At 54.3% G+C, this 57,671-nt stretch carries 50 protein-coding genes (2 of these 50 running past the window's edge); 28 read left to right on the top strand and 22 right to left on the bottom strand.

Annotated features, from left to right (window positions below):
- From SPL01S_RS12015 to SPL01S_RS12005, 3 genes are all read right to left on the bottom strand, one after another.
- A protein-coding gene (locus SPL01S_RS12015) for a DUF4214 domain-containing protein (RefSeq protein WP_063200039.1) crosses the window boundary here: on the bottom strand, window positions 1–175 show its 5' portion. The gene continues 2,864 nt to the left of window position 1, outside the view; only the first 175 of its 3,039 coding nucleotides appear in the window; it begins with the start codon at window positions 173–175; its stop codon lies beyond the left edge, outside the window.
- Between the two features lie 508 nt (window positions 176–683).
- Window positions 684–3,716 (bottom strand): DUF4214 domain-containing protein, encoded by a 3,033-nt coding sequence (locus SPL01S_RS12010; RefSeq protein ID WP_063200036.1) that lies wholly within the window; start codon window positions 3,714–3,716, stop codon window positions 684–686.
- Between the two features lie 337 nt (window positions 3,717–4,053).
- Window positions 4,054–6,090 carry a choline transporter gene (locus SPL01S_RS12005; RefSeq protein ID WP_062870190.1) on the bottom strand — a complete coding sequence of 679 codons (2,037 nt, stop codon included), beginning with the start codon at window positions 6,088–6,090 and terminating at the stop codon, window positions 4,054–4,056.
- 390 nt (window positions 6,091–6,480) lie between these two features.
- On the opposite strand from SPL01S_RS12005, the gene betI reads away from it, so the two are divergent.
- From betI to betA, 3 genes are all read left to right on the top strand, one after another.
- Complete coding sequence (gene betI, locus SPL01S_RS12000; protein ID WP_063200035.1) at window positions 6,481–7,077, top strand: transcriptional regulator BetI; 597 nt, start codon at window positions 6,481–6,483, stop codon at window positions 7,075–7,077.
- 20 nt (window positions 7,078–7,097) lie between these two features.
- Complete coding sequence (betB, locus tag SPL01S_RS11995; protein WP_063200032.1) at window positions 7,098–8,570, top strand: betaine-aldehyde dehydrogenase; 1,473 nt, start codon at window positions 7,098–7,100, stop codon at window positions 8,568–8,570.
- A gap of 221 nt (window positions 8,571–8,791) precedes the next feature.
- Window positions 8,792–10,459 carry a choline dehydrogenase gene (gene betA / locus SPL01S_RS11990; protein WP_063200029.1) on the top strand — a complete coding sequence of 556 codons (1,668 nt, stop codon included), beginning with the start codon at window positions 8,792–8,794 and terminating at the stop codon, window positions 10,457–10,459.
- 96 nt (window positions 10,460–10,555) lie between these two features.
- Here the strand turns inward: betA and SPL01S_RS11985 are convergent, their stop codons facing one another.
- The 3 genes from SPL01S_RS11985 to SPL01S_RS11975 form a co-directional block, all read right to left on the bottom strand.
- The gene (locus SPL01S_RS11985; protein ID WP_063200026.1) at window positions 10,556–12,184 is read right to left on the bottom strand and encodes an FMN-binding glutamate synthase family protein; all 1,629 of its coding nucleotides are present in this window, start codon (window positions 12,182–12,184) and stop codon (window positions 10,556–10,558) included.
- A 176-nt stretch (window positions 12,185–12,360) separates the two neighbouring features.
- Window positions 12,361–12,951, bottom strand: coding sequence for a hypothetical protein (locus SPL01S_RS11980; RefSeq protein ID WP_004942281.1), 591 nt, complete (start codon window positions 12,949–12,951; stop codon window positions 12,361–12,363).
- 22 nt (window positions 12,952–12,973) lie between these two features.
- Window positions 12,974–13,690, bottom strand: coding sequence for an EAL domain-containing protein (locus tag SPL01S_RS11975; RefSeq protein ID WP_063200023.1), 717 nt, complete (start codon window positions 13,688–13,690; stop codon window positions 12,974–12,976).
- Window positions 13,691–14,163: 473 nt separating this feature from the next.
- Here SPL01S_RS11975 and SPL01S_RS11970 point away from each other — a divergent pair, with 473 nt between their 5' ends.
- The 4 genes from SPL01S_RS11970 (at window position 14,164) to SPL01S_RS11955 (ending at window position 19,191) form a co-directional block, all read left to right on the top strand.
- Window positions 14,164–14,721, top strand: a complete 558-nt coding sequence (locus tag SPL01S_RS11970) for a fimbrial protein (protein WP_063200020.1) — start codon at window positions 14,164–14,166, stop codon at window positions 14,719–14,721.
- A gap of 64 nt (window positions 14,722–14,785) precedes the next feature.
- The gene (locus tag SPL01S_RS11965; RefSeq protein ID WP_004942286.1) at window positions 14,786–15,514 is read left to right on the top strand and encodes a fimbrial biogenesis chaperone; all 729 of its coding nucleotides are present in this window, start codon (window positions 14,786–14,788) and stop codon (window positions 15,512–15,514) included.
- Between the two features lie 78 nt (window positions 15,515–15,592).
- On the top strand, window positions 15,593–18,157 hold the full coding sequence (locus tag SPL01S_RS11960) for a fimbria/pilus outer membrane usher protein (protein WP_063200017.1): 2,565 nt from the start codon (window positions 15,593–15,595) through the stop codon (window positions 18,155–18,157).
- A gap of 137 nt (window positions 18,158–18,294) precedes the next feature.
- Window positions 18,295–19,191 carry a fimbrial protein gene (locus tag SPL01S_RS11955; RefSeq protein WP_232246021.1) on the top strand — a complete coding sequence of 299 codons (897 nt, stop codon included), beginning with the start codon at window positions 18,295–18,297 and terminating at the stop codon, window positions 19,189–19,191.
- A 61-nt stretch (window positions 19,192–19,252) separates the two neighbouring features.
- Here SPL01S_RS11955 and SPL01S_RS11950 read toward each other — a convergent pair whose 3' ends face one another.
- The 3 genes from SPL01S_RS11950 to SPL01S_RS11935 all read right to left on the bottom strand — a co-directional run bounded on the left by SPL01S_RS11950 (window position 19,253) and on the right by SPL01S_RS11935 (window position 22,768).
- Window positions 19,253–19,711 (bottom strand): helix-turn-helix domain-containing protein, encoded by a 459-nt coding sequence (locus tag SPL01S_RS11950; RefSeq protein WP_063200010.1) that lies wholly within the window; start codon window positions 19,709–19,711, stop codon window positions 19,253–19,255.
- Between the two features lie 205 nt (window positions 19,712–19,916).
- Window positions 19,917–21,494: a malate:quinone oxidoreductase gene (locus SPL01S_RS11945; RefSeq protein ID WP_063200009.1), complete on the bottom strand. Its 1,578-nt coding sequence runs from the start codon at window positions 21,492–21,494 to the stop codon at window positions 19,917–19,919.
- A gap of 434 nt (window positions 21,495–21,928) precedes the next feature.
- Window positions 21,929–22,768 (bottom strand): NmrA family NAD(P)-binding protein, encoded by an 840-nt coding sequence (locus SPL01S_RS11935; RefSeq protein WP_063200006.1) that lies wholly within the window; start codon window positions 22,766–22,768, stop codon window positions 21,929–21,931.
- Window positions 22,769–22,865: 97 nt separating this feature from the next.
- Between SPL01S_RS11935 and SPL01S_RS11930 the strand changes: the two genes are divergently transcribed.
- A complete protein-coding gene (locus tag SPL01S_RS11930; RefSeq protein ID WP_063200080.1) occupies window positions 22,866–23,489 on the top strand; it encodes a TetR/AcrR family transcriptional regulator in 624 nt (207 codons plus the stop codon).
- 6 nt (window positions 23,490–23,495) lie between these two features.
- Here the strand turns inward: SPL01S_RS11930 and SPL01S_RS11925 are convergent, their stop codons facing one another.
- The 4 genes from SPL01S_RS11925 to SPL01S_RS11910 all read right to left on the bottom strand — a co-directional run bounded on the left by SPL01S_RS11925 (window position 23,496) and on the right by SPL01S_RS11910 (window position 27,228).
- The gene (locus tag SPL01S_RS11925; protein WP_063200003.1) at window positions 23,496–24,056 is read right to left on the bottom strand and encodes a GNAT family N-acetyltransferase; all 561 of its coding nucleotides are present in this window, start codon (window positions 24,054–24,056) and stop codon (window positions 23,496–23,498) included.
- Window positions 24,057–24,207: 151 nt separating this feature from the next.
- A complete protein-coding gene (gene phoA / locus SPL01S_RS11920) occupies window positions 24,208–25,635 on the bottom strand; it encodes an alkaline phosphatase (protein ID WP_063200000.1) in 1,428 nt (475 codons plus the stop codon).
- A gap of 138 nt (window positions 25,636–25,773) precedes the next feature.
- Complete coding sequence (locus SPL01S_RS11915) at window positions 25,774–26,481, bottom strand: glutathione S-transferase N-terminal domain-containing protein (protein WP_062870217.1); 708 nt, start codon at window positions 26,479–26,481, stop codon at window positions 25,774–25,776.
- Window positions 26,482–26,544: 63 nt separating this feature from the next.
- The gene (locus SPL01S_RS11910; protein ID WP_063199997.1) at window positions 26,545–27,228 is read right to left on the bottom strand and encodes an ArsR/SmtB family transcription factor; all 684 of its coding nucleotides are present in this window, start codon (window positions 27,226–27,228) and stop codon (window positions 26,545–26,547) included.
- 74 nt (window positions 27,229–27,302) lie between these two features.
- Here SPL01S_RS11910 and SPL01S_RS11905 point away from each other — a divergent pair, with 74 nt between their 5' ends.
- On the top strand, window positions 27,303–27,650 hold the full coding sequence (locus tag SPL01S_RS11905) for an antibiotic biosynthesis monooxygenase family protein (RefSeq protein WP_063199994.1): 348 nt from the start codon (window positions 27,303–27,305) through the stop codon (window positions 27,648–27,650).
- A 195-nt stretch (window positions 27,651–27,845) separates the two neighbouring features.
- The gene (locus tag SPL01S_RS11900; protein ID WP_063199991.1) at window positions 27,846–28,346 is read left to right on the top strand and encodes a P-loop nucleotide/nucleoside kinase family protein; all 501 of its coding nucleotides are present in this window, start codon (window positions 27,846–27,848) and stop codon (window positions 28,344–28,346) included.
- Window positions 28,347–28,442: 96 nt separating this feature from the next.
- On the opposite strand, the gene SPL01S_RS11895 is transcribed toward SPL01S_RS11900, so the two are convergent.
- Both SPL01S_RS11895 and SPL01S_RS11890 read right to left on the bottom strand, forming a co-directional pair.
- Window positions 28,443–28,874, bottom strand: coding sequence for a hypothetical protein (locus tag SPL01S_RS11895; protein ID WP_063199988.1), 432 nt, complete (start codon window positions 28,872–28,874; stop codon window positions 28,443–28,445).
- 33 nt (window positions 28,875–28,907) lie between these two features.
- Entirely contained in the window at window positions 28,908–30,215 is a 1,308-nt protein-coding gene (locus tag SPL01S_RS11890) for an MFS transporter (RefSeq protein ID WP_063199984.1), read from the bottom strand.
- Window positions 30,216–30,872: 657 nt separating this feature from the next.
- Between SPL01S_RS11890 and SPL01S_RS11885 the strand changes: the two genes are divergently transcribed.
- The 3 genes from SPL01S_RS11885 to SPL01S_RS11875 all read left to right on the top strand — a co-directional run bounded on the left by SPL01S_RS11885 (window position 30,873) and on the right by SPL01S_RS11875 (window position 33,585).
- Window positions 30,873–31,055 carry a hypothetical protein gene (locus tag SPL01S_RS11885; RefSeq protein ID WP_063199981.1) on the top strand — a complete coding sequence of 61 codons (183 nt, stop codon included), beginning with the start codon at window positions 30,873–30,875 and terminating at the stop codon, window positions 31,053–31,055.
- A gap of 250 nt (window positions 31,056–31,305) precedes the next feature.
- The gene (gene mchS3 / locus SPL01S_RS11880; protein WP_063200077.1) at window positions 31,306–31,731 is read left to right on the top strand and encodes an MchS3 family protein; all 426 of its coding nucleotides are present in this window, start codon (window positions 31,306–31,308) and stop codon (window positions 31,729–31,731) included.
- A gap of 261 nt (window positions 31,732–31,992) precedes the next feature.
- Window positions 31,993–33,585 (top strand): ABC-F family ATPase, encoded by a 1,593-nt coding sequence (locus SPL01S_RS11875; RefSeq protein WP_073972047.1) that lies wholly within the window; start codon window positions 31,993–31,995, stop codon window positions 33,583–33,585.
- 888 nt (window positions 33,586–34,473) lie between these two features.
- Here the strand turns inward: SPL01S_RS11875 and moeB are convergent.
- Window positions 34,474–35,229 carry a molybdopterin-synthase adenylyltransferase MoeB gene (gene moeB, locus SPL01S_RS11865; protein ID WP_063199973.1) on the bottom strand — a complete coding sequence of 252 codons (756 nt, stop codon included), beginning with the start codon at window positions 35,227–35,229 and terminating at the stop codon, window positions 34,474–34,476.
- A 2-nt stretch (window positions 35,230–35,231) separates the two neighbouring features.
- Complete coding sequence (gene moeA, locus SPL01S_RS11860; protein ID WP_063199970.1) at window positions 35,232–36,470, bottom strand: molybdopterin molybdotransferase MoeA; 1,239 nt, start codon at window positions 36,468–36,470, stop codon at window positions 35,232–35,234.
- 114 nt (window positions 36,471–36,584) lie between these two features.
- Here moeA and SPL01S_RS11855 point away from each other — a divergent pair, with 114 nt between their 5' ends.
- From SPL01S_RS11855 to SPL01S_RS11820, 8 genes are all read left to right on the top strand, one after another.
- A complete protein-coding gene (locus SPL01S_RS11855) occupies window positions 36,585–37,121 on the top strand; it encodes a DUF924 family protein (protein ID WP_063199967.1) in 537 nt (178 codons plus the stop codon).
- 421 nt (window positions 37,122–37,542) lie between these two features.
- Complete coding sequence (locus tag SPL01S_RS11850; RefSeq protein ID WP_063199964.1) at window positions 37,543–38,499, top strand: isoaspartyl peptidase/L-asparaginase family protein; 957 nt, start codon at window positions 37,543–37,545, stop codon at window positions 38,497–38,499.
- 19 nt (window positions 38,500–38,518) lie between these two features.
- On the top strand, window positions 38,519–40,396 hold the full coding sequence (locus tag SPL01S_RS11845; RefSeq protein WP_063199962.1) for a dipeptide ABC transporter ATP-binding protein: 1,878 nt from the start codon (window positions 38,519–38,521) through the stop codon (window positions 40,394–40,396).
- Between the two features lie 23 nt (window positions 40,397–40,419).
- On the top strand, window positions 40,420–41,958 hold the full coding sequence (gene gsiB / locus SPL01S_RS11840) for a glutathione ABC transporter substrate-binding protein GsiB (RefSeq protein ID WP_004942332.1): 1,539 nt from the start codon (window positions 40,420–40,422) through the stop codon (window positions 41,956–41,958).
- Between the two features lie 52 nt (window positions 41,959–42,010).
- Window positions 42,011–42,931: a glutathione ABC transporter permease GsiC gene (gsiC, locus tag SPL01S_RS11835; RefSeq protein WP_062870247.1), complete on the top strand. Its 921-nt coding sequence runs from the start codon at window positions 42,011–42,013 to the stop codon at window positions 42,929–42,931.
- Window positions 42,932–42,940: 9 nt separating this feature from the next.
- A complete protein-coding gene (gene gsiD / locus SPL01S_RS11830; RefSeq protein ID WP_174523958.1) occupies window positions 42,941–43,849 on the top strand; it encodes a glutathione ABC transporter permease GsiD in 909 nt (302 codons plus the stop codon).
- Window positions 43,850–43,993: 144 nt separating this feature from the next.
- A complete protein-coding gene (locus tag SPL01S_RS11825) occupies window positions 43,994–44,230 on the top strand; it encodes a type II toxin-antitoxin system CcdA family antitoxin (protein ID WP_063199959.1) in 237 nt (78 codons plus the stop codon).
- A 2-nt stretch (window positions 44,231–44,232) separates the two neighbouring features.
- On the top strand, window positions 44,233–44,550 hold the full coding sequence (locus SPL01S_RS11820) for a CcdB family protein (RefSeq protein ID WP_013812173.1): 318 nt from the start codon (window positions 44,233–44,235) through the stop codon (window positions 44,548–44,550).
- 33 nt (window positions 44,551–44,583) lie between these two features.
- On the opposite strand, the gene fghA is transcribed toward SPL01S_RS11820, so the two are convergent.
- Genes fghA through ptrR form a run of 3 tightly spaced genes read right to left on the bottom strand, consistent with a single transcriptional unit; the run spans window position 44,584 to window position 47,514 of the window.
- The gene (gene fghA / locus SPL01S_RS11815; protein WP_004942338.1) at window positions 44,584–45,426 is read right to left on the bottom strand and encodes an S-formylglutathione hydrolase; all 843 of its coding nucleotides are present in this window, start codon (window positions 45,424–45,426) and stop codon (window positions 44,584–44,586) included.
- A gap of 14 nt (window positions 45,427–45,440) precedes the next feature.
- Window positions 45,441–46,568, bottom strand: coding sequence for an S-(hydroxymethyl)glutathione dehydrogenase/class III alcohol dehydrogenase (locus SPL01S_RS11810; RefSeq protein ID WP_062870249.1), 1,128 nt, complete (start codon window positions 46,566–46,568; stop codon window positions 45,441–45,443).
- Window positions 46,569–46,596: 28 nt separating this feature from the next.
- On the bottom strand, window positions 46,597–47,514 hold the full coding sequence (gene ptrR / locus SPL01S_RS11805) for a putrescine utilization regulator PtrR (protein ID WP_063199956.1): 918 nt from the start codon (window positions 47,512–47,514) through the stop codon (window positions 46,597–46,599).
- Between the two features lie 107 nt (window positions 47,515–47,621).
- On the opposite strand from ptrR, the gene SPL01S_RS11800 reads away from it, so the two are divergent.
- From SPL01S_RS11800 to mglC, 7 genes are all read left to right on the top strand, one after another.
- On the top strand, window positions 47,622–48,779 hold the full coding sequence (locus SPL01S_RS11800; protein WP_062870253.1) for a YbfB/YjiJ family MFS transporter: 1,158 nt from the start codon (window positions 47,622–47,624) through the stop codon (window positions 48,777–48,779).
- Between the two features lie 247 nt (window positions 48,780–49,026).
- Window positions 49,027–49,692 (top strand): GTP cyclohydrolase I FolE, encoded by a 666-nt coding sequence (gene folE, locus SPL01S_RS11795; protein ID WP_004942347.1) that lies wholly within the window; start codon window positions 49,027–49,029, stop codon window positions 49,690–49,692.
- Window positions 49,693–49,881: 189 nt separating this feature from the next.
- Window positions 49,882–51,063, top strand: a complete 1,182-nt coding sequence (gene yeiB, locus SPL01S_RS11790) for a DUF418 domain-containing protein YeiB (RefSeq protein WP_037432502.1) — start codon at window positions 49,882–49,884, stop codon at window positions 51,061–51,063.
- 129 nt (window positions 51,064–51,192) lie between these two features.
- Window positions 51,193–52,230 carry an HTH-type transcriptional regulator GalS gene (gene galS / locus SPL01S_RS11785; protein ID WP_063199953.1) on the top strand — a complete coding sequence of 346 codons (1,038 nt, stop codon included), beginning with the start codon at window positions 51,193–51,195 and terminating at the stop codon, window positions 52,228–52,230.
- 254 nt (window positions 52,231–52,484) lie between these two features.
- Complete coding sequence (gene mglB / locus SPL01S_RS11780; RefSeq protein ID WP_013812178.1) at window positions 52,485–53,477, top strand: galactose/glucose ABC transporter substrate-binding protein MglB; 993 nt, start codon at window positions 52,485–52,487, stop codon at window positions 53,475–53,477.
- Window positions 53,478–53,653: 176 nt separating this feature from the next.
- Complete coding sequence (gene mglA, locus SPL01S_RS11775; RefSeq protein ID WP_013812179.1) at window positions 53,654–55,162, top strand: galactose/methyl galactoside ABC transporter ATP-binding protein MglA; 1,509 nt, start codon at window positions 53,654–53,656, stop codon at window positions 55,160–55,162.
- Between the two features lie 11 nt (window positions 55,163–55,173).
- Window positions 55,174–56,184 carry a galactose/methyl galactoside ABC transporter permease MglC gene (mglC, locus tag SPL01S_RS11770; RefSeq protein ID WP_006322189.1) on the top strand — a complete coding sequence of 337 codons (1,011 nt, stop codon included), beginning with the start codon at window positions 55,174–55,176 and terminating at the stop codon, window positions 56,182–56,184.
- Window positions 56,185–56,505: 321 nt separating this feature from the next.
- Here mglC and sanA read toward each other — a convergent pair whose 3' ends face one another.
- Both sanA and SPL01S_RS11760 read right to left on the bottom strand, forming a co-directional pair.
- Window positions 56,506–57,243 (bottom strand): outer membrane permeability protein SanA, encoded by a 738-nt coding sequence (gene sanA / locus SPL01S_RS11765; RefSeq protein ID WP_063199949.1) that lies wholly within the window; start codon window positions 57,241–57,243, stop codon window positions 56,506–56,508.
- Between the two features lie 169 nt (window positions 57,244–57,412).
- Window positions 57,413–57,671, bottom strand: partial view of an NAD-dependent malic enzyme gene (locus tag SPL01S_RS11760; RefSeq protein WP_004942358.1) — the 3' end only. Its footprint extends 1,439 nt past the window's final position; 259 of the gene's 1,698 nt are visible here — the last part of the coding sequence; its start codon lies beyond the right edge, outside the window; it ends in the stop codon at window positions 57,413–57,415.

The following is a 57,671-nucleotide window of genomic DNA, read 5'->3' as shown; positions in this document are numbered from 1 at the left end:
ATAGAGCTATTGCTTCGTCAGAACGGATCAGTGTCGAGACTAACTCTTTAATCGCTATGATACCGCGGCTTTCAAAAGCATCTGCGTACATCTTTAGTTGTTTTTCGGTTGGACTTTTTCGGATGATGGCGTAAAAGACGGCACCAATTTGTTGTTCAGAGATTAAGGTTGCCATTATTTTGATTTCCTTAGATTTTATTGGTTTAATGAAGTGAGAGTAACTATTTAAATGAATATTATTTCATGTTGAACTAATTGGTAAGGCACCAAATCTGAAATTAATATTAGATGAAGCATCCGTTTTTGAGCATTAAAAAGCATGGTTTTGAGAGAGTTTAGGACTTCTTCCCAGTAAAAGGTTGTAGGTGGACCGTACGAGGGTTACCGCGGACAAGTATCGGATTGGGTTGGCGTGTTGCTGTTGTACGTACAGACATGGCCACCGCAAGGCAAAAGGGGGGGTTGTGTTGCAACTAGCTCACTTTGTATCCTTTGTACCCTTGTTTACAATGTGCACTTGTGCTGTCAGGAATCCAGCATCACTATTGCCTTTCCAATTGATTTTAAAAAATGTATTAAGGCAGTGTTTTGATATGAATAAGTAAACTAAAATGCCAGCAGTTTAACTGGCATTTATCCTATTTCTTGCGCTTCAGGACTGAGGTGAGATTGATACAGTTCGGTCAATAGTACAATTGTGATGCAAGTTCGGCAGTATCCGGTTGTCCTGAAATTTTTATGAGTGCGTCATTAGTATCAAATATTTTATTATCGTTGAGATCAACTACGATATAGGTTTCTTTAGTCATAGTGACATCCATAGTAGATACGGCACCTACTTTCCCATGAAAGTTAAGTGGGGTGTTAGGGTTAAATAAGTTTTCTATGTAACCATAATCTTGTACTTTATTCCCACCGCTAACAGTGTCTGTAAACGGTATTTTTTCTCCTGATTCTCTTCCGGATATATATATCCCACTTGATTTCAATCCGATGATGTCCTTGTGGGAATTGAAATCATAAAGTGTGCTGGTTTTATTGGATGAGCTCATAATGTTGAAAAAGTCAGTCCCGTCACCACCCATAGCTGTTACGATGTTATTTATGTCAAAATAGTCGTCGCCCGCCCCACCAATAAATATGATTTTATCTTGTGGGTAATATTTTGTTTCTCTAAATAGGTGGAATTCATTTCCCTGATTGCTGCCTAGAACTGTTATTTTCTTGCTCATGCTCGTATATAACTCAGGCGTTATTGTAATATCTATTCCCGCGGATTCTGTTGCATCATAGGTAAATTCTCTAGCACCGAATGAACCATGAGTTGCTACCAAGCCTAGCTTATGAACGCCACTAACAATAACTTTATCAACATTTGATGATGTAAAGTCTAATGCTATTAAATTATTATTATTTGACTCGCCGCTAGTGTTTATCTTGACGGTTTTTAGTGTTTCACCAATTAATGCAAACTCACCAGCATTAACAAATTTTTCAGGGGGTGATGACCCCAATGGTTTCAATATATCCTCACCATTTTTCTGGTTTGTAAAAAACTCTAGCACACTGACATCATTCTTGAATTTGAATAGGTAATTTCCACCATCTCCCGTAACAGGATTGTTGCTGTGATTTCCTACGTAAATTTTTGAGGCTCCTTGAGTAACATTTATGACTGATATTACATCTGAAGTGGTTGACTGTTGTTCGTTAGTAACATTGATAATAGAAAAACCTTTCCTTCCAACATCGTTGGGGTTACCACCTGCACCGTATTTGTTAGAAACAAAATCATAATCAAAAGTAAAGTCTGATACGGTAGATGACCTGACGATGGTTCCGTCAGCTTGTATGATATATGTCTTTGTGGATACTTTACCAGTATATTTATATAAATCAATTAGGTCGAAGTTGCTGAATCTAATAATGTTGCTGATGTATGTTGTTGTTTCAATGTCAGGGATTCCATGGGTTCCTTTTCTTATGAACACATCTTTGAATAAACTAATTAAATTGGCTGAAATTGAATTTATTCCCAGGCCTCCGTCAGCATAGAGTGATGGGCTTATTTTATTTTCGCCATATTCATCAGCTCTCCATCCTAAAAAGTCATTTCCAGAACCAAAATAGAAATAGGTATCGAGAGTGTCATGGCTATCATTAAGCATAACAAGCGTATCAGCATTCCCCGTTTTTAATCCCTGAATATGTCCGTTAATGTTAATTATAGTTGAGTTATAATTTTTATAATTGGCAAGGGTTATTTCAGCCTCTTGTTTCCCGTTAATAACGAGCTCTCTAAGGTTTGCTGCCATAGTGAGATCAACGGTGTTATCTGTGGTCAAGTTTAGTATTACTCGTTCTAACTGTGCTTTTTCTGCTTGGCTGAGTATGTGCGTTATACCGGAGTTAATAGTGCTCTCTGGTGAGTTTCCTGTTTCGTTTGTTAATGTAGCATCTTTTTTATAATTCAAACTTCCTGCTATCCTCAGTGCGAACTGAAATTTTTCATAATACTCACTCTTTGATTTCGTGTTTGAATCTATAAGGCTGCTGATTACGGCTGATATTATTTTGTTTTTATCCCCAAGAGAAATTAGTTTTTCCAATGTACTGTTATCTGCATTATGACCATATGCTGTCAGGTATATTCTTTTGGCATATGAATTGATGTCAAGATGCGTTGAAATGCGATTGAATTCTGAAGTGTTAGTTAGGATGCTCACTATTTTATCATGAGATATTCCTGAGGCTAATTTTTGGCTCCATCCAAATAATGCTTCCGAATTTATATTTCTCTCAGCTCCAATTAAATAAAGAGCGGCGATTTTCTCTTGGTATTCCAGCGGTGGAAGTTCCCCTCGTTCATAGACGTGAGATGCTGCGGCTAAATGTGACTTAGCAGTTGCATCACTTTCGTTGGTGCTTTCTCTCAGTAATTTCATTATATTAATAGAGATTTCAGCTCTGGATGATCCGGTAGCCAATAATTCCAAGTAAATATTTAACTCTGTATTTGTGGCCGGTCTTTCAAAAGTATTTTCAAATATTTTTTTGACAAAGGTTTTATTGGTGACGTTGTTTAAGTAGGGTCTGTCTTTTATAAATACTTCTGTGGCCTGGAGCAGTGTTTTATCACCTTTATTAATTAGTGGAACCCAAAACTCAGATACGTCGCGAGTTATACCTGCACCGAGGACATGAAAAATTCCAAGAATATCAGTTGCACCATCACCAGAAGGGACTATATTTGAAGTTCCTGGATAAAGGGTCAAATTACCATTATCAAGAAAATGCTCTTTATCTATAAGTCGCTGCTCTGGATAATTAAATTCATAGTCTGTATTTGACATGTCGTCGTTGAGCTTTGGCCAGGGGGCCGTGTTAGTAACAAGCTCATTGACTATGCGGAAAAGATTATGGTTGAGATCGAGAGTGGAGTCGTTGTACCAAAGTTTAAATTCGGCTTGTCCCATTTCGCGACCATGTACGATTTTAAAAAAAGCCCTCATAATTTCAAAGTTATTTTGGTAGTTACCATAAAGCAATTTTGCTTCAGGGGTTTCCATGAGTTCCGAGATGATATTTTGCAATACTGCAGGCCCTTTCTTTTCTAAACTATCACTGAGGGCTTTGAGTTCTCTTTCGGTTGGGCTTTTGCGAAGTAAAGTGTAGTAGATGCTTGCGATTTGTTTCTCATACATCAATGAGGCCATAAATATTCCCTCCGGTGAACTATATAAATTTCTTTGTTAAAAGGGCGATGTTTTTTGTCGTGCGAAAGCTTCATTGTAGCATTGGCCGCTCAATGCGCTGGGTGTTGGCTGGTAGTTATGGTTTATCCCATGAAAAATAGGAATTTCCTCATGGCATTATTTTGAGCTTGAGAGGGGCGGTGGTTATTATGAGAGGTTTGAAAGAAATATGGGCTCAAATATTGATTTGTAACTTTTTGATTGTTAATGGTTTGTTTTGTATTTTAATGTGGGGTGGCTAACTTGAGTTTGTAAATGCCCCACTGTTTTTAACACAGTGGGGATATTATTATTGTTTTTAATCCGGGAAGGTCAGGGTATTGCCCGGCGCTTCGCGGTGAATGTGCAGGAAGTTCAGATGCTTCTCGTACTGATCGAGGATGTCGCCGATCACCTGCTCCTTGCTGTAATCCATCAGATCATTGCCCTGGGTGCCTTCCATCAGGAAGGTTTCCAGCCGGTAATAGTGCGATTTGCCTGAGCGGGCGCGGTAGGTGAAGCCCGGCACCGAATAACGCTGTGGCCAAATCTGATAGATAAAGTTCTGCTCTTCACCCAAATGCACCAGCAGTTCCAGGTGGTTCAAACGCTCATCTTCTGCCGGCGGCACCTCGGTAAATTCCACTTTGGCGCCGCGCAGTTCCAGCTCGCGCGCCACTTCCTGCATGGCCGGTCTGCAACGGGTATCCAGCATTTTTTGTGTGTACTGGGTGCCAGGGTAGTTCATCACCCGCGACAGGCGCTGCTTCCAGTTCAGCACGTCATTGCTCGAAATCGGCATGGGGGCGTTGGTATTCAGGGCACTGGCCTTGCGATAGTCCTCCACCCGCAGCGATTTATACAACCCGGCCATTACGAAGAAGATCACGAAGCTGAACGGCAGGCCCATGATCACCGTCGTTTTCTGCAACGCAGGCACGCCGTCGGTCATCAGCATGCCGATGGTCAGCAGGCCTATGGCCACCGACCAGAAAATCCGCAGCCAGTTGGGCGCATCGTTATTGATGTCGGCCAGGCGCGAGGTAAAGTTGCCCAGCACCAGTGAGCCTGAATCCGCCGAGGTCACGTAGAACAGCAGGCCGGTGATGGTGGCCACCGAGGCGCTGAAGGTGAAGCCCGGGTATTGCGCCAGCAGGCTGTAGAAGCCGCGTTCCGGGTATTGCATCACTTCCTGCGCAAAGGCGGCATTGCCGTGGATAATCTGGTACAGCGCGCTATTACCGAAGATCGACAGCCACAGCAGGGTGAACACGAAAGGAATGATCAGCGTGCCGACCACAAACTGACGGATGGTACGCCCGCGCGAAATACGCGCCAGGAACAGGCCGACAAACGGCGACCACGCCACCCACCAGGCCCAGAAGAACAGGGTCCAGTTGTTCATCCATTCCACCGGACGATCGAAGGCGAAGCTGTTGAGCGTCATGCCCATAAAGCGATTGACGTAATCGCCGACGTTGAGCACCAGCGCATTGAGCAGGAACTCGGTATCGCCGCAGAACAGCACGAACAGGATCAGCCCCAGCGCCAGCAACACGTTGAGCTCCGACAAAATACGAATGCCCTTGTTGACGCCGGAGGTCACCGAAATGGTGGCCATAATCACCGAAAGCAGGATCAGTGCGCTTTGAACCGTCAGGTTTTCCGGTACCTGGAACAGCACCTTCAATCCGTAGTTGAGCTGCACCACGCCAATGCCGAGCGTGGTGGCGATGCCGAAAATGGTGCCCAGCACCGCTGCGATATCCACGCTGTGGCCGATCGGGCCGTTGATGCGTTTACCAAAGATCGGGTACAGCGCCGAACGGATGGTCAGCGGCAGATTATAGCGGTAGCTGAAATAACCGAGGGCAATGCCCATCAGCGCATACATTGACCAGCCGGTTAACCCATAGTGGAACAGCGTCCACACCATGGCCTGACGTGCCGCTTCCAGCGTTTGGGCATCGCCTTCCGGCGGCATCATATATTGCGTTACGGGTTCGGCGACCGAGAAGAACATCAAATCGATGCCGATGCCGGCGGCGAACAGCATCGCCGCCCAGCTCATCAGGCTGAACTCGGGTTTCGACTGTTCCGGCCCGAGCTTGATCGAACCGAAGCGCGAGGCGGCGATAAACACCACGAATACGATGTACAGGGTGGCGGCCAGCAGGTAATACCAGCCGAAGGTGGTTGAAACCCAATTCAGGGTGCGGGTGATCCATCGCCCGGAGAAATCGGTAAAAAAAATGGTCATCAGCGAGAAGGCCAGAATCAGCCCTGCCGAGGTAAAGAAAACCACAGGATTAAGGCGATCCTTTTGCGGTTTTGAGGAGGTTTCGCTGGTTGTCATCGTCGTCCTCTGTTTTTTAACAACTGAATAAAATCGTGCCCACCTTTCTGCTCTGAACGACGCGCAGGCGTCGTCCGGAAAAGTGCGGATAAAAAGCGGCACTGCTTGCCGTTTAGCCTGTTAACGAAACGGAAAATCGTTTCGTGGTGGGAACCGCTTACAGACACTGATTTTGGTCAGATTCGTTAAATACCTCACAAAAATCAGCCAGTTCCACAACCGAAAAGTACATTTTTGTAACCAGGCAGCAATAAAATATATGCAATTTTTATTGAACGTTCAATCAAAAAAAAGTTTAATAGTCTGCATGAAGACCAAGTTCAGCAGGCGGAAAGTCGATGAAATTCGCCGCTGAGATGAGGCCGAAGTCGGTTTTGTGAGAGTCGAATTATGCCAAAGGTAGGAATGCAGCCAATTAGAAGGCAGCAGTTGATTGATGCCACGCTGGCCGCGGTAAACGAAGTCGGAATGCATGACGCCACCATTGCGCAGATAGCGCGCAGGGCGGGCGTTTCCAACGGTATCATCAGCCACTATTTCAAGGATAAGAACGGGTTGCTGGAAGCCACGATGCGCTATTTGATCAGCCATTTGGGGGAAGCGGTGAAGCTGCGGTTACAGGCGCTGAACGACCAGAGCCCGGCGGCAAGGCTGCAGGCGATCGTTGCCGGCAACTTCGACGACAGCCAGATCAACAGCGCAGCGATGAAAACCTGGTTGGCCTTTTGGGCCAGCAGTCTGCATCAGCCGCAGCTTAACCGGTTGCAACAGGTGAACGGCCGCCGTCTGTATTCCAACCTGTGCGCCGAGTTCAGCCGCGCATTGCCGCAGGCGCAGGCGCGTTTGGCGGCCAAAGGGCTGGCGGCGTTGATCGACGGTCTGTGGTTGCGCAGCGCACTGCGCGGCGCGGCGTTTAATCAGGCGCAGGCGATCGCGCTCACTACCGATTACATTACGTTTCAACTCCGGGGGCAAACGCCACCCTGAGGACAATCCAAGGAGAACCTATGTCCCGTTTTGGCTTGCAGAAGCTCTATATTCATGGTGCCTATGTAGACAGTACCGAGGGGAAAACCTTCAACGCAGTGAACCCGGCGAATGGCGAAGTGCTTGCCGAGATCCAGTCCGCCAGCGCTGAAGACGTCAACCGTGCGGTTGCCAGCGCAGCCAGCGGGCAGAAGGTGTGGGCGGCGATGACGGCGATGGCGCGTTCGCGCATTCTGCGCCGTGCAGTGGATATTCTGCGCGAGCGCAATGACGAACTGGCGGCACTGGAAACGCTGGATACCGGCAAGGCAATGTCGGAAACCACCTCGGTCGATATCGTCACCGGCGCCGACGTACTGGAATACTACGCAGGGCTGATCCCGGCTATCGAAGGCCAGCAGATCCCGCTGCGCGACACCTCTTTCGTTTATACCCGCCGCGAGCCGCTGGGCGTGGTGGCCGGTATCGGCGCCTGGAACTACCCGATTCAGATCGCATTATGGAAATCCGCGCCGGCCCTGGCGGCGGGCAACGCAATGATCTTCAAACCGAGCGAAGTGACCTCCCTGACTGCGCTGAAACTGGCCGAGATCTACACCGAAGCCGGCGTGCCGGACGGCGTGTTCAACGTGCTCACCGGCAGCGGCGCAGAAGTCGGCCAGTATCTGACCGATCACCCAGGCATTGCCAAGGTGTCCTTCACCGGCGGGGTAAAAACCGGCAAGAAAGTGATGGCCAATGCCTCGGGTTCAACGCTGAAAGAAGTCACTATGGAACTGGGCGGCAAGTCGCCGCTGATTATCTTTGACGACGCCGATCTGGATCGTGCTGCCGACATCGCCATGATGGCCAATTTCTACAGCTCCGGCCAGGTGTGTACCAACGGTACGCGCGTGTTTGTCCCGGCGGCGTTGCAGGCAGAGTTTGAAGCGAAAATCCTCGAACGCGTGAAGCGTATTCGTCTGGGTGATCCTGCCGATCCGCAAACCAACTTTGGGCCGCTGGTCAGCTTTGCGCATATGGAGTCCGTGCTGCGCTTTATCGAGAGCGGCAAGAACAGCGGCGCACGTTTGCTGTGCGGCGGTGAGCGCGTGACCGAAGGCGAATACGCCAAAGGGGCTTATGTGGCGCCGACGGTGTTTACCGATTGCCGTGACGACATGGAAATTGTGCGTGAAGAAATCTTCGGGCCGGTAATGAGCATTCTCAGTTATCACAGCGAAGAAGAAGTGGTACGCCGTGCCAACGACACCACCTTCGGCCTGGCCGCAGGACTGGTGACCAATGATTTAACCCGCGCTCACCGCGTGATTCACCAGCTTGAAGCCGGCATTTGCTGGATCAACACCTGGGGCGAGTCGGCGGCGGAAATGCCGGTTGGCGGCTACAAGCAATCCGGCGTCGGCCGCGAGAATGGCCTGAGCACGCTGGAGCACTACACGCAGATCAAATCGGTGCAAGTCGAGCTGGGCGAATACACCTCGGTGTTCTGATATTCCCGCCGCCTTTCGAGCTACAGCGTCGTTGGCCGCGAACGCGGACCCCAGTCACTTACTTGAGTAAGCTCCTGGGGCTCCACGCCCTTGCCGCCTGGCTGTAACTCGAAATCCATAGGGAATGCCCCTGATTTTGAATCCAATATTGCCTGCCTATTGCGTATAGAGCCCTTCAGGCCATTCGCCTCATTCAGGCAAACAGATTAAGGAGATAATGAGTGGAATACGATTACATCATTATCGGTGCCGGCTCTGCCGGTAACGTATTAGCCACCCGTTTAACCGAAGACGCCGATGTCAGCGTGTTGCTGCTGGAAGCCGGCGGCCCGGATTACCGGATGGATTTCCGTACGCAGATGCCGGCCGCGCTGGCCTTCCCGTTGCAGGGGCGCCGCTACAACTGGGCCTACGAAACCGATCCTGAGCCGCACATGAACAACCGCCGTATGGAATGCGGCCGTGGCAAAGGTCTGGGCGGTTCTTCGCTGATCAACGGCATGTGCTACATCCGCGGCAACGCGATGGATTTCGACAACTGGGCAACAGCGCCGGGTCTGGAAAACTGGAGCTATCTGGACTGCCTGCCGTATTTCCGCAAGGCGGAAACCCGCGATATCGGCCCGAACGATTATCACGGCGGCGACGGCCCGGTCAGCGTCACTACCCCGAAAGCCGGCAACAACGAACTGTTCCACGCGATGGTGGAAGCCGGCGTGCAGGCGGGCTATCCGCGTACCGAAGATCTGAACGGCTATCAGCAGGAAGGGTTCGGCCCGATGGATCGTACCGTGACGCCGAAAGGCCGCCGCGCCAGCACCGCTCGCGGTTATCTGGATCAGGCGCGTTCACGCCCTAATCTGAAGATTGTCACCCATGCACTGACCGATCGTATTCGCTTCGATGGCAAACGTGCGGTGGGCGTTGATTACTTGCAGGGCGACGGCAATCAGATCGCCAGCGCAAGCGCGCGGCGCGAAGTGCTGCTGTGCGCCGGGGCGATTGCCTCGCCGCAGATCCTGCAACGCAGCGGCGTCGGCCCTGCGTCGCTGCTGAAAAGCCTGGATATCAAGGTGGTGCATGATCTGCCGGGCGTCGGTGAGAACCTGCAGGATCACCTGGAAATGTATCTGCAGTACGCCTGTAAAAAACCGGTGTCGTTGTATCCGGCATTGCAATGGTTCAACCAGCCGAAGATTGGCGCAGAGTGGCTGTTCAACGGCACCGGTATTGGCGCCAGTAACCAGTTTGAAGCCGGCGGTTTTATCCGTAGCCGCGAGGAGTTCGCCTGGCCGAATATCCAATATCACTTCCTGCCGGTGGCGATTAATTACAACGGCAGCAACGCGGTCAAAGAACACGGGTTCCAGGCTCATGTCGGGTCTATGCGTTCCCCGAGCCGTGGCCGGGTGCAGGTGAAATCGAAAGATCCGCGTCAGCATCCGAGCATCCTGTTCAACTATATGGCGACAGAGCAAGACTGGCAGGAGTTCCGCGACGCAATCCGCATTACGCGTGAAATCATGGCGCAACCGGCGCTGGACGAGTACCGCGGTCGCGAAATCAGCCCGGGGCCGGAGGTGCAGACCGACGAGCAGTTGGACGCCTTTGTGCGTGAACATGCTGAAACCGCCTTTCACCCTTCCTGCTCATGCAAAATGGGCGAAGACGAGATGGCCGTGGTCGACGGCCAGGGGCGGGTGCACGGCATGGAAGGGCTGCGGGTGGTGGATGCCTCCATCATGCCGCTGATCATTACCGGTAACCTGAACGCCACCACGATCATGATTGCCGAGAAGATTGCCGACAACATTCGCCAGCGTGCGCCGTTGCCACGCAGTACCGCAGAGTATTACGTGGCCGGCGACGCCCCGGCGCGCAAGCCGTAACCTACATGCTCTCTCGCCGCTGAGGGGGAGGGCTGCTGTAGCAAGCAACCCCCTCTCCAATGCTCTTCCCCGAGGCGAGGGGGCAATTCATACCCCTCATCTTTCAAGCTGCAGTGAGATCGCCTGATCGAAACTGTTGGGTGTCGCCATGCGCCACATACGTGCATAAAAATCACTTTGGATCTCTTTTTCCAGCAAAGCGCCTGGCTCCAGGTAGTAATAGATGTCCGCGTAGACCTTGATTTCGGTTGAGGTGATGCGGCGTAGCATATGGTGAGACGTCAGTTGCTCCGGGCGACTGACGCCGGCCGCTGCCAGCATTTCCGCCAGCGCTTTGACCGTATTTTGGTGGAAGTGGTAAACGCGTTCCGCCTTGTTCGGTACCACTAATGCCTTCTGGCGCAGCGGGTCCTGCGTGGCGACGCCGGTCGGGCAGTGGTTGGTGTGGCAACTTTGCGACTGGATGCAGCCGACGGCAAACATAAAGCCGCGCGCCGAGTTCACCCAGTCGGCCCCCAACACCAGCACGCTGGCGATGTCGAAGGCGCTGATGATTTTGCCGCTGGCACCGACTTTGATCTTGTCGCGCAGCCCACAGCCCACCAGAGTGTTGTGGACGAACAATAGCCCTTCGCGCAACGGCATGCCCATATAGTTGGACAACTCAAGCGGTGCGGCGCCAGTGCCGCCTTCCTTACCGTCTACGACGATAAAGTCCGGCAAAATATGGGTATGCAGCATCGCCTTGGCGATAGCGACAAACTCCCACGGGTGGCCGATGCACAGCTTAAAACCCACAGGTTTACCGCCGGACAGTTCGCGCAGTTGCTGGATAAAATGCATCATTTCCACCGGGGTGGTGAAGGCGCTGTGCGAAGCCGGAGAAATGCAGTCTTCCCCCTCGGGCACGCCGCGCGTGGCGGCAATTTCCGCATCCACTTTTTTTGCCGGCAAAATGCCGCCATGGCCCGGTTTGGCGCCCTGGCTGAGTTTGATTTCAATCATTTTTACCTGCGGGCTTTTTGCCTGCTCGGCAAAGCGCTGCGGATCGAAATGGCCGTCGGCGGTGCGGCAGCCGAAATAGCCGCTGCCCAGTTCCCACACCAGATCGCCGCCGTGCTCGCGGTGATAGCGGCTGATGCTGCCCTCGCCGGTGTCATGATAGAAATTGCCTTTCGCTGCGCCAAGATTGAGGGCGCGGATGGCGTTGGCCGACAACGCGCCGAAGCTCATGGCTGAGATGTTAAAGATTGAGGCGGAATAGGGTTGTCTACAGTCCGGGCCGCCGATCGCCACGCGAAAACTGGTGGGATCGGATGCCGCTACCGGGCGCATGGAATGGCCGATGCATTCATAACCCGTTTGATAAACGTCCAGTTGGGTACCGAATGGCTTGTCGCCCATCTCATTTTTGGCGCGGCGATAGACCAGCGTGCGTTGAGTACGTGAGAACGGGATCTGGGCGTTATCTTCTTCCAGTAAATATTGGCGTATTTCCGGGCGGATAAATTCGAAGAAAAAGCGCAGGCGGCCGATGATCGGATAGTTGCGGCAGATGGCGTGGCGTTGCTGAGTCAGATCGTAAATGCCCAGTGCGCTCAGACACCCGAAAAGGAGGGTCGGCAGCCAAAACCAGGGCCGCTGCGGCAACAGCGTCAATGACGCCAACGCAAGCAAGATGCTCAAAACAAAGCAGGTATAACGGCTGAATAAGGATGATTTCATAACATCTCCTGATGTTTTTTATTTAATCCAGACGACAGGGCTCGCGGGACTTTCCCGCGGGCAAATCGTAACCAATAGACAGGAGTGTTATGTAGCTGTTGCTGCTTTGTCGCTCATTGTTACATTAATTTAACCTGATGCGACAAAAGCAGGCCGCCGGGTAGCAGCCTGAAGGGTCATTTACTGGCGACGAAGATGGTGCTCATGCTGCGCAAACGCAGCTTTTTCATCGCGCTGTATTTTTGCGAGAAGATGGTTTTGGGGTGCGTGCCGCGCTTTTGAGCAATATGCAGCAGGCTATCGCCACGCAGCAGGTTGAAGATGACATCGCTTTCCGCCGGGCTGAGTTCGCGGGTTTTCTGCATTTTTATCCCGCCTGATTCTTTGCTTTCCAACAGATTTTGTATTTTTTCCTGCAGCGAATAAAGTGGGATGCGGGTAGAGACCAATTCAACGGAAATACCCAGTATCGACAGCAGTTTCACTACGCGTTCGTCATCATAAAACACCAGGATCCGCGTTTTGGTGTTGTATTGCTGATGCATTGACACCAGGCTTTCAATGACGTTGACACTTTGCTCCAGATTTTGCGAGGTAAAGATCAGCGCGATATCGTGCTTAATTATCTTTTCCGCCTTGGAACCCCCCTGCATAAAATCCGAAAACAGTCTGATATCGTACTTGCCGTAATGTTTTTTCACTAATACCGAAAGACCGACATAGCTGTACTTACACTCACTAATAACAAGGACATTGTTTTTAGACATAATGGCAGACACCAATAATGAGTTAAAAGTATTCAGCTGTAAGAAGCGAGTTCAAATCCTTGATGTCGGATTCCTTCCACAGCTTTCCCTGCAGTGCGTAATATGGCATTTCGTCCAGCCATTTTTTATGGTCGGGAGTTTCAACCCCTTCGATAATTACCTTGTAATGGTTAAGGTAAAAAAATCGCAATAAAGCGCGCATTAAGCCGTCACCGCCAGATTTTTCCATAAAATTCCATAACAAAAATCGGTCGAGCTTAACGAAGCGGAACTGGCTGTTATACAACGCGGAAAAACCGGCGTAGCCAGAACCAAAATCATCGAGCCAAAATGAATAACTTTTCAGTAAGGGATCGCCATGAACGCGATCTTTTACCAGTCGGGTTGAGTTTTCGCTGATTTCAAAGTGAATACAACGAGTGGCGCGAATTCTTTCTGCAAAATGGTCGCTGGCCAGCGATCGTAACGAATGGTCGTCCACATTCAATGTGGCTATAACCTGATTATCACGAAACCAGTGATTATATTTTTCTATCAGGCTGACTTGTTCTAACAGAATCTCAATCCGGGTTGCGCTATCGGCAGAACGAAAAAACTGTTCAGGGGAAAAATGAGCATGTTCGCTATTGAAAGTGAATCGGGACAAGCATTCAACGGCCAGCAATTGTCCGGATTTTCCGAACATAGGCTGGAAAACATAATTAATCCCGTTATTTTTCGCTCTAAAAGAACCGCTCATTTCTCAATCCCTTGACTGATATGTAACTTCTTGTTTTTTAACGGTAATAAAAGTAAATAAATGCTTTTTATTGGTAATTATCTTATTTAATTTAACCAGGACGTGCCATGCCGCCTCCAGACCATTAAACGCGCAATTTGTCGTGAAGTCCAAATGATTTCAAAGGTAACAAAGTGTAAAAATACAGGATAATATCCTGATAATTATGACTTAAAGCAATATGTTGCACTGCCTGGCTTTTCAAAACACAGATTATTCCTATTCAGTTGAATCGTCAACATCGATCGATAGGTATTTGTTGATAGTTTTTTCCTATCAATAGGGGTGATATGAATGTTATAAACGATTTAACAATAAGAATACGCCTGGTCTATATTTCGCCGGGCAATGGATTCATCGGGGCTTCATTCCTGACAAGGAGTAGCATCGCTGAATGTACTTAATAGTTGTATTAATTCATCGAGAGTCTAAATATGAAAATTTCTAAACTGTCTGCCGTATTGGCATTGGCTGTAAGCGCCGCTACTATTTCTTCTTTTTCTGCACAAGCGACTGACGGTACTATTACTTTCAACGGTAAAGTGACTGACCAGACTTGTACTATCAGCACCCCAGGCGGTAAAGATTTCACCGTTACTCTGCCAACTGTTTCTGCTTCAACTCTGGCAACTCAGAGCGCGACTGCCGGCCGTACTCCATTCGCAATCAACCTGACCAAATGTTCTAAAGGCCAGGTAGCCACTTATTTCGAACCAGGCGCAACTGTTGATTTCAATACTGGCCGTCTGAACAACCAGGCACAGACTGATGCAGTGACCAACGTGCAAATTCAGCTGCTGGGCAGCAACAACCAGTTCCTGCCAATTCTGGCCGCCGGCACCAACGGCGCGCAGAATAACTCTCAGTGGGTTACCGTTGCTAACAAAGGCGATTCTGCTGACCTGAACTACTACGCTGAATATTACGCGACCAATGCTGCCGGCGCTGGTGATGTGACTTCAAGCGTTCAGTACACCATCATTTATCAATAAGTAATATTCTTATTCTGGCGGGGGAATTACCCCCGCCGTTTTTCCCTACCGTAGTGATAAAATAATGAAAAATTCATTTAAAAAATACAGTGTATTGCTGATTGCCGCGCTATTCAGCAGCAGCGTTTTTTCCAGTGTCATCATTAACGGTACGCGTATTATTTATCCGGGAAAACAACGGGAAGTTACTGTCCAATTATCAAATAATGGAACTTCACCGGCATTGATCCAATCCTGGATTGACGAAGGCGATGCGAAAACCACGCCTGAAAACAGCAAAGCGCCGTTTATCGTTTCCCCGCCAATCAGCCGTGTTGAACCGGCTACCGGCCAGGCGCTGCGTGTTTCACTGACCACGTCAGCATTGGCACAAGACAAAGAATCCCTGTTCTGGTTGAACGTACTGGAGATCCCTCCTGCACCGACCGGGGCAAGCAGCAGTACGCCTGAAAACTTTTTACAGGTGGCTTTCCGCACCCGCGTCAAACTGCTGTATCGTCCGGCCGGCCTGACCGGCGAAGCGAACGATGCACCTGAAAAACTGCAGTGGCGCTTTAGCGGCGCCGGCGTCAGCGTGAAAAACCCAACGCCGTATTACGTGTCGTTCACCGAAATCAATGCCGTCGTCAACCAGAAGAAAGTGCCGTTGGCGCCACACGGCGACATGCTGGCGCCAGGCCAGGAAAAAACGCTGTCGTTTTCCGGTGACAGCTCGCGCATCGCCGACGTTGCATTTACCACCATTAACGATTTTGGCGGACGCGTGTCCCGCACTAAGAATAAGCAAAAGTAACTCTTGGAAGAGAGACTCATACCCCAGAGCGCAAGCTGTCGGTGGGGTGAGCTTAATTTGGTAAAGGAATGCTTTTATATGAAAGAGTTGCCTATCTCTGCGGCCATTAAACTGGCGCTATTTAACTATAAATCGATTCTGTTGTTGACCGGCGGTGCGCTTTGCCTGGCGGCGCCTGGATTTGCCCTGGCGGAAATCGTTACCGACAGCAAAAAGCCCACCGCCCCGGTTGAAGCTTCCTTCAACAGCAGTTTCCTGGTTGGAGAGGCGCAAGGCGTCGATCTTTCGCGTTTCCGCGACGGCAACCCTATTCTTGCCGGCAAATACTCACTCGACGTTTATGTTAACGGCGAGTGGAAAGGCAAGAAGAGTATCGATTTCAAAAACGTACCGGGTAAAAACAGTGCCGATACCTGTTTCTCTCTGCTGTCGCTGGATGAATTCGGTGTGGATACTGCGGCATTGAGCAGCGATCCTTCGGTCACTACCGATACCTGTAAAAGCCTGCCGCAGTGGGTGCCGGAAGCCTATTATCGCCTTGATACCAGTTCGCTGCGAATGGATATCAGTATCCCGCAGTCGTCGCTGCGCCGCAGTGCGCGCGGTTATGTCGATCCGAAATTCTGGGATCGTGGCATTACCGCCGGCAGCCTTTCGTATAATTTCAATGCCTTTAATACCCACAGTTCCGCCAACGGCAGCAACGCGGATTCAACCAACGCTTATTTGACCCTGAACGCCGGGTTAAACGTGGCCGGTTGGCAGTTGCGCCATGACTCTAACGTCAACTGGCGCTCCAACGAAAGCACCCATTGGCAAAACACCGCCACTTACGCGCAGCGTGCCATCCCGGCTGTGCGCGGCATGCTGACGTTGGGTGATACCTATACCAGCGGCGACTTCTTTGATTCTATCGGTTTTCGCGGCGTACAGGTCGCGACCGATGACCGCATGTTGCCTGACTCTCTCAACGGTTATGCGCCTGTGGTGCGTGGCGTGGCGCAAAGTAACGCGCTGGTGGAGATTCGTCAGAATAACCAGTTGATCTACCAGACCACCGTTGCTCCCGGCGAATTCGTGATTAACGATCTTTACCCAACCGGTTACGGCGGCGACTTGAACGTCACCATCAACGAGGCCGACGGCAGCAAGCGCCAGTTCAGCGTGCCTTACGCTTCGGTAGCGCAGATGTTGCGTCCGGGGATCCAGCGTTATGCCCTGACCGCAGGCCGAGTGCGCGATGATAATTTGAGCAAGGAACCCGATATGTTCCAGGCGACTTATCAGCGCGGGTTTACCAATATCATCACCGGCTACACCGGCGCTATCGCCAGTGACGGCTATGGTGCCGTGTTGTTGGGCAGTGCGGTGGCGACGCCGATCGGTGCCTTTGCTCTGGACGTGACTCAGGCCAATACTCGCCTGAAGCAGGGTGACCAATCCGGTCAGAGCTATAAGCTCAGCTACAGCAAGTTGATGACTGAAACCAACACCAACTTCACCATCGCCGCTTATCGCTACTCCACCTCCGGTTACCTTTCGTTGCGCGACGCCGTTTACTCGCGAGACAACGAACGCAAGAACCTGAGTGCCGACGCCGTTAACCGCCAGCGCAGCGAATACCAACTGACCCTCAACCAGGGGCTGGGCGATGACTTTGGCGCGTTGTATATCACCGGTTCGGTTCGCGATTACTGGAACCGGGGCGGCAGCACCAAGCAGTATCAGGTGGGTTATAACAACTATTATGGTCGTGTCACCTACGGCCTGTCCGCCATGCGCACCTCGGACATGTATAACCGTGATGAAACCCGTTATTACCTGACGCTGTCGGTTCCGTTCAGCGTCGGTTCGCAGACGCTGAGCCTGAACAGTTCATTGGGCTATACCGATAACGGCTACGACAGCAGCCGCGTGGGCATTAACGGTTCTACCGGTGAAGACAATAACATCAGCTACAGCGCGGCGCTGGCCAACGATCAATCCGGCGGCACCAACAGCAGCGTAAGCGGCGAATACCGTAGCCGGTTCTCGACGCTGAACGGTTCTTACAGCTACGGCAAAGATTATCGTCAGTCGTCGATCGGGGCGTCGGGCAGCGTAGTGGCTCACAGCGGTGGGGTGACCATGACGCCGCAGCGCGGCCAGACCATGGTGCTGGTAGAGGCGCCGGACGCCGCCGGGGCTATCGTGACCAACTCGCCGGGCGTGCGTATCGATGATAACGGCTATGCGGTAGTGCCTTACGTGGCGCCATACCGCATGACCAACGTAACGCTCGATCCGAGCGGCATGTCGCGCGATGTGGAGTTGGAAAGCAGCAGTCAGCAGATTGCGCCTTACGCCGGTGCCATCGCACGGCTGGAGTTCAAAACCACCAAAGGCCAGGCGTTGATCATTCATGCTCTCGGCCCGGACGGCAACGCGTTGCCATTTGGTTCTGAAGTGCTGGATACCCGCAATCAGGTGGTGGGTATCGTCGGCCAGGGCAGCCGCATCTACTTGCGTACGGAAGCGCAAAAAGGGCTGTTACAGGTGAAATGGGGCACGCAGCCTACGCAGCAGTGTTCTGTCAGCTATAGCTACAAGGCGAAAGCGCAGGGCAATACTGACTACGAAATTATTGAAGCGAGTTGCAAATGATAAAATTAACGCGTGTTCTGTCACTGAATAAAACGTCAGCGAAATGTTTGATGCTGTTCGGTTTGATGATGGTAGGCGGTCAAAGTGCTTATGCCGCCTGTTCTGTCAGAAGTGGTTACAAGGCGCAGGTGATCAATATGAAGCTTGGGCGTGTGCTGGTGACCCCAGGCAGCCAGGTGGGCGACACTTTGGTTACCGGCCAGTTTCCAATCAATGAAGTCAGTAATATCGCCAGTTGCTCAAGAGGCGGCAGCGCGATTGGTTCGATCATGCAGGGCCGCGCTACCAGTTTCACCAATGTGTGGAGTACCAATATTCCGGGTATCGGTATTCGTTTGTACCGTGAGGCCGGCTCGGTGAGTAACTTCTACCCTCATACCTTGAACTTTTCTGGTAATTCCAACGTGACCCTTAACGGTGGTTACTTCAAGATCGACGTCGTTAAAACCGCGGCCCAAACAGGCACCGGCCAGCTGACTACCGGGCTCTATACCAACTATTACATGGACGGTACCGGCCCTGGGTTGCCGCTGTTGCAATCGATAGTCGATGCCAACAGCCTGACGATCGTCACTTCCACCTGCAATGTGGACAGCGGTTCCAAAAATAAGGTGGTTAATCTGGATACCGTCACGGCAGCCTCTTTTGGCGCTGTCGGCTCAACCCAGGGTGAGAAGGCGTTTGATCTCAATATTAACTGCGTTGGCGGCGTCGGTGAAAATCTGCTGCCAGGCAATGCCGGGCAGGGGATTGTGAATGTGCGTTTTGACTACACTCCGGACAGTTCTAATGCGCCTGGCGTGATCAAATCGCAATCTGGCGCCAATACGGCTTCCGGCGTTGCCGTGCAGTTGTTGACGGGCAGCACCACGCAGCCTATCAAGAACGGTGACGCGGTCAACGCAGGCCGAACCGTACCGAACCAGGCCAACACCCTGACCTTGCCGCTGAAAGCCCGTTACTATCGTACCGGCACTACGATCAAAGGCGGCAATATCCAGTCGACCGCAACCTTTACCATCGAATACAACTGAGTATTGCGGGCATTAAAAAAGCCAATGGGATTGCCCATTGGCTTTTTGCTTTTTATCCGCCTTAGCGCTGGCCCATCCAATGAGTGCAGGCACCCTCCACGCATTTCCCTGCATACCACAAGTGCGCGCCCGACGGCTCGTGCCGATGCCCGTTCTGCGGCGTGATGGGTTGCGGACGCATCTCTACCACGTCCCAGCGCGTGGTGCGGCGATACACCGCCGGCGTTTTGCCGAACTGTTTTTTAAATGCGCGTGAAAATGACGGCTGGGAATCAAAGTGGAACTGCAGGGCGATGTCGAGAATAGGGCGAGGGGTCGAACGCAGCGCCTGCGCGGCCTGTGACAGGCGGCGCTCGCGGATATAGCTGCCCAGCGCATGGCCGGTGGTGCTGCGGAACATCCTTTGCAGGTGCCACTTGGAGTAGCCCGATTTCGCCGCCACGTTATCTAACAGCAACGGTTGATCCAGATGAGTTTCAATCCAGTTCAGTAAATCGTGAATGATATTGACGCGATCCATTGTTTAAGTTCTCCCGCGGTACGACATTCAGGTCACAGTAGGTAAGAGTAATTATCCAAGCTAGTTCTTTGATAATAGGCCGCTGAACCGGGTTACGCAAGTGTTAACTGGAGGGCTAAAGGTGGCTAAACGTGCTCTTCGAGCTGCGGAGAAACAGAAAAGGCCGCACGAGGCGGCCTTGAGGGAAGGGGGAACAAACGTCGAATCAGTGAGTTTCCGGCTTCACTTCGATATAGTCCAACTGCAAGACGCTGCTGGTGTAGCCGCGGATCTTGTTGGTCATTTCAATGTCGCCGTTCAGCTTGTGACCATAGGATGGAATGATCTCTTTCAGCTTGCTCTGCCATTCCGGCGTCGCCACTTTATCTTTGAACACTTTTTCCATCAGGTGCAGCATGATTGGCGCAGCGGTAGAGGCGCCCGGCGATGCGCCGAGCAGGGCGGCGATGCTGCCGTCCTCGGAGCTGACCACTTCGGTGCCGAACTGCAACACGCCGCCTTTCTCATCGTCTTTCTTGATGATCTGCACGCGTTGGCCGGCGGTCCACAGCTTCCAGTCGGCCTGTTTGGCTTCAGGGAAGTACTCTTTCAGCGCAGCGAAACGGTCATCGTCGTTCATCATCAACTGGCCAACCAGGTATTTCACCAGGTCGAAGTTATCCAGCCCGACGTGGGTCATCGGCATCAGGTTAGACGTGCTCAGAGAGTGCAGCAGATCGAACAGCGAACCGTTTTTCAGGAACTTGCTGGAGAAGGTGGCGAATGGCCCGAACAGGACGACGCGCTTGCCATCCAGCATGCGGGTGTCCAGGTGCGGAACCGACATTGGCGGCGAACCTACGCTGGCCAGACCGTAAACCTTGGCCAGATGCTGATTCGCCACTTCCGGATTGGTGGTCACCAGGAACTGGCCACCGACCGGGAAACCGCCGTAGCCGTCAGCTTCAGGAATGCCGGATTTCTGCAACAGTGTCAGAGAGGCGCCGCCTGCCCCGATAAACACGAATTTGGCGTTAACGGTGGTTTCTTTACCGTCACGGTTCAGATCGGCCACGGTGACGCGCCAGGTGTTGTCGGCGTTGCGTTTGATATCGCGCACTTCATGGCTCAGGTTCAGCTTGAAGTTAGGATTTTTGGTCAGCGTATCCACCAGTTGATGGGTGATCACGCCAAAGTTGACGTCGGTACCCAGCGGCATGCGGGTCGCGGCAATTTTCTGCGCCGGATCGCGGCCGTTCATTACCAGCGGCGCCCACTGTTTAATCTGGTTGGCGTCTTCGGAGTATTCCATCCCGCGGAACAGGGTGCTGTGCTGCAGCGCCTCATAGCGTTTGCGCAGGAAGTTGACGTTATCGTCACCCCAGACAAAGCTCATGTGCGGTACGCTGTTAATAAAGGATTTTGGATCTTTCAGGACGTTATTTTTTACCTGATAAGACCAGAACTGACGAGAAATTTCAAAAGACTCGTTAACCACCACGGCTTTGCTGATATCAATGGTGCCGTCTTCTTTCTCCGGGGTGTAGTTCATTTCGGCGAAAGCGGAGTGGCCGGTACCGGCATTATTCCAGCCGTTGGAGCTTTCTTCCGCAACGCCGTTCATGCGCTCATACATGTCGATGGACCAGTTCGGCTCCAGTTCATGCAGGTAAGTCCCCAGGGTGGCGCTCATGATGCCGCCGCCAATCAGTACCACATCGACGGTCTTGTTCTCTTCTGCTGCAGCCTGTTGCGTGATGCCGAACAGATTCAGACAGAAGATCAGGACGAGTAATTTTCTCATTAAATCAAATCTCTTATGTGTAAATTCTACTCATTGCAGGTGAAAGAATTTATCGGGAGTTACCCTGGAAATAAGCCAAAACAGACCGCCCGGCATGAGCCGAATTGCAGTGATAATGTCTTTTTGTTAATAGTTTTCTTTAACGAAAAGTGGATTATTACAGGCTACCTGGAGGCGGAGTGTTCAACTCAGGTTACTGAGGGGATATTATTGTTTGCAAGAATGTTAAAAACTACTTTTGTAACTAAAAAAAGAGAAATATAGGCAGGAATAATTCATTTATTATTGCGGGCTAAATATAACCGCTAAATTAGCAGGGTTTAATTGCCGTTGATTTAAACGATATTTCATTATCACACAATATTTAGCGATGAATTGCAAAGGCTAGCCGGTAACAAAAAGAAAATGGCCGCCGTAGGGCGGCCGGCATCCGATTAGCGCGGTTGCCAAATACCGCGGGTTGCCGTGTCGGCGGCATAGGTGCTGAAATCACGCGCCGGGCGCCCAAGGCTGCGTTGAACGTCGTCGGTCAGTGATGCATTGCGCCCATCCAGTACCGTACTGAACAGATACTCCAGCAAGCTGACCATCTCCTCCGGCAACTGCGCTTCGCGCAGATAACCGACATAATCGGCTATCGGCACTTGCTGATAGAGAATCTCACGTCCGCTGGCGGCGGCAATCTCGCTAATGGCTTGTTCAAACGTCATCAGTCGCGGGCCGGTTAGTTCATATACCCTATTGCTGTGGCCGGGCTGAGTGAGAGCGGCGACCGCGATGTCGGCGATATCATCGGCATCAATAAAGGGCTCTGGAATTTCGCCCGGCGGCAAATAAACCGTGCCGTTCAGCAGCTCATCGAGAATAAAGCTTTCGCTGAAGTTTTGCATAAACCAGCTGGCGCGCAATATCGTCCAGTCCGCGCCGCTGCGCTCTACCATTTCTTCTGCCTGGCGAGCTTCGTCTTCTCCGCGCCCGCTGAGCAACACGATCTTTTGCACACCCCCCGTTACCGCCTGTCGGCAAAAACGTTCAATGGTGTCGATGGCGCCCGGCACCGCCAGATCGGGCTGGAAGCTGAGATACACCTTTTTCACATCCTGTAAGGCCGGTTGCCAACTGCCGCTGTCCTCCCAGTCAAAAGGAATGGCGGCGCCACGGTGGCCGGGGCGTACGGCCACGCCTTGCTGTTGCAAACGCGCTGCTACACGGCTGCCGGTTTTACCGGTGGCGCCTAAAACCAGTATCGGTGAGGTCATATCGCTGTTATCCATCGTTCATCTCCAAAATGTGAGTGTTACTCATGTTTTGTAAATATGATAAACCCTCGTATTATTGTCAAGGCAGTTTTTGGTTCAAAGGACGATGCTGATGAATGACAAGCAAAAAAATCCGCCCGCGTTGCGGCGTAAACCCAGCCAGACGCGGAGCCGTGAGAAGGTGGCGCTGATCCTGGATTGCGCTACCGCGCTGATAGCCCGGCAGGGCAGTGATGCGATGCGCATGAGCGAAGTGGCGCTCAATGCCGGTATTTCCATTGGGGCGCTGTACCAGTACTTCCCGGATAAGACCGCTATCGTGCGCGTGCTGGCACAGCGTTATAACCAGGAAGCGCGTGAATGCATTGAGCAGTGTTTAACTGAAGTGCAGAATTTTCCACAACTGATCGCGGCTTTTAGCTGCCTGATTGACGAATATTATGCCCTGTTTATGGCTGAGCCCGTCATGCGGGATATCTGGGCGGCGACGCAGGCCAACAAAACGCTGCGCGAAGAAGAGGTGGCGGAAAGCCGATTGAACGGTGCGTTGTTGGCGGCGGCGATACGGCGTTTGCGGCCACAGGCGGATCCTGTTGCGGTTGAAAATGCCGCTTTTCTGCTGATGCACCTGGGGGAGGCGACGATGCGCCTGGCGGTCAGTACCGGCCCCGATGAGGGCCGTGAACTGGTGGAGAGCTATAAGCAAATGGCGGCGAAGGTGCTGGCAGATGCCTAGAACGTGCTACGGCAGCCTGCGCTGCCATTCTTCGTTCAACAAGGCGTAAATAAACTCGTCGCCCCATTCGCCGTTGAAACGGTCGTTTTGCCGCAGGTGCGCCTCTTTGCGCATGCCCAGCCGCTCGACCACGCCGACCGAGCCCTGATTGGCGGCATCGAGCCGGGCAAAGATGCGGTGGCAGCCCACTTCGCTGAACCCGCGATCGAGCACCGCACGCACCGCTTCTGCGGCATAGCCTTTACCGGCGTAGAGCGGGTTGAAGATATAACCGATCTCTCCTTGCAATGCCGCGCGGTTGGCCAGTTTCAGCAGCACTTCACCGATCAATTCCCCACTGTCTGGCAGGGTGACCGCACAATAAAAGATATCGCCATCCTCACTGAAACGCGAAGCCACCGCCTGGGAAAGCTGTTCTTCCAACTGCGCATCGCTCGGCGTGGGGGCGTACAAATACCGATAAACCTCCGGCAGGCGGTGATAAGCGGCGTAGGCATTGAGATCGGCAGGGGTAAAGCGGCGTAGCCGCAGGCGTTCGGTGGTCAATGGCAGGCTAATCAACTGCAAGGGTTCATCCTTTTCATCTGGGCGCTTTGGCGCGAAGTGAAGACGCAAGGGTGAATATAGCCGTTAATCGATCATTTTTAACCTGTTAAAGCCGCTTCTCCCCCTGATATTCAGGAGGAGAAGGGATAGAGCAAGCTACCCGGCAACCAACTTACTTGATCGCCATAGCGTCACGCATGGTGTAGAACAGGTCGGTCTGATCGGTCAGGCCCACGATGTTAGCCGCACGCGGGCCGTAGGCGGCAACGCGCAACTGGGTGCCGGTGTGTCCCTGAGAGCCTTCCTCCGAGTTACCGTAGCTGATGGTCATTGGCGCACCATCTTTGGTGGTCAGCGTTTGCGTCAGGCCTGGCGCTTTGGCATCGACGGCAATAATCTGGCTGGAATGGGCGTGGTCGGCGGTGACAATCACCAGCGTGTTGCCGTCGGCGCGGGCGAAGGCCAGCGCTTTCTGTACCGCTTCATCCAGATCGACCGTCTCGCCGAACTGGCCGCAAGGGTTGGCTTCATGGTCCTGCTTGTCGATCGATGCGCCTTCCACCTGCAAGAAGAAACCGTTCTGCTGGTTTTTCAGCAGATCTATCGCTTTTTCGGTCATCGCCGCCAGCGTTGGGATGTCGGCAGTACGTGCCGGGTTGTTCTCGCAGGTGACCGCCGGTTGGTCGATATTACCGTGATGCGAGGCTTTCGGGCCCTGCCAGCGCACCGGCATATTGCCGGCGGCAAACAACCCCAGCAGCGGTTTTTGCTGATTGGCTACGCTGATGGCATTCAGGCCGTCGAGGTTTTCCACCCACTGATAACCCAGCGCGGTTGCCTGGTCTTTCAATGATTTTCCCTGCCATTCGCCGCTTTTCGCCAGCTGATTAAAGGATTTCGCTCCACCTCCCAGCGAGACGTCGGCACGGGTTTTGAGCAATTGCTCGGTGATCGAGCCGCGGCCGCCATTCTCCAGCGCGTTGGTGGCGCATTTTTCGCTGGTTTCTTCCGGGCCGTAACATTTGCGTGAGGTGACATGCGAAACCTGAGCGGCCGGTGTGGCGTCCTGCAGCTCGGCGGTGGAGACGTTACCGGTGGCTTTGCCCGCCGCCTTGGCGATCTCCAGCAGTGTCGGCTGGTCCTTGCCGTTGACGTCAACTCCCAGCGCGCCGTTATAGGTTTTTACGCCGGTGGACCATGCGGTCGCCGAGGCGGCGGAATCCGTCACGTAATCCGGTTTGTGGGTTTTCTTATCCAGCGAGTAATGGGTGTATTGGCCGGTCAGCGGCAGGGCATCAATGCCTTTAAAATAGCCGCCCGCGCCTTCTGCGTAGTTGCGCGCCGAGGTGATTTCAGAATCGCCCATGCCGTCGCCGATCAATAAAATCACGTTTTTAACCGTTTTGTCAGACAGCGAGGCTTTCAGCGCGGCGGTTTGATCGCCGCTCAGACGGCGTGCGCCGCCCGGCTCCACGATGTTACCGCGCGCCGCGCGCTCGGAAAGACCCGCGGTATTGGCCGGTGTTTCATCGGCGAAGGCGGTGGAACAAAGCAGGGCGGATAACACGGCGCCGGCGATCAAAGAAACGGGCTGCAGCATGGGAAAACTCCTTGTCGTAATAATAAAACACAAATAGCATCAGTTTGTTACGCAGGGAGAGTAGTGCAGAGGTGTGACACTTTTATGACGATGCGGGGGGCGAAAATGGGATAGCCGCCGGCTATCCCAGGCAATAAATTAGTCGTTACGGGCGGGAATAGTCAGGCCGCGTTGTACTGCCGGGCGCGCCAAACCGCGCTCCAGCCATTGCCCCACCCGTGGGAAACTGTCGAACTCCACCAGTTCGCGCGCTTCGTAGAAACCGATCAGGTTACGCACCCAGCCCAGCAGTGAAATGTCGGCGATGGTGTAATCCTGGCCCATGATCCAGTCGCGGCCTTCGAGGCGGCTTTCCAGCACGCCGAGCAGGCGTTTGGATTCATTTTTATAACGCTCCAGCGGGCGTTTATCTTCGTATTCACGCCCGGCGAAGCGGTGGAAGAAGCCGAGTTGGCCGAACATCGGGCCGACCGCCGCCATCTGGAAAAATACCCATTGGATGGTTTCATAGCGCTGCGCGGGATCCTGTGGCAGGAATTGACCGCTTTTCTCTGCCAGATACAGCAGGATGGCACCGGATTCAAACAGCGCCAGCGGCTTACCGCCTGGGCCATCGGGATCGATAATCGAAGGGATTTTACCGTTAGGGTTCAGCGACAAAAACTCCGGTGTCCAGGTTTCATTCTTGCCGATATCGATCAGGTGCGCTTCATAAGGCAGGCCGATCTCTTCGAGCATAATGGACACTTTTACGCCGTTAGGCGTTGGCAGCGAGTAAAGCTGCAGCCGTTCCGGATGTTGCGCCGGCCACAGTTTGGTGATGGGGAATTGGGTTTGATCGAGCATGAGGAGTCCTCGGGTTGACGGTTTGCCTATTGAGTATTGCACCAAAGCTAACGCGTTGCGGGGTTAAACCGTGAGGTCAAAATGTGCTTTCAGAGCATTCTTGCCGGTGGCGGTGAGTTGCAGCTCGCGGCTATCGAGCCGGCGCCTTATCCAGCCGCGTTCGATAAAGGCGTTAAGTAGCGCTGCGCCAAGTGCGCCGCCAAGGTGAGCCTTGCGTTCGCTCCAGTCCAGGCAGCCGCAGGCGAAGCGCCGCCGTGAGGGCGCAGGCGCGCAGTCGACGCCCAATCGCGCCAGGGCGGTCTGCCCCGCATCGCTCAGCCGGTAGTCTTCCTCGCCCACCAGCCAGGCTAACTGATGCAGACGGTCATGCAGTTTTACCGCCACTTCACCGGCCATATGATCGTAGCAGGTGCGGGCGAATTGCAGCGAGGTGGGGGTTGTGCTTTTCACCGTCGGCCGTTCGACGCCGGCCAGCGCCATCAACGTTTCCAGCACATCGGCCACCGGCTGCCCCGCCAGGCGGAAATAGCGATAGCGCCCCTGTTTGACGCAGGCGATCAACCGTTGTTCCTGCAAGCGCGCCAAATGCCCGCTGGCGGTAGAGGCGGCGACGTCCACCGCGGCGCTGAGTTCGGTGGCGGTATAGGCGCGCCCGTCCATCAGCAGGCACAACATGCGCGCACGGGTACGGTCGGCGATAGCGGCGGTCAATGCCGCCAGGCGATCTTCGATATCGATGTCATTCATAGTTCGAGATTAGGCGAAGTATGGCTGTAGGTCTAGCCTTAGGATAGGGTTAATCTTCCTGACAGGAACTTTCTATGATTGCCGTTATTTTTGAATTGCAGGCCGCCGACGGGCAGCGTGAAACCTACCTTAAACTGGCGGCAGAGCTAAAGCCGCTGCTGGCGGAGATTGACGGATTTATCTCCATCGAGCGCTTTCAAAGCCTGGCCGATCCGCAGCGGTTGCTGTCGCTGTCCTTTTGGCGGGACGAAGAGGCGGTAAAACAGTGGCGCAATATCGAGCAGCACCGGGCTGCGCAGGCGCGTGGCCGCCATGATGTGCTGGCGCACTACCGCCTGCGGGTGGCTGAGGTGGTGCGTGACTATGGTTTGGAGCAGCGGGATCTAGCGCCGCAGGACAGCCGCGGCTATCACGCAGGTTAATGCAACGCTGGTTTCGCTGTTGACAGCCCTTCCGGTTTTATTCTATTGATAGTGGATGAACAAAAACCGACTTGTATTCGCGCAGATTATTATCACCATTCTCAGAGTGGTGGGATAGCGCGTCTCTTTCAAGCCAAAACCCGCCAGTAAGGCGGGGCATCTCTCCTCCTGCTGGCCATCACCCAGGAGGACGTCATGGAAAATCACCCCCAGGCTGTTTTACATCTGATGTGCGGCAAAGCCGGCTCAGGCAAGTCAACGTTGGCAAACCGCTTGTCGCTACAGCCGCAAACGCTGTTGATTGTTGAGGACAGCTGGCTGGCGACGCTGTATGAACAACAGATGGCCGGGTTGCAGGATTACGTCCGCTATTCGGCCCGGCTGCGGCAGGCATTGAGTGAACATATTGTACAGCTGCTGCATCATGGGCTGTCGGTGGTGCTCGATTTTCCGATGAACACGCCGGATCGTCGTCTTTGGGCCAGGCAATTGGCAGACGCCGCCGGTGTTGGTCATTGTCTGCATTTTCTGGACGTCAGCGATGTGCAATGCAAGAGCCGGATAAAACTGAGAAATGAGCAGGGCGATCATCCTTTCGTGCTAAGCGAAGAAACCTTCGATCTGCTTACCCACTACTTTGTTTCCCCTTCAGAGGAAGAGCGGCTGACTGTGGTCAGATATGGCGATCAGGCCTGAGTCAGCCCGTTTGAGGGATGTGGTTTCAAACGCGGTATCGACAGCGACCTCGCTCTGCGGTGCAGAGCGGGTGTTATCTCTTGTGCTAACGGAAAGTTATGCCAGCGCGTTCCAACGCTGTATAAGCCCCAGCAGATGAACCAGACCTATGCAGAGACATATCAATGAGCTTATGACGATGAATCTGTGGCTGCGGCCGGTATTGCGCAGCGCAACGGGGCCTGCGATACCACGCAACAAATAGATAAACGTGATGAAGCACAGCGCGGGGCGCAGCAATGGCAGCGGCGCAATAATGCCGGCGCCGGCCAAAGCGTACAGCGCCCAGATAAACAGCACCAGGGCGATACCCGCGGTCGCGATGGCCGGAAATTTCTTGCCGGCTTCGGCAGCGCGGATAAAGCGATCGCCGGCGCCGCACAGGCGATATCCGTGCGGCCCCGCCTTGATCACCCAAACATGCACCAGGGCCGCAATGGCGCTCAGTCCTGCGCCCGTCAGTAATGCCAAATTATAAGGGGTATCCATACTTCTCTTCGCTCCTGGGATAGGACTATTGCGTCAGTTTTTGTGACGCTCCTTGAACACCGTAGTGGCAATCAGGCTGATAGTCAGCATGCCGGTGACATACCAGGCCGGCGCCATAGGATTGCCGCTGACATCCAGCAGCCAGGTGACGACGAGCTGCGCCGACCCACCAAACAGCGTAACGCCGAAGGCGTAAATCATTGAGGTGCCGGTAGCGCGGACATGGCGCGGTAGCGCAGAGACGATCAGCATGGTGCTCGACAACATATTGATCCCTAAAGCGCCAATCAGCAAGATGCGAAAGAGGATTGCCAGCCACAGATAGTGTGTGGAGCCCAGGAACCAGAACGTGGGATAAATCAGTATCAGGGCGGCAAAGATAGAGAAAAGCAGCGGCCTTTTGTAGTTTTGTACCCGATCGACATAACGGCCGGCGAAATAAACGGCGACGATTTGCACCACGGAAGCAATGCAGCTGAAGAGATAGGCGGTTGGCGCGGCAATGTGATAGGTCTGCATCATATAGGTCGGCATATACAGCAGCACAATATAAACCATCACGGTGCCGGACATAATGATCAGCATCCCCAGCAGCAGGTCTTTAAAGTGATTGCGCAGCACATCCCAGACCGGGTTAACCGGTGGGCGTTCTTGATCCGCAACCTCGCCGCTATAGGTTTCTTCCAGGTGTTTACGGATATATACGCCGACGGGAATAATCAGCAGGCCGACGATGAAAGGCACGCGCCAGCCCCAGGAATAGAGGGCTTCTTCCGGCAGAAAATAGGTCAACAGCAGCCCGAAAGAGGCACCGAGCAAGGCGCTGATGCCTTGGCTGATCGCCTGCCAACTGACAAAGAATCCCCGCTGGTTGGCCCCGGCCGACTCCAGCAGCAGGGTGGTCGCAGACCCCACTTCACCGCCGGCGGCAAAGCCCTGAATCAATCGCCCGACCACGATCAGCATCGGTGCGAAGATGCCAATCTGCGCATGAGTGGGGGCGAAGGCGATCAGCGCCGTGCCGACGCCCATCAGAACAATAGTCATTAACATGGCGGCCTTACGCCCGACCCGATCGGCGTAGGCTCCCAACACCATGCTGCCCAGCGGCCGCATAATAAAGCCGACGCCAAAAACGGCCACCGACATTAATAAAGAACCGTAGGCCGTGTCGCTGGGGAAATACAGTTTGCCGATAATGGCTGCAAAGAAGCTGTAAACGGTGAAATCGAAGATCTCCAGTCCGTTACCGAGGCTGGCGCCAAAAATGACCTTATAATTTATCTTTTTCTTTTCGATCGTCCGATTCTCGGATAACTCGTTTTCAACAGTGTTTGTCATTATTTCAATCTCTCGCGATGGGTGGCATGTTTTTATTGTTAATGTTTCACCAGTGATACCTGAGGGATGCTGTTTGTTGCGATCACACTTTTGCAGTCTCTTGTTTACATATACTTGTATGTACAACTATATGCAATACGGGTTATTTTCGGTGTGAAAATGGAGGTTAATTTGTTTAACTTGTTGTTTATTTGGTGATTTATTCTGGTTGTGATAAGGGTGTCAACTCTGCCTGGCTGACGATTTAGTGACCTGCCACACACAAAGGATCCGATTCCTTGTGGGTTTTAAGAGGTGAATCACAATTTTAATCGTAGAGAGGAATCTGCGGTGGTATGGTTCTGCCGTAGCAATAAAAATTGCTACTTGGCCTGAAGGAGAGGGTAAAGGCAAAGCATTTACTTAATCCAGGGGAGTAATGGTTTATTACCCGTAGGTTAACGTTATTTTTTTGTTGAGATGTTTAACGTAAATATTGGCTCTCTCTATCACTCCGATGATACGCCTGATGGTTTTTTTAGGCCTGCCTGTGAGTAATTAATATTTTTTGTGAATTTAATTTATTTAAATAATCGTTGTGGTGAATACAAATATGTTTTCTCGAACGCAGACAGGAATACGAGTAATCCAGGATATTGAGACGTCTCGCACAACCTGATGCCGGCGGAGCAACTCGCCGCGCTTGGCGTACGCCGGGTGAGCGTCGGCTCATGGATCCCGCAAAGCCTGTGGACGCACACCGCCAGATTGGCGGCAGGTTTTCTGGCTGACGGCAGTTCCGAACCGCTGTTCGGTGATGCAGCGCCTTACTCGCACATCAACGGTTGTTTCCCCGATTAACGAGTCAGGATGCCGGATGGGGGATTATCGCATTCGGCATGTTCGGGGAGCGGGGGCGGTTTCAAAAAATGGTTGAAGAAAAGTAAGGTTACGGTTGATGCTCGTATAATAAGAGTATATGAATCAAGCTATTTTATAGATTTTAATGAGTCATGTTATTAATAAAGCTATAAGTTTTCTATTTGCAATGATTTTATTTATGTGGTTAGGTTGGCATAAGGTAAATGATTTGTGAATGCAGGTGGGCTTTATGAAAAGGATTTTTATAGTTGCTACTTTGTCTTTTACTTCGTTATGTTCTCTCTATGGCTACGCAAATGAAAAGGATTATGAGGTTATAGAAAGTAATCTATCGCAGACCCGTTACTTTTCCTTAGGAATGAACGGCTTTGTTGGCAGGATTAGTGAAGGAGAAGTTGCTGTAATAGATATTCTTAAAAGCAAGAGCGCAACTGATATTTTTTTGAGAGTAGCCAATAATCCCAAGGCAACGCCGGAAAGTAAACTTTATGCCGCTTGTGGATTGAAACAACTAGGTAAACTAAATAATAACGACGTCAAATCCATTTTTGAAAAAGAGTGGGATGATGATGTTTCTGTATTGAAAGCAGACATTTTAAGAAAAGAAAAATTTAAACATTTATATTTTGGTATTTTAAATCACGGATGCATGTGAGTAAATTTGCTGAATTATTCTATTTCTTGGGGAAGTGGCTCATGACAACCTTCAAGCGCTAATAGTTTCACCGGTATCCCTCCGTCAACGGGCGGGCTTGCATTACGCCGAGCCACGGGGCCGGCATGCCGGGTTAACCTTATGATCCTCTGCCGCCGCACCTTTGCTCAAATTGTCACCGAAACTTCCCGCGATCTCTTATCCTCGTTATGGCATAATGCGCGCCAAATCACATTCCCAATGATATGAAGAGCGAGCGCTGTGTTAAGCACTAACAACATCACTATGCAGTTTGGCAGTAAGCCGTTGTTTGAAAACATCTCCGTCAAGTTTGGCGGCGGTAACCGCTACGGTTTGATCGGGGCCAACGGCTGCGGCAAATCCACCTTTATGAAAATCCTGGGTGGCGATCTGGTGCCGAGCGGCGGCAACGTGTTCCTCGATCCGAACGAACGCCTGGGCAAACTGCGTCAGGATCAGTTCGCTTTCGAACAATACAGCGTGCTGGACACCGTCATCATGGGCCACCACGAGCTGTGGGCAGTGAAGGAAGAGCGTGACCGCATTTACGGTCTGGCCGAAATGAGCGAAGAAGACGGCTACAAAGTGGCCGATCTGGAAGTGGCTTACGGCGAGATGGACGGTTACACCGCCGAAGCGCGCGCCGGCGAACTGCTGCTTGGCGTAGGCATCCCGGTTGAACAGCATTACGGCCCGATGAGCGAGATCGCGCCGGGCTTCAAACTGCGCGTATTGCTGGCGCAGGCGCTGTTCTCCGATCCGGAAATCCTGCTGCTCGACGAACCGACGAACAACCTGGACATCGATACCATTCGCTGGCTGGAGCAGGTGCTGAACGATCGTAACAGCACCATGGTCATCATTTCGCACGACCGTCACTTCCTGAACATGGTCTGTACTCACATGGCGGATCTGGACTACGGCGAGCTGCGCGTTTATCCGGGCAACTACGACGAATATATGACTGCGGCCACTCAGGCGCGCGAGCGTCTGGTTGCGGACAACGCCAAGAAGAAGGCACAGATTAACGAACTGCAATCGTTCGTGAGCCGCTTCAGCGCCAATGCCTCCAAATCCAAGCAGGCGACCTCTCGCGCCCGCCAGATCGACAAGATCCAGCTGGAAGAAGTGAAGGCCTCAAGCCGTCAGAACCCGTTCATCCGTTTTGATCAGGACAAGAAACTGTTCCGCAACGCGCTGGAAGTAGAAGCGCTGACCAAAGGCTTCGATAGCGGCCCGCTGTTCAGCAAGTTCAACCTGATGGTTGAAGTGGGCGAGAAAGTGGCGGTGCTGGGCCCGAACGGTATCGGTAAATCCACCTTGCTGAAAACGCTGGTGGGCGACGCCCTGCCGGACAGCGGCAGCGTGAAGTGGTCCGAAAACGCCAAGATCGGCTACTACGCTCAGGATCACGAATACGAGTTCGATGACACCCTGACGGTATTCGACTGGATGAGCCAGTGGAAGCAGGAAAAAGACGACGAGCAAGCGGTGCGCAGCGTGCTGGGCCGTTTGCTGTTCAGCCAGGATGACATCAAGAAGAAAGTTAAGGTGCTGTCCGGTGGTGAAAAGGGCCGCATGCTGTTCGGCAAGCTGATGATGCAGCGCCCTAATATTCTGGTTATGGATGAACCAACCAACCACCTGGATATGGAATCCATCGAATCGCTGAACATGGCGCTGGAAATGTACGAAGGTACGTTGATCTTCGTTTCCCACGACCGTGAGTTCGTCAGCTCGCTGGCGACGCGCGTGCTGGAAATGACGCCGACCAAGGTTATCGACTTTACCGGCAACTACGAAGACTATCTGCGTAGCCAGGGTATCGTTTAACTCTGCTTAGGCAGTCAAAAGGCGGGAGCATTCCCGCCTTTTTTGTCTCCGTTATAGTGCAGAGTAAAATGCTCTTTTGAAATTCTGACATAAACTCCTCAAATATCGTTCACTATCTGCATTTTCCCCCGTAAGTATAAAATCTGGAATGCATGTCTTTTATTTATCGTAAAGTGAGTATAGAGGCTTGGTTTTATTATTTTAAGCTGCACGCATATTTACCTGATTCGTTAATGCCATTAATTAACCTTGCCATAAAATTCGCTAAAAATCGGTTGCGCGAATGAATTATATATTTAAGTAGTTGCTGGTTTTAGTTTTTTAACCTTGTTTTTAATAAGGCTGAAAATATCTTGATATTTCCTCGTGCAAACGTTAGTAATAATCGTTATCACACATGATGAGAGGTTTTTTCAGTATTTTAGGGGGGGGTAATGCAGTCTGTTAGAACTAATGGCATATTTTTTCGGAAATGGATACGCTGCTCTACATACATATTTATGATATTTACTGCTGTGAATTATATTGGTGACAGTATTCATGGTGGAGATTTTTATTTCTTTTTATTGATTGTTTTTTTATGCCTTGTGGGCGGCTTTGTCTTTGTTTTTTTCAACATTATCAATGTAAAGGATGACGAAAAATGAAAGAGCTTGGTTTGAGTGAAATTGCTCAGAGAACGGGTGCTCCAGCAATTGGCTGGGCAAGGTTTCAAAAAGATGTTTGGGGCGGATAGCATCGATCAGATTCAGAAGATGATTGGGTCAGGCATAATATAGGGCGACCCACCAAAGTTATGAGGGTTCACCCTATATGTTATTCATCAGAATGGGGGGCTGACGTGGTGGCTCTGCAGTCCGGCATGGTTACCCATTTGGCCAATGCTTGCTATTCCCCACCGCACACCTCGCACTGCGGGTTTTTCGGCAACTTCATCTCGCGGAACTGCATCGTCATGGCGTCGAACATCAGCAGTTTTCCGGTGAGGGGTTGGCCATAGTTTGCCAACAGCTTAATCGCTTCCAGAGCTTGTAGCGTGCCGATAGTGCCCACCAGCGGTGCCATAACCCCAGCCTCGACGCAGGTCAGGGCGTTTTCGCCGAATAACCGGCTCAGGCAGCGGTAGCAGGGCTCGTCCGGCTGGTAGGTGAATACGCTGAGCTGCCCCTCCATGCGGATCGCCGCGCCGGAAACCAGCGGTTTGCGTTGCGCATGGCACTGGCGGTTGAGCAGATCGCGTGTCGCTACGTTGTCGGTGCAGTCCAGCACCAGATCGCAGGCGGCAATGTGCGCCGCCATCTGTTCGTCGTTCAACTGCCCGTCCACGGCATCAATACGGATATGCGGATTGATGGCGCTCAGCTCGAGGCGAGCAGATTCGACCTTCGTCATGCCAAGGCGTGCATCGCGATGCAAGATCTGGCGTTGCAGGTTGGAGAGGGCGACGGTGTCGAAATCAACCAGCGTCAAGTGGCCGACGCCCGCCGCGGCCAGGTATGGCGCAGCAGCGCAACCCAGCCCGCCCAGGCCGATAATCAGCACTCGAGCGGCCTTCAGTTTTTCCTGGCCGTCGAAGTCAAAGCCGCGCAGGATAATCTGACGGTTATAGCGCAGCGTTTCGGCGTCGGTTAATTCCGGCAGCATGTTCAGCTCCTCAACAAGGTGTTGAATGGCTCGATTTCCACCGTTTCGCCAACCGCCACTGAACCGCGTTCGCGCTCCAGCACGATGAAACAGTTACCCTGGCTGAATGAACTGAATACGTGCGAGCCCTGATGGCCGGTAGTGCTCACTTCCAACTCGCCCTGGGCATTGCTGGCAAACACGCCGCGCTGGAAATCAAGACGACCCGGCGCCTTCTTCAGCGGCGTCAAGGCGCGTGCGCGCAGGCGCGGTGGCAGGTGCCACTCGCTGTGGCCGGCCAGTTTTGCCAGCAACGGCTGCACCAACTGGTAGAAGGTCAGGGCGGCGGAAACCGGGTTGCCCGGCAGGCCGCAGAACCAGGCGTGCTTCAGCTTGCCAAACGCAAAGGGTTTGCCGGGTTTGATCGCCAGTTTCCAGAAACTGACTTCGCCCAACTCGTCGAGCATCTGTTTGGTGTAGTCGGCTTCACCCACCGACACACCGCCGCTGCTGATCACTACGTCAGCCTGGCTGTCCGCCTGCTCGAAGGCGGCGCGCAGCGCGTTCTGGTCATCACGGATAATGCCCAGATCGAGCGTCTCGCAGCCCAATTGCTCGAGCATCAGGCGTACCGCAAAGCGGTTGGTGTCATAAATCTGCCCGGCCTCTAGCGGCTGGCCTACCGGCTGCAACTCGTCGCCGGTGGAGAATACCGCGACCTTCAACTTGCGGACAACCAGCACCTCGGCGACGCCGAGCGAGGCCAGCAACGGCAACTGCGCAGCGCCCAGTTTGACGCCGGCAGGCAACACGCCGGCGCCCTGTTGGATATCTTCTCCCGCCAAGCGGATGTTTTGTCCGGCGCGCACGGCGGCATTGAAGCGAACGCCGGCATCGCTCACCTCGGCCTGCTCTTGCATGATCACCGCTTCGGCACCGGTTGGGATCGGCGCGCCGGTCATGATGCGCACGCAGGTGCCGGCCGGCCAGTCACCGTCGAACGGCGTACCGGCAAAGGATTTGCCTGCGACCGGTAGCGGGGCGTTGGCATGCAGGTCCGCGATACGCACCGCATAACCGTCCATGGCCGAATTGGCGAACGGCGGCACGTCGATCGGTGAAATCACCGGCGCGGCGGTAATGCGGCCGGCGGCGGCGTTCAGGGGGATGGATTCGGTCTGCTGCAGGGGAGAGAGTTGGCTGAGTATCTTCTCCAGCGCCTGCTCAAGGGAAATGAGATCGGAAGTATGGCAATGATCCATAAAGGGAACTCCGTAATCAGGGTGCGCGAAAAACGGCGGCAAAGTGGGAGTATTATGGCAGATAACGCCGAAGGGGAGAACGGGTTACACTGAGTTAAACAAGGGAGAGACGTTATGCATAAACAGGTCATAGACTTCTGGTTCGAGGAGATCGATCCGGTGATGTGGTTCAAGAAAGACGAGGATTTCGACAGCCGGTTGCAGGTGCGTTTTGGCGAGCTGTGGCACGCGGCGGCGGCGGGTGAATTGGCGCATTGGCGCGAAACTATCGAAGGGCGGCTGGCGGAGGTGATCGTGCTCGATCAGTTCAGCCGTAATTTGTTTCGCGGCACGCCCCGCGCATTTTCCAGCGACTGCATGGCGCTGGTGTTGGCGCAAGAGGCGATCCGTTCCGGGCAATGCGAACAGCTCAGCCGCGAACAGCGCGGTTTTCTCTATTTACCCTTTATGCATTCGGAATCGGCGGTGATTCATCAGCAGGCATTGGCGCTGTATACCGAACTGAATAATGGCGATCAGTTGGAATTTGAATTACGGCATAAGGCGATCATTGACCGTTTTGGCCGTTACCCGCACCGTAATGCGATATTAGGCCGGATCAGCACGCCGGAAGAAGAGGAATTTCTGCTGTTGCCAGGATCGGGTTTCTGAATATTGATTATCTGCTTTCAACCTGCGAAAAAACCGCAGGTTGAGCGCTTCACGGCTATTTATCCAGAGCTATCGGTTATTTTTTCGGAAAATGACTGTCCATCAAGTAGGGCGCTTGCCAAAAATATCAGACATGACTTTTTGCGTGAATGCATTTTTCTAACACCCTGTTTTTATTCCGATAAGTTATTTCAAGGTGCAAAATGGTCTAAGAGGGCTACGCTAAATGCTGAACGGCGACTTTATGCTTTACTTCGATTGCCGGGCTAAATATAGTCGAAAAAAGTCTGAATAATAATTACACCCGTCGTATTTCAAGCATACCTGGCGGCTCCCGAGCTGGCCACCTGGTTGCAACTTGAAATCCATAGGGGGTAGGCGTCTTGGAAAAGGGCTGGAATTAACACAGGGTGTCAGGCAAATGAGCAAACCAGTGATTGCCATTCATGGCGGTGCGGGCGCAATTACCCGTGCGGCGTTGAGTGCAGAAAAGGAACAGGAATATATTCAGGTGCTGTCGGGCATTGTCGCCGCAGGCCAGAATATTTTGGCCCAGGGCGGTAGCGCGCTGGATGCGGTCACCGAGGCGGTGAGGTTGCTGGAAGAGTGCCCGCTGTTCAACGCGGGCTTGGGCTCGGTGTTCACTCATCAGGGCACCCACGAACTGGATGCCTGCGTGATGGACGGCCGCACCTGCGATGCCGGCGCCGTGACGGGCGTTAACCGGATACGCAATCCGGTGCTGGCCGCGCGTGCGGTGCTGGAAAACAGCCAACATGTGCTGTTCGCCGGTGAAGGCGCAGAAAAATTCGCCGTAGCCCACGGCCTGGAAATGGTCGCCCCCGATTTCTTCTTTACCCAGGAACGTTTTGATCAACTGCACCGCGCTCAGGCGGAGCAGGGCCGGGTGCTGCTCGATCACGACGGCGCGGCGCAGGCCGGCGATCCGATAGACCCCGATCGCAAATTCGGCACCGTCGGTGCGGTAGCGCTGGACGCATTAGGCAATCTGGCGGCCGCCACCTCAACCGGCGGTATGACCAATAAACAGGCAGGCCGGATTGGCGACACGCCGATCATCGGCGCAGGCTGCTATGCCAACAACGCCACGGTGGCGGTCTCCAGTACCGGCACCGGCGAAATCTTCATGCGCGGCGTCGCGGCTTACGACGTTTCTGCCTTGATCGAGTACGCCGGTCTGAGCCTGCAACAGGCCTGCGATCGGGTGGTGATGGAAAAACTGCCGGCAATGGGCGGCAGCGGCGGGCTGATCGCCATCGACCGCCACGGCAACGTGGCCCTGCCTTTCAACAGCGAAGGGATGTACCGCGGCTTCGGTTATGTCGGCGATGCGCCGTCCATAGGGATTTATCGCTAACCGATCACCAGGAGGGTGCATGACCGATACTTCAATGCCGCCTGCGGCGGACTCCGGGTTATTTATGCCGCCGCAGCGCGTACTGTCGGTACGCGATCTTGGCATCCGTTTTAACCAACAGGGCGACACCGTCGAGGCGGTGCGCCACCTGTCATTTGACATCGATCGCGGTGAAACGCTGGCGATCGTCGGCGAGTCCGGCTCGGGCAAATCGGTCACCTCTCTGGCGTTGATGCGATTGGTTGAGCAGGGCGGCGGCGCTATCGTCAGCGGCGCTATGTCATTTCGCCGGCGCAACGGCGAGGTGCTGGATCTGGCGCGAGCGCGTCAGAGCACCTTGCGAACCCTGCGCGGCGCCGATATGGCGATGATTTTTCAGGAGCCGATGACGTCGCTGAATCCGGTGTTTCCGGTAGGCGAGCAGATCGCCGAGTCTTTGCGGCTGCATCAGGCGATGGGCGGTCGCGCCGCGAAACAAGAAGCCTTGCGCATGCTCGATCTGGTGCGCATTCCCGAAGCCAAAGAGGTACTTAACCGTTATCCGCACCAGCTTTCCGGCGGCATGCGCCAGCGGGTGATGATCGCCATGGCGTTATCTTGCAAACCCGCGCTGCTGATTGCCGACGAGCCGACCACCGCGCTGGACGTCACCATTCAGGCGCAGATCCTGCAGCTGATTCGCGTGCTGCAGCAGGAAATGCAGATGGGGGTGATTTTCATCACCCACGATATGGGCGTAGTGGCGGAGATTGCCGACCGGGTGCTGGTGATGCATCAGGGCGAACAAGTGGAGCAAGGGCCGGTGCGCGAGTTGTTCGCCGCGCCGCAACAGCCTTACACCCAGGCGTTGCTGGCGGCAGTGCCGAAGCTGGGTTCGATGGCGGATAAAGATTTCCCTGCCAAATTCCCGCAGCCCAACGGCGAAGACAATGGGCTGCCGCAGGATACCGTGCCGCCGGGCGCAGCGCCGATCCTGCGCGTGGAAAACCTGGTCACGCGTTTTGATCTGCGCAGCGGTATTTTCAACCGCGTCACCCGTCGGGTACACGCGGTGGAAAACGTCAGTTTTGATCTCTATCCCGGCGAAACGCTGGGGCTGGTGGGGGAGTCCGGCTGTGGTAAATCCACTACCGGCCGTTCGCTGCTAAAGCTGGTGGACAGCCAACATGGCACCATCACCTTTGACGGCCGTCAGATAAACCACCTGAAAGGCTCGGCGTTGCAGCACCTGCGGCGCGATATCCAGTTTATCTTCCAGGATCCTTACGCTTCTCTGGACCCGCGGCTGACCGTCGGCTTTTCGATTATGGAGCCGCTGCTGGTGCATAACGTGGCGCGTGGCAAGGCGGCGGAGGCGCGTGTGGCCTGGTTGCTGGAGCGCGTGGGGCTGAAACCTGAGCATGCGCGGCGTTATCCGCATGAGTTTTCCGGTGGCCAGCGGCAGCGTATCTGTATTGCGCGTGCGCTGGCATTGAACCCGAAGGTGGTGATTGCCGACGAGTCGGTGTCGGCGCTTGACGTGTCGATTCAGGCGCAAATCGTCAATCTGCTGCTCGATCTGCAGCGTGAGCTCGGCATCGCATTCTTGTTTATCTCGCACGATATGGCGGTGGTGGAACGCATTAGCCATCGCGTGGCGGTCATGTACCTCGGCCAGATCGTCGAAATTGGCCCGCGTCGGGCGGTGTTCGACAACCCGCAGCACGCTTATACCCGCAAACTGATGGCGGCGGTGCCGGTGGCCGATCCGGCACATGTCCATAAACGCCAACCGTTGTTGGTGGATGAAATTCCTAGCCCGATCCGCGCGTTGGGCGATGAACCCGTTACCGCACCGCTGGTACAGGTTGGGCCGGGGCACTTCGTTGCCCGCCACCCGATCGCCGGTGCTTATTAAAGACCTCAGGAGAGACAAGCGACATGAAGCACACATTCAAACGTAATGCGTTGGTGGCCGCCGTGCTGCTGGCGGCGGTGGGCGCAGGCCCGGCCTGGGCGGCGAAGGATGCGGTGATTGCCGTGGCTTCCAACTTCACCACGTTGGATCCGTACGACGCCAACGACACGCTGTCTCAGGCGGTGGCCAAGTCTTTCTATCAGGGGCTGTTCGGCTTCGATAAGGACATGAAGCTGGTTAACGTGCTGGCGGACGGCTACGAGGTAAGTAAAGACGGCTTGACTTATACCCTCAAGCTGCATCCGGGGGTGAAATTCCACGACGGCACCGAGTTCAACGCCGAAGCGGTGAAGGTGAACCTGGATCGCGCCAGCAACCCGGACAGCCATCTCAAGCGCTACAACCTGTTCAAGATGATCGACAAAACCGAAGTGGTGGACGCCAACACGGTGAAAATCGTGTTGAAGGCACCGTTCTCGGCCTTTATCAACAATTTGGCGCACCCGGCGGCGGCGATCATTTCCCCGGCGGCGCTGAAGCAGTATGGCAAAGACATTGGCTTCCATCCGGTGGGCACCGGGCCATATCAGTTCGTGACCTGGAACCAGACCGATTTCGTCAAGGTGAAGAAGTTCGACGGCTATTGGAAGCCGGGGTTGCCGAAGCTCGACAGCATCACCTGGCGCCCGGTGGTGGACAACAATACCCGTGCGGCGATGCTGCAAACCGGCGAAGCGACCTTTGCCTTCCCGATCCCTTACGAGCAGGCCAAGGTGCTGGAAGGCAATGCCAAGCTCGACGTGGTGGCGGCTCCGTCGATCCTGCAACGTTATATCAGTCTGAACGTCACCCAGAAGCCGTTTGACAATCCGAAAGTGCGCCAGGCGTTGAACTACGCCATCAACAAGGATGCGTTGATCAAAGTGGCGTTCTCCGGCTACGCGGTACCGGCGGAAGGCCCGGTACCGCCGGCAATCGACTTCGCTACCCGCTACAAGCCGTGGCCGTACGATCCGGCCAAGGCGCGCGAACTGCTGAAAGAGGCCGGCTATCCGAACGGTTTCACCACCACGTTGTGGTCTTCGCATAACCACAGCACCGCGCAGAAAGTGCTGCAGTTTGCCCAGCAGCAGCTGGCGCAGGTTGGGGTGAAAGTGACGGTGACCGCGATGGATGCCGGCCAGCGTGCCGCGCAGGTGGAAAGCGTCGGGGTGAAAGACACCGGCGTGCGCATGTTCTATACCGGCTGGTCGGCGTCGACCGGCGAGGCGGATTGGGCGCTGTCGCCGCTGTTCTCTACCCAGGCTGCGCCACCCAAGCAGTTCAACACCGCGTTTTACAGCAATCCGCAGGTGGACAAGGATCTGACCGGCGCGCTGGCGACCACCGATCGCGCCGAGAAGCAGAAACTCTACAAGGATGCGCAGGACCGGATCTGGGCCGACGCACCGTGGATCTTCCTGGCGACCGAGCGCCTGCTGTCGGCCAACAACAAGCAGCTGAGCGGTTTCTATGTGATGCCGGATACCTCGTTCAACTTTGATAATGCCGATCTCAAATAAGGCGCCAATCCCCGCCCTCTATTCGGGGGCGGGGTGAGGGGATTAACCCGACATGCTTAATTATTTTCTGAAACGACTGCTGGGTCTGATCCCGACGCTGCTGATTGTCGCGGTGCTGGTGTTTCTGTTCGTTCACCTGCTGCCCGGCGATCCGGCGCGGCTGGCGGCGGGGCCGGATGCCGACGAAGCGGTGGTGCAACTGGTGCGCAAGGATCTGGGGCTGGATAAGCCGTTGCCTCAGCAGTTCGTCCATTTTTTTGTCAATGCGCTACAGGGCGATTTCGGCACCTCGATGGTGTCCAAGCGCCCGGTGAGCGAGGAGATCGGCTCGCGCTTTTTGCCAACGCTGTGGCTGACCCTCACCAGCATGCTGTGGGCGGTGATCTTCGGCATGGCCATTGGCATGGTGTCCGCCGTGTGGCGAAACCGCTGGCCGGATCGCCTGGGCATGACGCTGGCGGTCTCGGGCATTTCATTCCCCGCCTTTGCGCTGGGCATGCTGCTGATGCAGGTATTTTCCGTCAACCTCGGCTGGTTGCCGACGGTGGGGGCCGACAGCTGGCGGCACTATATTCTGCCCTCGATTACGTTGGGCGCGGCGGTGGCGGCGGTGATGGCGCGCTTTACCCGCGCTTCATTCGTTGAGGTGATGCAAGAAGACTATATGCGCACCGCGCGCGCCAAGGGTGTGCGAGAAACCCTGGTGGTGGTGAAACACGGGCTGCGTAACGCGATGATCCCGGTGGTGACCATGATGGGATTGCAGTTCGGCTTTCTGCTTGGCGGCTCTATCGTGGTGGAGAAAGTCTTTAACTGGCCGGGGCTGGGCAGGCTGCTGGTCGATTCCGTCGAGATGCGCGATTACCCGGTGATCCAGGCCGAGGTGCTGTTGTTTTCTCTGGAGTTCATTCTGATTAACCTGTTGGTGGACATGCTGTATGCGGCAATTAACCCGGCGATACGCTACAAATGAGGGCGCTGCATGATTAAGCATTGGCGACGTAACGCTGCATTGAAGGCGATGCCGACGATCAACTCTAACGCGGTGCGCACGCCGTGGCATGAGTTTTGGCGGCGTTTCCGCCGACAGCATGTGGCGTTGGTCGCGGGACTGTTTGTGTTGCTGTTGGTGGCGGCAGCGCTGTTTGCGCCGTACCTGACCCCCTTTGATGCGGAAAACTATTTTGATTATGACCGCCTGAACGAAGGCCCTTCGCTGGTGCATTGGCTGGGCGTGGATTCGCTGGGGCGGGATATTTTTAGCCGTATTCTGATGGGCACGCGCATTTCGCTGGCCGCCGGGGTGTTCTCGGTACTGGCCGGCGGATTGATTGGCACCTTGCTGGGCCTGTTGGCGGGCTATTATGAGGGCTGGTGGGATCGGATCACCATGCGCATTTGCGACGTGTTGTTCGCGTTTCCCGGCATCCTGCTGGCGATTGGCGTGGTGGCGATCATGGGCAGCGGCATGGCCAATGTGATTATCGCGGTGGCCATTTTCAGCATTCCGGCGTTTGCCCGGTTGGTGCGGGGCAACACCCTGGTGCTGAAGCACCTGACCTATATCGAGTCGGCACGCAGCATTGGCGCTTCGGACTGGACCATCATCATGCGGCATATTTTGCCGGGCACTCTTTCGTCGATCGTGGTGTATTTCACCATGCGTATCGGCACTTCCATCATTACCGCCGCCAGCCTGTCGTTCCTCGGCCTGGGCGCGCAACCGCCGACGCCGGAGTGGGGCGCGATGCTCAACGAGGCGCGAGCCGATATGGTGATTGCGCCGCACGTGGCGATTTTCCCCAGTTTGGCGATTTTCCTCACCGTGCTGGCGTTTAACTTGTTGGGCGATGGGCTGCGCGATGCGCTGGATCCGAAACTGAAGGGGTGACTTTGGGTCTGTTGCCTTTGCGCGTTCAGGCCGGTTTCGCCATGATGCGTGGCGCACATTTGAATGGGCTGACACCGTTCCTGGGTGTTATTTTTCGTTCAATAAGCCGTGTTGTTTGCACGAAGATTATTGCGGGAGGTGCTAATGCCAGTAAAACAACGAACGACCCAAAGCGTTACCATGGCGGTGGAACGCAGTTTACTGAGCCGTGCACGTGAGGCGGGCATTAACCTCAGTACTACGCTGAATACTGCTTTGGATGCCGAATTGCGTCAGCATGAGATGAGGAAATGGAAGGAAGAAAACCGAGAAGCGATCGATGCTTTAAATCGTTTTCATGAAGAACATGGCTGTTTCAGTGACGAATACAGGACGTTTTAGCGATGCAATTTACGGTATACGCGAATACGGGGAAAAGCGCAGTCTATCCTCTGCTGCTTGATGTGACGAACGATATCATCGAGCAATTAAATCGCCGAGTTATGATCCCGTTATTACCCATTGAAAAGTATCCGGCCAGTACTCGCCCGGAACGCTTGAACCCTTTGGTCAGGCTGGTGGATGACAACGAGTACGCCGTTATGACTCATGAGATGGCAAGTATTCCCGTTCGTATCCTGGGCGCTGAATTTTGCGATGCTTCCCAATACCGAACCAAGGTGAAAGCCGCAATAGATTTTCTTTTCGACGGTATCAGATGAAATCCGGGCGGCTAAACCGCCCGGATTTTTTTATCAGCGGAACAGATGTTCGGCGTGGAAACGCAGGTGGTCTTCGATAAAGGTGGCGATGGTGAAGTAGCTGTGATCGTAGCCTGGCTGGATCCGCAGCGTCAGTGGCCAGTCGCGCTGGCGTGCCAGCTCTGCCAGTTTTGCCGGTTGCAGTTGATCCGCCAGGAACTGATCGCCGTCGCCCTGATCCACCAGGACCGGCATTTTTTCCGCCCCGTTAGCCAGCAGATGGCAACTGTCGTATTGCAGCCACTGGCTTTCGTCGTTCCCCAGATAGGCGGTGAAGGCTTTTCGCCCCCAAGGCACCTGGCAAGGGTTGACGATCGGCGCGAACGCCGATACCGAACGAAAGCGCTGCGGATTGCGAAACGCCAGCATCAGCGCGCCATGGCCGCCCATGGAGTGGCCAAAGATCGACTGGCGATCGCTGACGCTGAAATGCTGATTGATCAGCGCCGGTAGCTCATCGCTGAGGTAATCGTACATGCGAAAATGCTTGTCCCACGGCGCCTGCGTGGCGTTCAAATAGAACCCGGCGCCCTGGCCCAGATCGTACCCTTCATCGTTCGGCACATCGTCGCCGCGCGGGCTGGTATCGGCCATCACCAGCACCAGACCCAGTTCGGCGGCGATGCGTTGCGCACCGGCCTTCAACGTGAAGTTTTCATCATTGCAAGTCAGCCCCGACAGCCAGTACAACACCGGCGGCGGGTTATCATCACGCGGCGGCGGCAGATAGATGCTGAAAGTCATGTTGCAATTCAGGCTCTGCGCTGCATGGCGGTAACGCTGTTGCCAGCCACCGAACATGCGGTGCTCTTCGAGAAGTTCTAATGACGAGTTCATCTCTGCCTCCTGGCTTATTTTTTGTCGAAGTGAATAACCGAGCGGATTGATTTGCCTTCGTGCATCAAATCGAACGCTTCGTTAATCTGATCGAGCCCCATAGTGTGGGTGATAAAGTCATTCAGCGCGAACTCGCCGTCCAGATAACGCTGGACGATGCCCGGCAACTGCGAACGGCCCTTGACGCCACCGAAGGCGGAACCGCGCCAGACGCGGCCGGTGACCAACTGGAACGGGCGGGTAGAGATCTCTTGGCCGGCACCGGCTACGCCGATAATCACCGATTCGCCCCAGCCTTTATGACAACATTCCAGCGCGGAGCGCATCACGTTGACGTTGCCAATGCACTCGAAGGAGAAATCGACGCCGCCGTCGGTCAGCTCAACGATCACGTCCTGAATAGGTTTATCGTAGTCTTTCGGGTTGATCAGATCGGTAGCACCCAGTTTGCGCGCCAGATCGAACTTGCTGGTGTTGATATCGATGCCGATGATGCGGCCTGCGCCGGCCATCTGCGCGCCGATAATCGCCGACAGGCCAATGCCGCCGAGGCCGAAGATGGCCACGGTGTCGCCTTTTTGCACTTTGGCGGTGTTGATCACCGCACCCATGCCGGTGGTGACGCCGCAACCCAGCAGGCAGACTTCTTCCAGCGGTGCTTCTTTGCTGATTTTCGCCAGAGAGATTTCCGGTACTACGGTGTATTCGGAGAAGGTCGAGGTGCCCATGTAGTGGAAGATTGGCTGGCCGTCTTTATAGAAGCGGGTCGTGCCGTCCGGCATCAGGCCTTTACCCTGGGTGGCGCGGATCGCCTGACACAGGTTGGTTTTGCCGGATTTACAGAATTTGCACTCGCCGCATTCCGGGGTGTACAGCGGGATCACGTGATCGCCGACCGCCACGCTGGTGACGCCTTCGCCCACCGCTTCTACCACGCCGCCGCCTTCATGGCCGAGGATCGCCGGGAACACGCCTTCCGGATCGGCCCCTGACAGGGTGTAAGCGTCGGTGTGGCACACGCCGGTGGCTACGATCCGCACCAGCACTTCGCCTTTTTGCGGTGGCATCAGATCGACTTCTTCGATTTTCAGCGGCTGGTTCGGGCCCCAGGCAACGGCGGCACGGGTTTTGATCATTTTCATCATGGTCTCCAGTGGTCTATTTTTTAAATCAGGCTATGTCGATAGCGTCTGATGAAACGAGGTTTGTGTTGTCAACAGCGGCGGTTTCCGCCTGTTCAATAATCAGTTCTTTCAGTGCCCGCACGTTCGGGCCGAACGCATCGCGCCGCCACAGCAACCAGGTGGCGGTTTGGGCGATGTCATCCGGCAGGGCATGCACTTTCACCCGTTCATGGCCAGGCAACAGGCTGAGCACCGAGTGCGGGATCATCGCCAGCCCGGCGCCGCTGGCAACGCAGGCCAGCATCGCGTGGTAGGACTGGATTTCCATAATCTGGCCCGGCAAGGCGCCTTCGCGCTTGAACCAGGACTCCAGCCGCAGGCGGTAAGAACAGCTTGCCCGGAAGGCGAACAGCGTTTCGCCTTTGGCGTCTTTAGCGCTATGAATCGGCAGGTGGTCGAGGCAGGAGATCACCACCATGTGTTCGGGGAAGGCGATACAGCCGTTGAGTTCGTCATATTGCACCGGCCCATCGACCAGCGCCGCCGCCAACGTACCGGCGCGCACCCGTTCGGTGATTTCGCCCGAGGTACCGGTGGTCAACGACAGCGAGACCTGCGAAAAGCGCTGGTGGTAGGCCGCCAACAGACTGGGCAGGCGGGTGGCCGCCGTGCTTTCCATCGAGCCGATAGCGAAGTTACCCGCCGGCTCACCGGCATGGGTGATGCTCATGGCCTCTTCGCTGAGCGCCAGAATACGGTTGGCGTAGCAGAGGAAGTTGTGGCCCATCGGCGAAAGGCGCAGGCGTTGCTTTTCGCGGATGAAAAGATCGGTGCCCAGTTCCTGCTCAAGCTGACGCAGGCGCGTAGTCAGGTTCGACGGCACGCGGTGCAGTTGCTCGGCGGCACGGGCGACGGAGCCGGTTTCGGCGACGCTGCAGAACATGCGAAGCTGGGTCAGATCCATGGTCTTCTCTTTTCGTGATGAACTTGATTAGTATTATTCAGTTTTTGTGATTTTAATACTGCGGCATGATGCTGGCAACTTTCTTTTAACAGTCTGGATAACTCTACATGGCCTTAAGAATTGCCCTGAGCGGTTTTATTGCGTTGATCGTCGCCATGGGGATTGGGCGCTTCGCCTTTACCCCGCAGGTGCCGCTGATGATTGCCGAGCACCAGTTTACTCTGACCGGGGCCGGGCTGGTGGCGGCGATCAACTACCTGGGATATCTGTGTGGCGCTTACGACGCCATGCGCGCCAGCCGCCACGTTGAACGCCGGCTGTGGTTGGGCGTGTGGGGCGCGGTGGCCTTGACGCTGCTTTCCGCCGTGGTGCAGGGCGAATGGTGGCATGGTGCGGTGCGTTTTGTCATCGGCTGGGCCAGCGGCTGGTCGATGGTCTTGGTAGCGGCCTGGACCAACGAGCGGTTGGCGCATTATGGCCGGCCGGCGCTGAGCGCTGCGGTGTTCGCCGGCCCGGGGGCCGGAATTTTTATCAGCGGCATGATGGCGGTGGGCATTCATAGCCTGGCCCTGACGGCGTCGCAGGCCTGGATGGTGTACGGCGTATTGGCGCTGGTGCTGATCGGTGCCATCAGCATCAACCTGCCGCGTGCCGGTGAGTTGCATCGCCCCAATGTGGCAGCGGAGCCGCTGCAACTGACCCCGGCGTTGAAACGCCTGGTATGGAGCTACAGTCTGGCGGGGTTTGGCTATATTCTGCCGGCGACCTTTCTGTCGCAGATGGCGGCGGCGCGTTTCCCCGACAGCCTGTTCGCTCAATTCGTTTGGCCGATCTTCGGCGGTGCGGCGGTGTTGGGGATTGTCCTCGGCATTCTGACCCGCCATCGGCTGACCACTCAGTCACGTCTGGCTATTACCCTGTGGGTGCAGGCGCTGGGGGTATTGTGCGCGGAAGTGGTACCGGGTGTGGCCGGGTTGGCGCTGGGTGCGCTGCTTACCGGCGGCGGTTTCCTCAGCGTGGTGCAGCTTTCCATCCAGCATGGCCGGGAGTTGGCGCCCAACCATGCACGTTATATGGCGGGATTGTTGACTACCGGTTATGCGCTGGGGCAACTGGTTGGCCCTACGTTGTCGGCGCTGTCGACGGCATTGACCCACAGGCTGGAACCGGCGCTGTATGTGGCGGTTGTGGGTCTGATCGTGGCCGGTCTGCTGGTGGTGAATACGCCGGCGCGCGAATTGGCGCGAAAACCGACGCCGCCGTGATTAAATTCCGTACAAAAAACGCGGGATACCCGCAGCAGGCCTGATTGTGCTAAATGCGAATATTTCACCTGCGGTTGAAGTACAATCACTGGATAATCCCTTCACTCTCCTCTAGAGTGGAGGCAAAATCTTGACCGAGTTCACGTTATCAACTACGGAAACTTCTGCCGTCAGGAGAGTATGCAATTCACCTGTCTGCCCGGTAAAGCCGCCGGATGGGTGAGTTCAAGTCCGTTGGAGAGAATAAATGACATCATTAAGTAAAGAAGCTGCCCTGGTTCACGCAGCGCTCGAAGAGCGTGGTCTGGAAACCCCGTTGCGCGGTGAAGTGCTGGATCGCGAAACGCGCAAACGTCGTATTAAAGAGCACATGACGGAAATCATGCAGCTGCTTAATCTCGACTTGTCCGACGACAGCCTGGCGGAAACCCCGCACCGCATTGCCAAAATGTATGTCGATGAGATTTTCTCCGGTCTGGACTACGCCAACTTCCCAAAAATCACCGTCATCGAAAACAAGATGAAGGTAGATGAAATGGTGACGGTGCGCGATATCACGCTGACCAGCACCTGCGAACATCACTTCGTGACCATCGACGGTAAAGCGACCGTGGCCTACATTCCGAAAGATGCGGTCATTGGCCTGTCGAAAATCAACCGTATCGTGCAGTTCTTCTCCCAGCGCCCCCAGGTGCAGGAGCGTTTGACTCAGCAGATCCTGGTGGCATTGCAAACCTTGCTCGGTACCAATAACGTGGCGGTATCGATCGATGCGGTCCATTATTGTGTCAAGGCACGCGGCATCCGTGACGCGACCAGCGCCACCACCACCACTTCTCTGGGCGGGCTGTTCAAGTCCAGCCAGAACACGCGCCAGGAGTTTTTGCGCGCGGTGCGTCATCACCAGGGGTGATGGCGGGCCATTTCTACCCTATATAGTTGGAGTTGCATCAAGGCGGCAAGGGCGCTGATCCCGATGAGCTTACTCAGGTAAGTGATTCGGGTAAGTGCACGCAGTCAACACAGAGGCAGCTTCAAGTATGACGGGTATAACAGGCGCCTGCGGGCGCCTTTTTAATGACCGGCATGCAGCGGTAAAATAATGAACACTAGCTCCACGGCCCCCTTGCCACGCATCGCCACGCTGGACTGCGTGCGAGGTATCGCCATTCTCGGCATTCTTCTGCTGAATATCAGCGCCTTTGGCCTGCCAAAGGCGGCCTACCTTAACCCTGCCTATCTGGGGCTGCCGACTTCTCGCGATGCCTGGACCTGGGCGCTGCTGGATATTTTCGCGCAGGCCAAGTTCCTGGCGATGTTCGCCCTGTTATTCGGCGCAGGCCTGCAGATGCTGCTACGCCGCGGCAAAGGTTGGATACGCGCCCGGCTGTCGTGGTTGGTGCTGTTTGGTCTGGGGCATGCCATTTTCCTCTGGGACGGTGATATTTTGCTGGCTTACGGCTTAATCGGCCTGGTGTGCTGGCGGATGATCCGCGACGCGAAGGACACTTATCAACTGCTGAAAACCGGCGTGGTGCTGTACCTGATTGGCGTTGGGGTGTTGCTGCTGCTAGGGTTCGTTTCGCACGGTGAGCCGGGCGGTTTCTGGCAACCCGGCGTAGCTGAGCTGCAGTATGAGAAGTTTTGGAAATTGCAGGGGGGCATGGAGGCATGGCGCAGCCGTGTTGACCTGCTGTCTTCCAGCCTGCTGGCGATTGGCGCTCAATACGGCTGGGAACTGGCGGGCCTGATGTTGTTCGGTGCGGGGCTGATGCGCAGCGGTTGGCTGCGCGGTACCTATTCGCCGGGCTACTATCGCCGTCAGGCGGCCTGGCTGATACCGCTTTCATTGCTGATCCAAGTGCCGGCGGTGGCGTTGCAATGGCATCTGCACTGGGACTACCGCTGGAGCGGGTTTTTACTGCAGGTGCCGCGTGAACTGGGCTCGCCGCTGCAGGCGATGGGCTATCTGGCGCTGTGTTACGGTTTCTGGCCTACGCTGTCGCGCTTGCGCATCGGCCATTGGCTGACGCAGGTCGGGCGTATGGCGCTGAGCAACTATCTGCTGCAAACGCTGATTTGCACCACGCTGTTCTATCGCTTTGGCCTGTATCAGCAGTTTGACCGCCTGCAACTGTTGGCGTTTGTGCCGCTGGTCTGGCTGGCCAACCTGTTGTTTTCCAACCTGTGGCTGAGGTACTTCCCGCAGGGGCCGGTAGAATGGCTGTGGCGCAAATTGACTCATCTGGCCGCCGGCCAAGCGGAACCCAAGGCGCTGAACTGAGATCTGGCGCAGGCAGGTTAAAAAAATGTATGTAAACGTTTTCTTTCCTGTGACGTAATTCACGCAGAGGAGGATGACAAACGGGGTAGGATAGCGCCACTGTCAACTACCCCGACCTCAGGATCTTTCATGGCCTCTGTTCACCCAATCACCATTCGCGACGTGGCGAAACGCGCGGGCGTGTCCGTGGCGACCGTTTCCCGCGTGCTGAACAACAGCGCCCTGACCAGCAAACAGACGCGTGAAGGGGTGCTGCAGGCGGTAGCGGAGCTGGGCTATCGGCCCAATGCCAATGCGCAGGCGTTGGCCACCCAAAGCAGCGATACCCTCGGCGTGGTGGTGATGGACGTTTCCGATCCCTTCTTTGGCGCTTTGGTGAAAGCGGTAGACACTGTGGCGCAGAAAAACCACAAATACCTGCTGATTGGCAACAGTTACCACCAGGCGGAAAAAGAGCGTCATGCCATCGAAGTATTGATTCGTCAGCGCTGCAATGCCTTGATTGTTCATGCAAAGGCCTTGTGTGACGCCGAGTTGATCGCCTTTCTCGAACAGGTGCCGGGCATGGTGCTGATTAACCGAATCATCGCCGGCTACGAACACCGCTGCGTTGGCCTGGATAACGTCAGCGGCGCGGAGATGGCGATGCGCCTGCTGCTGTCGCAGGGCCATCAGCGTATTGGCTATCTGGGCTCCAATCACCTGATCGAAGACGGGCCGCTGCGTCAGCAGGGCTATGAGCAGGCGATGAGCGCGGCGGGGCTGGCGACGCCGGACAGTTGGCGCGCTTACGGTTCGCCGGATCTGCAGGGCGGGGAGGCCGCGATGGTCGAGCTGCTTGGCCGTAATCTGCATCTGAGCGCCGTGTTCGCTTACAACGATGCTATGGCCGCCGGTGCCATGGCGGTGCTGAAAGAAAACGGTATCATTGTGCCGCAAAATTTCTCGATAGTGGGGTTCGATGATATCCCCATTGCACGCTATACCAGCCCTAAACTGACTACGGTACGCTATCCCATTGTTACCATGGCGACTCTTGCCACCGAATTGGCCCTGCGGGGCGCGGCTGGCGGGCTGGAGCCACAGGCGAGCCACCTGTTTATGCCTACTCTGGTACGTCGCCATTCCGATGCCCCCTGGCAAAGTGAGGCGGCGGTCACTCTCTGAAGATTTAATCTTGTGTAACCGTTTTCAATCTGTGAGAAAATTCACAGATTATTAACATCACCCCGTCTATGCTCTAGGCGTTTTCCGGCGCAAAGGCACTTGCCGCTGCCGTTTTTATCTCGCGCTGACACAGCACTTTTCAGGAATAACATGATTCACGGATGACAGGGAACCTGCCAGACCCGGTCGTGCACCCACCGCCGGTTACCTTTGGCTCAATACCGAGTACGACCTACATAAACCGGAGACAGACAATGAATAAGAAGGTTTTCACCCTGGCCGCGACGGCCGCAGCCATGATGTTTGGTGCCGCAGCCCATGCAGATACCCGTATTGGCGTCACCATTTATAAATACGACGACAACTTTATGTCGGTAGTGCGCAAGGCGATCGAGAAAGACGCCAAGGCCTCTCCGGATATCACTCTGCTGATGAATGACTCGCAGAACGATCAGTCCAAGCAAAATGACCAGATCGATGTGCTGATCGCCAAAGGCGTGAAAGCGCTGGCGATTAACCTGGTTGACCCTGCCGCCGCGCCGGTGGTTATCGATAAGGCACGCGCAAACGATATCCCTATTGTGTTTTACAACAAAGAGCCTTCCCGCAAAGCGCTGGACAGCTACGACAAAGCGTTTTATGTCGGGACCGACTCCAAGGAGTCCGGCGTGATCCAGGGCCAGCTGATCGCCAAGCACTGGAAAGCCAACCCGAACTGGGATCTGAACAAAGACGGTCAGATTCAGTATGTGTTGCTGAAAGGCGAACCGGGCCATCCGGATGCCGAAGCGCGCACCACCTATGTGGTGAAGACGTTGAACGAAGGCGGTCTTAAAACTCAGCAACTGCAGATGGACACCGCCATGTGGGACACCGCTCAGGCGAAAGACAAAATGGACGCCTGGTTGTCCGGCCCGAACGCCAACAAAATTGAAGTGGTTATCGCCAACAACGATGCCATGGCAATGGGCGCGGTAGAAGCGCTGAAGGCGCACAACAAATCCAGCATTCCGGTATTCGGCGTGGATGCGTTGCCGGAAGCTCTGGCGATGGTCAAATCCGGCGCGATGGCGGGGACGGTGCTGAACGATGCCGACAACCAGGCTAAAGCCACCTTCGAATTGGCGAAAAACCTGGCTGCAGGCAAACCGGCCGCCGACGGCACCCAATATAAAATCGAAAATAAAGTGGTGCGCATTCCTTACGTTGGCGTAGATAAAGACAATCTGTCTCAGTTTGTTAAGTAAGTTCTGAGATAAGCCGTAATGACCCCGCCTGGGGTGCGCTCAGCGCCAACACCAGGAAAGCCGCAGGCGGGGGAATTTTTTATTAAAATGACAGCCTATACCCGACGGATTTCACGGTGCAGCGGACAACGCTGCGGTTTGAAAGACGAGGGGTACAATAATAGCCAGGTGTATTTATGGCCGACAGCCCACGCGAATTCCTCCTGGAAATGACCGATATCAGTAAGTCATTCCCCGGCGTCAAGGCATTGGATAATGTTAACCTGCGCGTTCGTCCGCACTCCATTCATGCGTTAATGGGAGAGAACGGCGCCGGGAAATCGACATTATTAAAATGCCTGTTTGGCATTTATAAAAAAGATGCCGGCAGTATTGTTTTTCAGGGCCGGGAAATTGATTTCAAAAGCTCAAAAGAGGCGCTGGAACACGGCGTTTCAATGGTGCATCAGGAGTTAAACCTGGTCCTGCAGCGTACCGTGATGGACAACATGTGGTTGGGGCGTTACCCGACCAAAGGCATGTTTGTCGATCAGGAAAAGATGTTGAAGGACACCCAGGCGATATTCGACGAGCTGGATATTGATATCAACCCACGGGATAAAGTGGGCACGCTATCGGTATCGCAAATGCAGATGATCGAAATCGCCAAGGCGTTTTCCTATGACGCCAAGATTGTCATTATGGATGAGCCGACCTCGTCGCTGACGGAAAAAGAGGTGAACCATTTGTTCACCATTATTCGTAAGCTGAAAGAGCGCGGCTGCGGCATTGTTTATATCTCGCACAAAATGGAAGAGATCTTCCAACTGTGTGATGAAATCACCATCCTGCGCGACGGCCAGTGGATCGCCACTCAGCCGCTGGAAGGGCTGGATATGGACAAGATCATCTCGATGATGGTGGGCCGTTCGCTCAGTCAGCGTTTCCCCGACAGGCAGAATACGCCGGGAGAGGTGATTCTGGAGGTGAAGAACCTGACGTCATTGCGCCAGCCTTCGATTCGCGATGTTTCTTTCGATCTTCACAAAGGTGAAATTCTTGGCATTGCCGGGTTGGTGGGCGCCAAGCGCACGGACATTGTGGAAACCCTGTTCGGTATCCGTGAAAAAGTGGCCGGCACCATCAAGCTGCACGGCAAGGCCATCAACAATCACAGCGCCAATGAAGCGATTAACCACGGTTTTGCACTGGTAACGGAAGAGCGACGCTCTACCGGGATTTACGCCTATCTGGACGTGGGCTTCAACTCGCTGATATCCAATATCCGCAACTATAAAAATAAAATCGGTCTGCTGGACAACGCCCGGATGAAAAGTGACACCCAATGGGTGATCGACGCCATGCGGGTCAAAACGCCGGGCCACCACACCCATATCGGTTCGCTGTCCGGCGGTAACCAGCAGAAGGTGATTATCGGCCGCTGGCTGTTAACCCAACCGGAAATATTAATGCTGGATGAACCGACGCGCGGCATTGACGTCGGCGCCAAATTCGAAATTTATCAGCTGATGACCGAATTGGCGAAGAAGGGCAAGGGGATCATTATTGTCTCGTCCGAAATGCCGGAGCTTTTGGGAATTACCGACAGAATACTGGTGATGAGTAATGGTCAGGTTGCGGGCATCGTTAACACCAAACAGACCTCGCAAAATGAAATTTTACGTCTCGCATCCCTGCACCTTTAAGGATCAGAATTATGAACGCGCTGAATAAAAAAACTTTGTTCACCTATTTTAAAGAAGGTGGCATTTACGTGGTATTGCTGGTGCTGCTGGCAATTATTATTATCCAGGACCCGACTTTCCTCAGTTTAATGAACCTGAGCAACATCCTGACTCAGTCATCGGTGCGTATCATTATTGCACTGGGCGTGGCCGGGCTGATCGTGACTCAGGGCACAGACCTGTCCGCCGGGCGCCAGGTTGGGCTGGCGGCGGTGGTAGCGGCAACGCTGCTGCAGTCGATGGACAACGTCAATAAAGTGTTTCCGCATATGGAAACCTGGTCTATTCCGCTGGTGATCCTGCTGGTGTGCGCCGTGGGTGCGGTGATCGGCCTGGTGAACGGTCTGATCATCGCCTACCTGAATGTGACGCCGTTTATTACCACCCTGGGTACCATGATCATCGTCTACGGCATCAACTCGCTGTATTACGATTCTGTCGGCGCTTCGCCGGTAGCGGGGTTCGATCCTAAGTTCTCTACCTTTGCCCAGGGATTCCTGCGCTTTGGCGACTTTAAACTGTCGTACATTACCTTCTACGCCATTATCGCGATTATTTTTGTCTGGATCCTGTGGAATAAAACCCGCTTCGGCAAAAATATCTTCGCCATCGGCGGTAACCCGGAAGCGGCAAAGGTTTCCGGCGTGAATGTGCCGTTGAACCTGATCATGATCTATGCGCTGTCCGGCGTGTTTTATGCCTTCGGAGGCCTGTTGGAAGCCGGCCGTATCGGCAGCGCCACCAACAACCTCGGTTTTATGTATGAGTTGGATGCCATTGCCGCCTGCGTGGTGGGCGGCGTGTCTTTTGCCGGTGGGGTGGGGACGGTGTTGGGCGTAGTGACCGGGGTGATCATCTTTACCGTCATCAACTACGGGCTGACCTACATTGGCGTTAACCCTTACTGGCAGTACATCATCAAGGGCGGCATCATTATCTTCGCGGTGGCGCTGGATTCACTAAAGTACGCCAAGAAGAAATAATCTTATACCCGTCGTCTTTCAAGCCGCAGCGTTGTTACCTGCACTCAGTTACGTGGCCCATCCGTGGGCCACGCCCCTAAAGGGGCCGCTGCAAGCAGCGTTCAAATCTGCTCCCGGCAGATTTGTCACCCCAGTTACTTGACTTTAGTAAGCGCCTGGGGATGAGCGAGCTGGTCGCCTAGCTGTGCTGTACAGGGATGTACGAATGCCGCGAGCGCATGGATGCGCTAGAGCGGCCAACTCGAAAGCCATAGGGTATAAAATATGGAAAAAACGGTCGGCAGATGCCGACCGTTTTTATTTTCACCGTTGCAACTAAGGCTATTTGGCCTTTTGTTTTTCCGCTGCCAGCTTGTGTTCCAGCTCAACCAATTGCTCCGGCGACACCGCCGGATAACCCTGGGCGTCTTCCGGCACCGCATGCATGGAGGAGATGGGGATCAGCGGGCCGAGGAAGCGCGGTTCGCGTTTGAGTATGTACAGGTCGGTCAGCGCGCCAAGGCGGGCGAAGATCTCGCGAGCGCGCACCGTCATCATGTCTTTCGGCGACGGCACTGCGTAGCATTGAGCCTGTATCCCCATATGCAGGGCAATAAACAGCGCACGCTCGCAGTGGAAGCGCTGGGTGATAATGATGAAGTCATTGGTGTCGAACACCTTGCGGGTGCGCACTATGGAGTCCAGGGTGCGGAACCCGGCGTAATCCAGCACGATATCGCTGGGCGCCACGCCTGCGGCGATCAGATCGCGGCGCATGGTCATGGGCTCGTTATAGCTTTGCTGGGCGTTGTCTCCGCTCAGCAGCAGGTATTTCACCTTACCGCTGTTATAGGCGTTAATCGCGCCCTGAATACGGTAACGGTAATACTGGTTGATGACGCCGGTACGGTAATATTTGGCGGTGCCGAGCACCACGCCAACCTGGCGATGAGGCAGACCCTGGAGTTCGTCGTAGACGTAAGGTGCGGTTTTCCAACTGATCCAGCGATCGAGCGCGAGCGCCGAGAGCATCAACACCGCAATGATGATGAACAGGCTGATTATCAGGCGTTTCCACATGTTATTGCCTTACGCGCACAGGGGCCAAAAAAGATGGCTCAAGGCTACTTTACCTGACTGGCTGACGCAAGCTGTCCACCGCCTGAAGCACGTATTGCGCCGCATTTTTAGGCGGTTTTGACAATAAAAAAGGTCCGGCGTGCCGGACCTTGCGCTTCACCTGCGTAAATCAGAACGAGGTGCGTTTGTAGCTGCGGTACTGCGGTCGCCAGAAGTTGTGTTCAATGGCTTTCGACAGCGCTTCTTCAGAGGTGACCACCGCCATTCCCTGCAGCTGCGCCGCTTTACCCACTTCCATCGCGATGCACTTGGAGACGCCCTGAATATCGTCGATATTCGGCAACAGTGCGCCATGTCCGTCGGTCGCCAGCGGCGAACAATCTGCCAGCGCACGGCTGGCGGCCATCAGCATGGCGTCGGTTACGCGA

This window comes from Serratia plymuthica NBRC 102599 (genome assembly GCF_001590925.1).
Taxonomy (GTDB): Bacteria; Pseudomonadota; Gammaproteobacteria; order Enterobacterales; family Enterobacteriaceae; genus Serratia; species Serratia plymuthica.
Note: the sequence above shows the minus strand (reverse complement) of the source record. Positions and strands in the feature narration are given on the sequence as shown.

Excerpts from the sequence above, each read along its gene's own strand:
- SPL01S_RS12010 (WP_063200036.1), bottom strand. The coding sequence starts at position 3,716 with ATGGCCTCATTGATGTATGAGAAACAAATCGCAAGCATCTACTACACT.
- SPL01S_RS12005 (WP_062870190.1), bottom strand. The coding sequence starts at position 6,090 with ATGACAACCAGCGAAACCTCCTCAAAACCGCAAAAGGATCGCCTTAAT.
- betI (WP_063200035.1), top strand. The coding sequence starts at position 6,481 with ATGCCAAAGGTAGGAATGCAGCCAATTAGAAGGCAGCAGTTGATTGAT.
- betB (WP_063200032.1), top strand. The coding sequence starts at position 7,098 with ATGTCCCGTTTTGGCTTGCAGAAGCTCTATATTCATGGTGCCTATGTA.
- SPL01S_RS11985 (WP_063200026.1), bottom strand. The coding sequence starts at position 12,184 with ATGAAATCATCCTTATTCAGCCGTTATACCTGCTTTGTTTTGAGCATC.
- SPL01S_RS11980 (WP_004942281.1), bottom strand. The coding sequence starts at position 12,951 with ATGTCTAAAAACAATGTCCTTGTTATTAGTGAGTGTAAGTACAGCTAT.
- SPL01S_RS11975 (WP_063200023.1), bottom strand. The coding sequence starts at position 13,690 with ATGAGCGGTTCTTTTAGAGCGAAAAATAACGGGATTAATTATGTTTTC.
- SPL01S_RS11970 (WP_063200020.1), top strand. The coding sequence starts at position 14,164 with ATGAAAATTTCTAAACTGTCTGCCGTATTGGCATTGGCTGTAAGCGCC.
- SPL01S_RS11965 (WP_004942286.1), top strand. The coding sequence starts at position 14,786 with ATGAAAAATTCATTTAAAAAATACAGTGTATTGCTGATTGCCGCGCTA.
- SPL01S_RS11960 (WP_063200017.1), top strand. The coding sequence starts at position 15,593 with ATGAAAGAGTTGCCTATCTCTGCGGCCATTAAACTGGCGCTATTTAAC.
- SPL01S_RS11955 (WP_232246021.1), top strand. The coding sequence starts at position 18,295 with ATGAAGCTTGGGCGTGTGCTGGTGACCCCAGGCAGCCAGGTGGGCGAC.
- SPL01S_RS11950 (WP_063200010.1), bottom strand. The coding sequence starts at position 19,711 with ATGGATCGCGTCAATATCATTCACGATTTACTGAACTGGATTGAAACT.
- SPL01S_RS11945 (WP_063200009.1), bottom strand. The coding sequence starts at position 21,494 with ATGAGAAAATTACTCGTCCTGATCTTCTGTCTGAATCTGTTCGGCATC.
- SPL01S_RS11935 (WP_063200006.1), bottom strand. The coding sequence starts at position 22,768 with ATGGATAACAGCGATATGACCTCACCGATACTGGTTTTAGGCGCCACC.
- SPL01S_RS11930 (WP_063200080.1), top strand. The coding sequence starts at position 22,866 with ATGAATGACAAGCAAAAAAATCCGCCCGCGTTGCGGCGTAAACCCAGC.
- phoA (WP_063200000.1), bottom strand. The coding sequence starts at position 25,635 with ATGCTGCAGCCCGTTTCTTTGATCGCCGGCGCCGTGTTATCCGCCCTG.
- SPL01S_RS11915 (WP_062870217.1), bottom strand. The coding sequence starts at position 26,481 with ATGCTCGATCAAACCCAATTCCCCATCACCAAACTGTGGCCGGCGCAA.
- SPL01S_RS11910 (WP_063199997.1), bottom strand. The coding sequence starts at position 27,228 with ATGAATGACATCGATATCGAAGATCGCCTGGCGGCATTGACCGCCGCT.
- SPL01S_RS11905 (WP_063199994.1), top strand. The coding sequence starts at position 27,303 with ATGATTGCCGTTATTTTTGAATTGCAGGCCGCCGACGGGCAGCGTGAA.
- SPL01S_RS11900 (WP_063199991.1), top strand. The coding sequence starts at position 27,846 with ATGGAAAATCACCCCCAGGCTGTTTTACATCTGATGTGCGGCAAAGCC.
- SPL01S_RS11895 (WP_063199988.1), bottom strand. The coding sequence starts at position 28,874 with ATGGATACCCCTTATAATTTGGCATTACTGACGGGCGCAGGACTGAGC.
- SPL01S_RS11890 (WP_063199984.1), bottom strand. The coding sequence starts at position 30,215 with ATGACAAACACTGTTGAAAACGAGTTATCCGAGAATCGGACGATCGAA.
- SPL01S_RS11885 (WP_063199981.1), top strand. The coding sequence starts at position 30,873 with ATGCCGGCGGAGCAACTCGCCGCGCTTGGCGTACGCCGGGTGAGCGTC.
- mchS3 (WP_063200077.1), top strand. The coding sequence starts at position 31,306 with ATGAAAAGGATTTTTATAGTTGCTACTTTGTCTTTTACTTCGTTATGT.
- moeB (WP_063199973.1), bottom strand. The coding sequence starts at position 35,229 with ATGCTGCCGGAATTAACCGACGCCGAAACGCTGCGCTATAACCGTCAG.
- moeA (WP_063199970.1), bottom strand. The coding sequence starts at position 36,470 with ATGGATCATTGCCATACTTCCGATCTCATTTCCCTTGAGCAGGCGCTG.
- SPL01S_RS11855 (WP_063199967.1), top strand. The coding sequence starts at position 36,585 with ATGCATAAACAGGTCATAGACTTCTGGTTCGAGGAGATCGATCCGGTG.
- SPL01S_RS11850 (WP_063199964.1), top strand. The coding sequence starts at position 37,543 with ATGAGCAAACCAGTGATTGCCATTCATGGCGGTGCGGGCGCAATTACC.
- SPL01S_RS11845 (WP_063199962.1), top strand. The coding sequence starts at position 38,519 with ATGACCGATACTTCAATGCCGCCTGCGGCGGACTCCGGGTTATTTATG.
- gsiB (WP_004942332.1), top strand. The coding sequence starts at position 40,420 with ATGAAGCACACATTCAAACGTAATGCGTTGGTGGCCGCCGTGCTGCTG.
- gsiC (WP_062870247.1), top strand. The coding sequence starts at position 42,011 with ATGCTTAATTATTTTCTGAAACGACTGCTGGGTCTGATCCCGACGCTG.
- gsiD (WP_174523958.1), top strand. The coding sequence starts at position 42,941 with ATGATTAAGCATTGGCGACGTAACGCTGCATTGAAGGCGATGCCGACG.
- SPL01S_RS11825 (WP_063199959.1), top strand. The coding sequence starts at position 43,994 with ATGCCAGTAAAACAACGAACGACCCAAAGCGTTACCATGGCGGTGGAA.
- SPL01S_RS11820 (WP_013812173.1), top strand. The coding sequence starts at position 44,233 with ATGCAATTTACGGTATACGCGAATACGGGGAAAAGCGCAGTCTATCCT.
- fghA (WP_004942338.1), bottom strand. The coding sequence starts at position 45,426 with ATGAACTCGTCATTAGAACTTCTCGAAGAGCACCGCATGTTCGGTGGC.
- SPL01S_RS11810 (WP_062870249.1), bottom strand. The coding sequence starts at position 46,568 with ATGAAAATGATCAAAACCCGTGCCGCCGTTGCCTGGGGCCCGAACCAG.
- ptrR (WP_063199956.1), bottom strand. The coding sequence starts at position 47,514 with ATGGATCTGACCCAGCTTCGCATGTTCTGCAGCGTCGCCGAAACCGGC.
- SPL01S_RS11800 (WP_062870253.1), top strand. The coding sequence starts at position 47,622 with ATGGCCTTAAGAATTGCCCTGAGCGGTTTTATTGCGTTGATCGTCGCC.
- folE (WP_004942347.1), top strand. The coding sequence starts at position 49,027 with ATGACATCATTAAGTAAAGAAGCTGCCCTGGTTCACGCAGCGCTCGAA.
- yeiB (WP_037432502.1), top strand. The coding sequence starts at position 49,882 with ATGAACACTAGCTCCACGGCCCCCTTGCCACGCATCGCCACGCTGGAC.
- galS (WP_063199953.1), top strand. The coding sequence starts at position 51,193 with ATGGCCTCTGTTCACCCAATCACCATTCGCGACGTGGCGAAACGCGCG.
- mglB (WP_013812178.1), top strand. The coding sequence starts at position 52,485 with ATGAATAAGAAGGTTTTCACCCTGGCCGCGACGGCCGCAGCCATGATG.
- mglA (WP_013812179.1), top strand. The coding sequence starts at position 53,654 with ATGGCCGACAGCCCACGCGAATTCCTCCTGGAAATGACCGATATCAGT.
- mglC (WP_006322189.1), top strand. The coding sequence starts at position 55,174 with ATGAACGCGCTGAATAAAAAAACTTTGTTCACCTATTTTAAAGAAGGT.
- sanA (WP_063199949.1), bottom strand. The coding sequence starts at position 57,243 with ATGTGGAAACGCCTGATAATCAGCCTGTTCATCATCATTGCGGTGTTG.